Source organism: Brachybacterium sp. GCM10030267 (assembly GCF_042666875.1).
Lineage (GTDB): Bacteria > Actinomycetota > Actinomycetes > Actinomycetales > Dermabacteraceae > Brachybacterium.
Genome location: NZ_JBHTCX010000012.1, coordinates 57537 through 114595, shown reverse-complemented (window position 1 = coordinate 114595; position 57059 = coordinate 57537). Strand labels below are relative to the sequence as shown.

50 protein-coding genes (2 of these 50 cut by a window edge) are annotated in these 57059 nt (G+C 70.5%); 20 read left to right on the top strand and 30 right to left on the bottom strand.

The window, feature by feature from the left end:
* The 5 genes from acnA to dut form a co-directional block, all read right to left on the bottom strand.
* Window positions 1–2046, bottom strand: the 5' portion of a protein-coding gene (gene acnA, locus ACFQS2_RS11630; protein WP_377793875.1) for an aconitate hydratase AcnA. The gene continues 744 nt to the left of window position 1, outside the view; 2046 of the gene's 2790 nt are visible here — the first part of the coding sequence; it begins with the start codon at window positions 2044–2046; its stop codon lies beyond the left edge, outside the window.
* A gap of 195 nt (window positions 2047–2241) precedes the next feature.
* Complete coding sequence (locus tag ACFQS2_RS11625) at window positions 2242–3564, bottom strand: class I SAM-dependent RNA methyltransferase (RefSeq protein WP_377020034.1); 1323 nt, start codon at window positions 3562–3564, stop codon at window positions 2242–2244.
* A gap of 257 nt (window positions 3565–3821) precedes the next feature.
* A complete protein-coding gene (locus tag ACFQS2_RS11620) occupies window positions 3822–4595 on the bottom strand; it encodes a DUF3159 domain-containing protein (protein ID WP_377020035.1) in 774 nt (257 codons plus the stop codon).
* Window positions 4592–5371: a DUF3710 domain-containing protein gene (locus tag ACFQS2_RS11615; RefSeq protein ID WP_377794173.1), complete on the bottom strand. Its 780-nt coding sequence runs from the start codon at window positions 5369–5371 to the stop codon at window positions 4592–4594. The genes ACFQS2_RS11620 and ACFQS2_RS11615 overlap by 4 nt, the downstream gene beginning before the upstream one ends.
* A gap of 2 nt (window positions 5372–5373) precedes the next feature.
* On the bottom strand, window positions 5374–5913 hold the full coding sequence (gene dut, locus ACFQS2_RS11610) for a dUTP diphosphatase (protein ID WP_377793874.1): 540 nt from the start codon (window positions 5911–5913) through the stop codon (window positions 5374–5376).
* 61 nt (window positions 5914–5974) lie between these two features.
* Between dut and ACFQS2_RS11605 the strand changes: the two genes are divergently transcribed.
* A complete protein-coding gene (locus ACFQS2_RS11605; protein WP_377793873.1) occupies window positions 5975–6511 on the top strand; it encodes a DUF3093 domain-containing protein in 537 nt (178 codons plus the stop codon).
* 169 nt (window positions 6512–6680) lie between these two features.
* On the opposite strand, the gene ACFQS2_RS11600 is transcribed toward ACFQS2_RS11605, so the two are convergent.
* On the bottom strand, window positions 6681–6983 hold the full coding sequence (locus tag ACFQS2_RS11600) for a DUF4193 domain-containing protein (protein WP_377020038.1): 303 nt from the start codon (window positions 6981–6983) through the stop codon (window positions 6681–6683).
* A 499-nt stretch (window positions 6984–7482) separates the two neighbouring features.
* Here ACFQS2_RS11600 and sepH point away from each other — a divergent pair, with 499 nt between their 5' ends.
* A complete protein-coding gene (gene sepH / locus ACFQS2_RS11595) occupies window positions 7483–8871 on the top strand; it encodes a septation protein SepH (RefSeq protein WP_377793872.1) in 1389 nt (462 codons plus the stop codon).
* 95 nt (window positions 8872–8966) lie between these two features.
* On the opposite strand, the gene ACFQS2_RS11590 is transcribed toward sepH, so the two are convergent.
* The 3 genes from ACFQS2_RS11590 to ACFQS2_RS11580 all read right to left on the bottom strand — a co-directional run bounded on the left by ACFQS2_RS11590 (window position 8967) and on the right by ACFQS2_RS11580 (window position 13553).
* Window positions 8967–10103, bottom strand: a complete 1137-nt coding sequence (locus tag ACFQS2_RS11590) for an alkaline phosphatase family protein (RefSeq protein WP_377793871.1) — start codon at window positions 10101–10103, stop codon at window positions 8967–8969.
* A gap of 17 nt (window positions 10104–10120) precedes the next feature.
* On the bottom strand, window positions 10121–10696 hold the full coding sequence (locus ACFQS2_RS11585) for a DUF5998 family protein (RefSeq protein WP_377793870.1): 576 nt from the start codon (window positions 10694–10696) through the stop codon (window positions 10121–10123).
* A gap of 139 nt (window positions 10697–10835) precedes the next feature.
* Window positions 10836–13553: a GNAT family N-acetyltransferase gene (locus tag ACFQS2_RS11580; protein WP_377793869.1), complete on the bottom strand. Its 2718-nt coding sequence runs from the start codon at window positions 13551–13553 to the stop codon at window positions 10836–10838.
* 120 nt (window positions 13554–13673) lie between these two features.
* Here ACFQS2_RS11580 and ACFQS2_RS11575 point away from each other — a divergent pair, with 120 nt between their 5' ends.
* The 4 genes from ACFQS2_RS11575 (at window position 13674) to ACFQS2_RS11560 (ending at window position 18504) form a co-directional block, all read left to right on the top strand.
* Window positions 13674–16130, top strand: a complete 2457-nt coding sequence (locus tag ACFQS2_RS11575; protein WP_377020043.1) for a DNA topoisomerase (ATP-hydrolyzing) subunit A — start codon at window positions 13674–13676, stop codon at window positions 16128–16130.
* A 187-nt stretch (window positions 16131–16317) separates the two neighbouring features.
* A complete protein-coding gene (locus ACFQS2_RS11570) occupies window positions 16318–17190 on the top strand; it encodes a D-hexose-6-phosphate mutarotase (RefSeq protein WP_377793868.1) in 873 nt (290 codons plus the stop codon).
* Window positions 17191–17577: 387 nt separating this feature from the next.
* Complete coding sequence (locus ACFQS2_RS11565; protein WP_377020045.1) at window positions 17578–17742, top strand: hypothetical protein; 165 nt, start codon at window positions 17578–17580, stop codon at window positions 17740–17742.
* Window positions 17743–18288: 546 nt separating this feature from the next.
* A complete protein-coding gene (locus tag ACFQS2_RS11560) occupies window positions 18289–18504 on the top strand; it encodes a hypothetical protein (RefSeq protein WP_377020046.1) in 216 nt (71 codons plus the stop codon).
* Between the two features lie 213 nt (window positions 18505–18717).
* On the opposite strand, the gene ACFQS2_RS11555 is transcribed toward ACFQS2_RS11560, so the two are convergent.
* From ACFQS2_RS11555 to ACFQS2_RS11545, 3 genes are read right to left on the bottom strand one after another with little or no spacing between them, the layout of a single operon-like run.
* Complete coding sequence (locus tag ACFQS2_RS11555; protein ID WP_377793867.1) at window positions 18718–19620, bottom strand: metallophosphoesterase; 903 nt, start codon at window positions 19618–19620, stop codon at window positions 18718–18720.
* Window positions 19617–20402 (bottom strand): imidazole glycerol phosphate synthase subunit HisF, encoded by a 786-nt coding sequence (gene hisF / locus ACFQS2_RS11550; protein WP_377793866.1) that lies wholly within the window; start codon window positions 20400–20402, stop codon window positions 19617–19619. Before hisF ends, ACFQS2_RS11555 begins: the two co-directional genes overlap by 4 nt.
* On the bottom strand, window positions 20399–22531 hold the full coding sequence (locus ACFQS2_RS11545) for a type IIA DNA topoisomerase subunit B (protein ID WP_377793865.1): 2133 nt from the start codon (window positions 22529–22531) through the stop codon (window positions 20399–20401). The genes hisF and ACFQS2_RS11545 overlap by 4 nt, the downstream gene beginning before the upstream one ends.
* Window positions 22532–22661: 130 nt before the next feature.
* Here ACFQS2_RS11545 and ACFQS2_RS11540 point away from each other — a divergent pair, with 130 nt between their 5' ends.
* Entirely contained in the window at window positions 22662–22880 is a 219-nt protein-coding gene (locus ACFQS2_RS11540) for a hypothetical protein (RefSeq protein WP_377020051.1), read from the top strand.
* A gap of 269 nt (window positions 22881–23149) precedes the next feature.
* On the opposite strand, the gene ACFQS2_RS11535 is transcribed toward ACFQS2_RS11540, so the two are convergent.
* The 5 genes from ACFQS2_RS11535 to ACFQS2_RS11515 form a co-directional block, all read right to left on the bottom strand.
* Window positions 23150–23725, bottom strand: a complete 576-nt coding sequence (locus ACFQS2_RS11535) for a GNAT family N-acetyltransferase (RefSeq protein WP_377793864.1) — start codon at window positions 23723–23725, stop codon at window positions 23150–23152.
* Window positions 23726–23797: 72 nt separating this feature from the next.
* Window positions 23798–25156 (bottom strand): RNA polymerase sigma factor, encoded by a 1359-nt coding sequence (locus tag ACFQS2_RS11530; RefSeq protein ID WP_377793863.1) that lies wholly within the window; start codon window positions 25154–25156, stop codon window positions 23798–23800.
* 257 nt (window positions 25157–25413) lie between these two features.
* Window positions 25414–25839, bottom strand: a complete 426-nt coding sequence (locus ACFQS2_RS11525; protein WP_377020054.1) for a universal stress protein — start codon at window positions 25837–25839, stop codon at window positions 25414–25416.
* 75 nt (window positions 25840–25914) lie between these two features.
* A complete protein-coding gene (locus tag ACFQS2_RS11520; RefSeq protein WP_377793862.1) occupies window positions 25915–27123 on the bottom strand; it encodes a homoserine O-acetyltransferase in 1209 nt (402 codons plus the stop codon).
* Window positions 27124–27177: 54 nt separating this feature from the next.
* On the bottom strand, window positions 27178–28341 hold the full coding sequence (locus ACFQS2_RS11515) for a hypothetical protein (protein WP_377793861.1): 1164 nt from the start codon (window positions 28339–28341) through the stop codon (window positions 27178–27180).
* Between the two features lie 128 nt (window positions 28342–28469).
* On the opposite strand from ACFQS2_RS11515, the gene ACFQS2_RS11510 reads away from it, so the two are divergent.
* Complete coding sequence (locus ACFQS2_RS11510; RefSeq protein ID WP_377793860.1) at window positions 28470–29603, top strand: polyprenyl synthetase family protein; 1134 nt, start codon at window positions 28470–28472, stop codon at window positions 29601–29603.
* Window positions 29604–29731: 128 nt separating this feature from the next.
* Here ACFQS2_RS11510 and ACFQS2_RS11505 read toward each other — a convergent pair whose 3' ends face one another.
* Window positions 29732–30085, bottom strand: a complete 354-nt coding sequence (locus tag ACFQS2_RS11505; protein WP_377020058.1) for an Rv2175c family DNA-binding protein — start codon at window positions 30083–30085, stop codon at window positions 29732–29734.
* Between the two features lie 202 nt (window positions 30086–30287).
* Here ACFQS2_RS11505 and ACFQS2_RS11500 point away from each other — a divergent pair, with 202 nt between their 5' ends.
* On the top strand, window positions 30288–32444 hold the full coding sequence (locus ACFQS2_RS11500; protein WP_377793859.1) for a PASTA domain-containing protein: 2157 nt from the start codon (window positions 30288–30290) through the stop codon (window positions 32442–32444).
* A 71-nt stretch (window positions 32445–32515) separates the two neighbouring features.
* Here ACFQS2_RS11500 and ACFQS2_RS11495 read toward each other — a convergent pair whose 3' ends face one another.
* On the bottom strand, window positions 32516–33910 hold the full coding sequence (locus ACFQS2_RS11495) for a class II 3-deoxy-7-phosphoheptulonate synthase (protein WP_377793858.1): 1395 nt from the start codon (window positions 33908–33910) through the stop codon (window positions 32516–32518).
* Between the two features lie 178 nt (window positions 33911–34088).
* Window positions 34089–34823, bottom strand: a complete 735-nt coding sequence (locus ACFQS2_RS11490; protein WP_377793857.1) for a lysophospholipid acyltransferase family protein — start codon at window positions 34821–34823, stop codon at window positions 34089–34091.
* Between the two features lie 58 nt (window positions 34824–34881).
* Between ACFQS2_RS11490 and ACFQS2_RS11485 the strand changes: the two genes are divergently transcribed.
* Complete coding sequence (locus ACFQS2_RS11485) at window positions 34882–35694, top strand: alpha/beta hydrolase (protein ID WP_377793856.1); 813 nt, start codon at window positions 34882–34884, stop codon at window positions 35692–35694.
* Window positions 35691–36293 carry a hypothetical protein gene (locus ACFQS2_RS11480; RefSeq protein ID WP_377020063.1) on the top strand — a complete coding sequence of 201 codons (603 nt, stop codon included), beginning with the start codon at window positions 35691–35693 and terminating at the stop codon, window positions 36291–36293. The genes ACFQS2_RS11485 and ACFQS2_RS11480 overlap by 4 nt, the downstream gene beginning before the upstream one ends.
* A gap of 24 nt (window positions 36294–36317) precedes the next feature.
* On the opposite strand, the gene ACFQS2_RS11475 is transcribed toward ACFQS2_RS11480, so the two are convergent.
* A complete protein-coding gene (locus ACFQS2_RS11475; RefSeq protein WP_377793855.1) occupies window positions 36318–37253 on the bottom strand; it encodes an ROK family glucokinase in 936 nt (311 codons plus the stop codon).
* Between the two features lie 214 nt (window positions 37254–37467).
* Here ACFQS2_RS11475 and ACFQS2_RS11470 point away from each other — a divergent pair, with 214 nt between their 5' ends.
* From ACFQS2_RS11470 to ACFQS2_RS11460, 3 genes are read left to right on the top strand one after another with little or no spacing between them, the layout of a single operon-like run.
* Window positions 37468–39276 (top strand): AMP-dependent synthetase/ligase, encoded by a 1809-nt coding sequence (locus ACFQS2_RS11470; RefSeq protein WP_377020065.1) that lies wholly within the window; start codon window positions 37468–37470, stop codon window positions 39274–39276.
* 55 nt (window positions 39277–39331) lie between these two features.
* Window positions 39332–41002: a DEDD exonuclease domain-containing protein gene (locus ACFQS2_RS11465; RefSeq protein WP_377793854.1), complete on the top strand. Its 1671-nt coding sequence runs from the start codon at window positions 39332–39334 to the stop codon at window positions 41000–41002.
* A 50-nt stretch (window positions 41003–41052) separates the two neighbouring features.
* Window positions 41053–41334: an Lrp/AsnC family transcriptional regulator gene (locus tag ACFQS2_RS11460; RefSeq protein WP_377020067.1), complete on the top strand. Its 282-nt coding sequence runs from the start codon at window positions 41053–41055 to the stop codon at window positions 41332–41334.
* A 10-nt stretch (window positions 41335–41344) separates the two neighbouring features.
* Here ACFQS2_RS11460 and trpD read toward each other — a convergent pair whose 3' ends face one another.
* Window positions 41345–42427, bottom strand: a complete 1083-nt coding sequence (gene trpD / locus ACFQS2_RS11455; RefSeq protein WP_377020068.1) for an anthranilate phosphoribosyltransferase — start codon at window positions 42425–42427, stop codon at window positions 41345–41347.
* A gap of 247 nt (window positions 42428–42674) precedes the next feature.
* Between trpD and ACFQS2_RS11450 the strand changes: the two genes are divergently transcribed.
* From ACFQS2_RS11450 to ACFQS2_RS11435, 4 genes are all read left to right on the top strand, one after another.
* A complete protein-coding gene (locus ACFQS2_RS11450) occupies window positions 42675–43406 on the top strand; it encodes a heme-copper oxidase subunit III (protein ID WP_377020069.1) in 732 nt (243 codons plus the stop codon).
* Window positions 43407–43497: 91 nt separating this feature from the next.
* Entirely contained in the window at window positions 43498–44298 is an 801-nt protein-coding gene (locus ACFQS2_RS11445) for a c-type cytochrome (RefSeq protein WP_377020070.1), read from the top strand.
* A gap of 8 nt (window positions 44299–44306) precedes the next feature.
* Window positions 44307–45380 carry a Rieske 2Fe-2S domain-containing protein gene (locus tag ACFQS2_RS11440; protein WP_377020071.1) on the top strand — a complete coding sequence of 358 codons (1074 nt, stop codon included), beginning with the start codon at window positions 44307–44309 and terminating at the stop codon, window positions 45378–45380.
* A gap of 4 nt (window positions 45381–45384) precedes the next feature.
* Window positions 45385–47070, top strand: coding sequence for a cytochrome bc complex cytochrome b subunit (locus ACFQS2_RS11435; protein WP_377020072.1), 1686 nt, complete (start codon window positions 45385–45387; stop codon window positions 47068–47070).
* 183 nt (window positions 47071–47253) lie between these two features.
* Here the strand turns inward: ACFQS2_RS11435 and ACFQS2_RS11430 are convergent, their stop codons facing one another.
* The 7 genes from ACFQS2_RS11430 to ACFQS2_RS11400 form a co-directional block, all read right to left on the bottom strand.
* Window positions 47254–47529 (bottom strand): hypothetical protein, encoded by a 276-nt coding sequence (locus ACFQS2_RS11430; RefSeq protein ID WP_377793853.1) that lies wholly within the window; start codon window positions 47527–47529, stop codon window positions 47254–47256.
* A gap of 502 nt (window positions 47530–48031) precedes the next feature.
* On the bottom strand, window positions 48032–48448 hold the full coding sequence (locus ACFQS2_RS11425; RefSeq protein WP_377020074.1) for a cytochrome c oxidase subunit 4: 417 nt from the start codon (window positions 48446–48448) through the stop codon (window positions 48032–48034).
* Window position 48449: 1 nt separating this feature from the next.
* Window positions 48450–50105, bottom strand: coding sequence for a cytochrome c oxidase subunit I (gene ctaD, locus ACFQS2_RS11420; protein WP_377794172.1), 1656 nt, complete (start codon window positions 50103–50105; stop codon window positions 48450–48452).
* Between the two features lie 56 nt (window positions 50106–50161).
* A complete protein-coding gene (gene coxB / locus ACFQS2_RS11415) occupies window positions 50162–51079 on the bottom strand; it encodes a cytochrome c oxidase subunit II (RefSeq protein ID WP_377020075.1) in 918 nt (305 codons plus the stop codon).
* 375 nt (window positions 51080–51454) lie between these two features.
* Window positions 51455–51811 carry an iron-sulfur cluster insertion protein ErpA gene (erpA, locus tag ACFQS2_RS11410; protein WP_377020076.1) on the bottom strand — a complete coding sequence of 119 codons (357 nt, stop codon included), beginning with the start codon at window positions 51809–51811 and terminating at the stop codon, window positions 51455–51457.
* Window positions 51812–52004: 193 nt separating this feature from the next.
* Window positions 52005–52286, bottom strand: a complete 282-nt coding sequence (locus tag ACFQS2_RS11405; RefSeq protein ID WP_377793852.1) for a hypothetical protein — start codon at window positions 52284–52286, stop codon at window positions 52005–52007.
* On the bottom strand, window positions 52283–53698 hold the full coding sequence (locus ACFQS2_RS11400) for a dipeptidase (RefSeq protein WP_377793851.1): 1416 nt from the start codon (window positions 53696–53698) through the stop codon (window positions 52283–52285). Before ACFQS2_RS11400 ends, ACFQS2_RS11405 begins: the two co-directional genes overlap by 4 nt.
* A 104-nt stretch (window positions 53699–53802) precedes the next feature.
* On the opposite strand from ACFQS2_RS11400, the gene ACFQS2_RS11395 reads away from it, so the two are divergent.
* Entirely contained in the window at window positions 53803–54393 is a 591-nt protein-coding gene (locus ACFQS2_RS11395; RefSeq protein WP_377020079.1) for a DUF3043 domain-containing protein, read from the top strand.
* Window positions 54394–54584: 191 nt separating this feature from the next.
* On the opposite strand, the gene aspS is transcribed toward ACFQS2_RS11395, so the two are convergent.
* Window positions 54585–56381: an aspartate--tRNA ligase gene (aspS, locus tag ACFQS2_RS11390; protein WP_377793850.1), complete on the bottom strand. Its 1797-nt coding sequence runs from the start codon at window positions 56379–56381 to the stop codon at window positions 54585–54587.
* A gap of 308 nt (window positions 56382–56689) precedes the next feature.
* Here aspS and ACFQS2_RS11385 point away from each other — a divergent pair, with 308 nt between their 5' ends.
* On the top strand, window positions 56690–57059 hold the beginning of the coding sequence (locus ACFQS2_RS11385) for a DEAD/DEAH box helicase (protein WP_377793849.1). The gene runs 1604 nt beyond the window's last position; only the first 370 of its 1974 coding nucleotides appear in the window; the start codon lies at window positions 56690–56692; the stop codon falls past the right edge of the window.

Here is a 57059-nt window from a genome sequence, read left to right as displayed (position 1 = left end):
CTCGAAGTACGGGGGCTTGCGCACGTAGGTGGACTCCTCGTCCCACGCGAACGTCGCACCCTCGGGAGTGTCGAGGTTGCGCCAGCGCTCGTCTCCGGTGAAGACGTCCTTGTAGTCGTCGGTGAACATCTCCTGGGAGATGGATTCGGCGATGACCTGCTCGACCTCGGTGGGGCTGGGCCAGATGTCGCGCAGGTAGACATCCTTGCCGTCCTTGTCGGTGCCCAGCGGGTCGTTCTCGAAGTCGAAGTCCATCGTGCCCGCGAGCGCGTAGGCGATGACCAGCGGCGGAGAGGCCAGGTAGTTCATCTTCACGTCGGGGTTGATGCGGCCCTCGAAGTTGCGGTTGCCCGAGAGCACCGCCGTGACGGCGAGGTCCTTCTCGGCGATGGCCTCGGAGATCTCCGGGGACAGCGGGCCGGAGTTGCCGATGCACGTGGTGCAGCCGTAGCCGACGAGGTGGAAGCCGAGCTCCTCGAGCGCGGGCCACAGGCCGGCCTTGGTGTAGTAGTTCGTGACCACCTGGGACCCGGGCGCCATGGAGGTCTTCACCCACGGCTTCGAGGTCAGGCCCCGGTCGGCGGCGTTGCGGGCCAGCAGGCCGGCCGCCATCATCACCGAGGGGTTGGAGGTGTTGGTGCAGGAGGTGATCGAGGCGATCGAGACGATGCCGTGATCGATCGAGAAGTCCTGACCCTTGACCTGCACCGGGTTCGAGGCACGGCCCTGAGCCGCGGGCACCTCCACGGGGGCCTCGCCGCCGGAGTCGTTGTCGGAGCCCTGGGCGGCCGGGTCCGAGGCCGGGAAGGTGCCGGACTCGGGCGTATCGATCTCGTGGACGGGAACGTCGTCGCCGGCGTAGGAGGGGAGGACCTCGCGGAAGTTCTCCTTGGCCTCGGTCAGGGCCACGCGGTCCTGCGGGCGCTTGGGGCCGGCGATCGAGGGGACCACGGTGGACAGGTCCAGCTCGAGGTACTCGGAGTACTCGGCCTCCTTCGAGGGGTCGTGCCACAGCCCCTGGCGCTTGGCGTAGGCCTCGACGAGGGCCAGCTGCTCCTCGGAGCGGCCGGTCAGGCGCAGGTAGTCCACGGTGACCTCGTCGACCGGGAAGATCGCGCAGGTGGAGCCGAACTCGGGGCTCATGTTGCCGATGGTGGCACGGTTGGCCAGCGGGACCTGGGCGACACCCTCGCCGTAGAACTCGACGAACTTGCCGACGGCGCCGTGCTCGCGGAGCATCTCGGTGATCGTGAGCACGACGTCGGTCGCAGTCGCCGCCGGCGGGATCTCGCCGGTCAGCTTGAAGCCGACCACGCGCGGGATGAGCATGGAGACCGGCTGGCCGAGCATGGCGGCCTCGGCCTCGATGCCGCCGACGCCCCAGCCCAGCACGCCCAGGCCGTTGACCATCGTGGTGTGGGAGTCGGTGCCGACACAGGAGTCCGGGTACGCGCGGAGTGCGCCATCGACCTCGCGGGTCATGACGGTGCGGGCAAGGTACTCGATGTTGACCTGGTGGACGATGCCGGTGCCCGGGGGCACCACCTTGAAGTCGTCGAAGGCGGTCTGGCCCCAGCGCAGGAACTGGTAGCGCTCCTTGTTGCGCTCGTACTCCAGCTCCATGTTCTGCTCGAGGGCGTCGAGCCTGCCGGCCACGTCGATCATGACGGAGTGGTCGATGACCATCTCGGCCGGGGCGAGGGGGTTGATCTTCTCGGGGTCACCGCCGAGCTCCTGCATGGCCTCGCGCATGGTGGCGAGGTCGACCACACAGGGCACACCGGTGAAGTCCTGCATGATCACGCGGGCCGGGGTGAACTGGATCTCGACCGAGGGATCGGCGCTGGGCTGCCAGTTCGCCAGCGCGCGGACGTGGTCGGCGGTGATGTTCGCACCGTCCTCGGTGCGCAGCAGGTTCTCCAGCAGGATCTTGAGGCTGTAGGGAAGCTTGTCGGCGCCCTCCACGGCGTCGAGCGCGAAGATCTCGTAGTCGGTGCCGCCGACGGTGAGATCCTGTTTCGCGGCGAATGAGTCGACAGTGCTCATGAGGCGAACTCCTTGGGTGATGAGGCGACCCCTCCATCGTATGCGCGCCCGCCGGGGCGGACGGGCGAACGCCGTGACCGTCCCGGGCGGCGCGCAGGTGCACGACGCTCGCCGGGCGTGGCCACGGGGGTCTCCGGAGTGATCTCCGGTAGATATCTTGACGTCAAGATAAAGCCTACCACGGGAGCGCCGGGCTCAGGACTCGCTGTCGCGCTCCAGCACCACCACCGACTCCACGTGGTGGGTATGCGGGAAGAGGTCGAAGGCGCGCAGCTCGGAGATCTTCCAGCCGGCCTTCTCGATCGCGGCGAGGTCGCGGGCCAGGGTGGAGGGCTCGCAGGAGACGTACACGATCCGCTGTCGCACCGCCTTGGCCAGCAGACCCATCAGTTCGGTGCCGGCGCCGTTGCGGGGCGGGTCGAGCACGACCACGTCCACGCCGCCACGACGGGCTCTGACCCAGTCGGTGACGTCGGCCGTGGCGGTCGAGACCTGGGGCAGATCCTCGAGGTTCTCGGCCGCCAGCTGGGAGGCGCGGCGGTTGCCCTCGACCGTGATGACGCTGCCGTCACGGCCGACCTGCTCCGCCGCGGTCGCAGCGAACAGGCCCACACCTCCGTAGAGGTCCCAGGCACTGCCGCCGTGGGGCGCCCGAAGGGTGGACTCGACGACCTCGCTGAGCAGCTCCGCCGCGCGGCGGTGAGCCTGCCAGAAGCCCGTGGCGCTGACGGCGAACAGGCGCTCGCCCACCCGTTCGCGCACGGTTCCGTCCCCGCGCAGCGGCACCAGGCCGCGGCCGGTGCGCACGGCGACCCCGGCATCGCCCCAGCTGTCCGGGACGACGACTGAGGCGGGGTCGAGCTCGCGACCGATCAGCACCACGGAGGCGGGTCCCGCCGACGGGGCCACGGCGTCGATCGCCTCGGTGCCCTCCGGGGCGGTCCACTCCCCCAGGCGCAGGTCCCGGATGGCCGGGGCGGCCAACGGGTTCTCGCCGGCGTCGCGCACCTCGTGGGAGCGCCATCCGCGCATCCCGACGCGCCCGTCGGCATCGACGGCGAAGCGCACGCGGGTGCGCCATCCGAGCCCGTCGAGATCGTGCGGCGCGGGCTCGACCTGCACGTCCTCGATCGGGTAGCTGGTCACTCCGGCGCGGCGCAGCAGTTCCTGCATGACCTCGCTGGCGATGCGGCGCTGGGCGGGGAGGGCGATGTGGGCCCATTCCGCCCCGCCGACGCCGTCAGCGGCGGCCTCCTCCCACACCGAGGGCACCCGGTCCACGCCGGCCTCGAGCACATCGATCGCCTCGGCGCGCCAGAACCGGGCCGAGGCGTTCTCCTCGGGGTCATCGAGCAGCCGGGCCGTCACGGTCTCTCCCGGTGTGGTGCCACGGACGAAGACCACTCGTCCCTCGTGGCGGGCGACGAAGGTGCCGCCGGCCGCGGGTGGTCCGACGGTGAGAGTCAGAAGTCGGCCGCCGACGGCGGGGCTGGGCACTCGTTCGGCGTCCGGGCTCATCGGACCACTCCTCCTCCGTCCGCGCGCACTCGTGCCGTCGCGGACCGCAGCTCCTCGATCTCGTGGCGAGTTCCGGCGCCGGCCGAGGCTCACGCCCGGGAACTCTTCGGCCCCCAGTGTCCCACCAGGCGGACCCCTGCGGGGACCGGCACGCTCCCGCCCGGGCGAGCTGAGGCCCAGCAGAAGCCTACGTCTCGGCACCGGAAGGACGAGGCGCCGGGTGGTCGAGCTGCGGGCTCAGAGCTCGAGACGGAGCCTCAGGAGTACCCGCCGCGGGAGAGCAGCGAGCGGTGCATCAACCACACCAGGTAGGCGATCACCGCGAAGGCGGGCAGGCCCATGGCGAGCTTGGCCACGCCGAGCGCCGCCACCTGACCCGTCAGCAGCAGCGGCACCTGGACGGCCAGCTTCGCGGCGTACAGCGCCAGGAACAGCACAGTGGCCCGGCCGTAGACGCGGCGGGCGTCGGGATCCTGCGCCCAGTCCTTCACGCGCGGATCCAGGGCACCGATGAAGTACCCGACCAGCGGCCGCCGCACCAGCAGCGAGATCGCCAGGACCACCAGGGCCACGGCATTTATGGCGAGGCCGGGCGCGTAGAAGTCGGAGCCGTCCCCGGAACGGATCGCGAGGACCGCCCCGAGGCCCACCCCGATCAGGCCGCCGAGCACGGTCGAGGGGCTCTGGCGCTGGATAAGGCGTGCCACCAGGAAGATTGCCACCACCGCGACCGCCGAGACGGAGGCGAGGGTCACGGACCGGGTGGCGACGTACAGGACGATGAACAGCAGCGTCGGCAGCACCGATTCGGCGATGCCGCGCGGCCCGCCGATCGCGTCGGCGACGGAGAACTCCTCCTGATGCAGGACGCCTCCGAGGCCGCGCTTGACCGGATCGCCCTCTCCCGCTCCGGGCGAGCGGGCAGGGGTCGGTCGCGCCGGCTCGGCATTCTCGCCCGGTCGCGCCGGGTCGGCCGGTCCACCGGACCGTGGGGGCTGGGACGGGCCGGGGCCCGGGGAGGGCGTGCTCATCCGATCTGCGTGATCTCGGGGCCGCGCGCCAGCGGATCCAGCGGGCCGGCGCCGGTCTGGGTGAGGCCCGGGCGCTGGCCGGGCAACGTCAGCGGAATCAGTTCCTGGGGCGCCATCGCCTCGCCTCCGCGTACCACGACCAGGCGGGAGACCAGGGTCTCGAAGCTCTTGGCCTGCTCCTTGTCGGACAGCGCCTTGCCGGTGAGGATCGCGCGGAGGAACCAGCGAGGCCCGTCGATGCCGATGAAGCGCGCCGGGCGGTACCCGGTACGGCCATCGGTGCGCTTGACGGGCAGCCGGGTGATCAGCTCGGTCCCGAAGACGCCGGGCCGGGTCTCGGCGGTGCCGCCCTGCTTGACGACGGAGTCGCGCAACGACGTGCGCACCTCGTCCCACAGGCCGCGCGATTTCGGGGCGGCGAACGCCTGGACCTGCAGGGACGAGCCGCCGATGACCAGATTCGCGCCGGTGACGGTTCCGGTGCGCTGGTCGACCTCCATCCGCAGCTCCATGTCCTCGATGGTGGGGACCTGGAGGCCGCCGAGGTCGATGCGGTCCTCGTCGGGGGCGTCCGGGGCGTCAAAGGGCCCCTCGTCGAGGTGTTCGGCTCGCGGGGGCGCCTCGTCGGGCGCTTCGTCGGCCTCCGGCTCGTCGGCCCCGGTCGGTTCGGCGTCGTCCTCGTCCTGGCCGAGACCGACGTCCTCGAGGGAGTCCTCGGGGACGGCGTGCTCGCCCTCGTCGGACTCCGCGCGCTTCCTGCGGGAGAACAGTCCCACGGTCATCCCTCCTTGTGCTCGTCGGTGCCGGCCGGTGCCGGTCCGGGGCCGAAGCCGCCGCTGGACCCGAAGCCGGAGGCGTCACGATCGGTGGCGTCGAGGTCATCGACCTGCTGCAGCGCCGGCGCCAGGAACGGAACCACGACCAACTGGGCGATCCGGTCCCCCGCCGCGAGGGCGAACGGTTCGGACAGGTCGGTGTTGTGCAGCGAGACCTTGATCGGCCCGCGATATCCGGCGTCCACGATACCGGGACCGTTCAGCACGGTGATGCCGTGCCGGGAGGCCAGTCCCGAGCGAGGGCAGACCAGTCCCACGGTGCCGGGGGGCAGTGCGAGCGAGACCCCGGTGTCGACGAGGGCTCGCCCCCCGGCGGGGATCTCGACGTCCTCGGCGCTGGAGAGATCCAGGCCGGCGTCGTCGGCGTGAGCGCGGTGGGGCATCGGCGTGCCGGGGGCGAGACGGATCCGCAACGGCGGCGTCCCCATGGGGGCGGGTGCGGCGTCCGCGTCCTCGGTCGTGAAGTCAGGCAGAGCAGGCATGGGCACAGGGTATGCCGTCAGCGCGCTGGAGCGTCCAGGGGCTGCGTGAGACGATGAGCGCATGCCCGACGCCGTCGATCCCCGCACCGCCTCACCGACCGGAGAGCCCGCACCATCCGCCCCGAATCGCCCCCGTGACCAGGAGCCTCTCTTCCGTGAGCGCCTGCTGCCCGGCCCGGGGACCTGGGTCGTGGTGGTGGCGCTCGGCTCCATCCTCGGGGTGGTCATCGTGCCCTTGCATCTCACGACCGCGCTCGTGGTCGGAGTGGTCTCGATCATCGTCGCGGTGATCCTCGCCGTGCTCTACTCCCCCGTCCTGGAGGTCAAGGACGGCTGGTTCACGATGGGCCGCGCTCGGATCGAGGTCGATCAGCTCGGTGAGGCGACGGTGCTGCGCGGGGACGAGTGGCGCACCACGATGGGTCAGGGCTTCGAGCCTCTGGCGCACCACTGCGTGCGCGGCTGGGTCTCCTCGGGCTTCCGCGTCGAGGTGCTCGATGACGAGGATTCCACCACCGCGTGGGTCGGCTCCTCACGCCGTCCCGACGACCTCGCGCTCGCACTGCGCAGCGCCCGACGGGACTCGCGAAGCGGCTGAGCGGGGCGAACGCCTCAGCGGGCTCGAGCCGGACTCCCGCGGCACGGGAGACCGGACGCCGGAGACGGTCGACGCTGCGGCATTGGGCCCCACGACATGCAGGACGGCGCCGCATCCGACATGGATGCGGCGCCGTCCTGGCGAGATCGTGCGCGGAAGTGATCGCCGCTCAAGCGGCGGCACACTCCTTGCAGATGATGAGGGTGCCCTCGACGTGGTCGATCTGGCTGCGGTGCTTCACGAGGAAGCAGCTGGCGCAGGTGAACTCATCGGCCTGACGGGGAAGAACTCTCACGGAGAGCTCCTCGCCGGAGAGATCGGCGCCGGGGAGCTCGTACGAGTCCGCCGCCTCCGCCTCGTCCTCGTCCACCGTGGGGGCCGCCGCTTCGCTCCGGCGGCCCTTGAGCTCCTCGATGGAGTCGTCGTTCGATTCGTCCTCGTTCTTGCGCGGGGCGTCGTAATCTGTGGCCATCTACGGTCCGTTCCTGGTTGTCTCGGCGGTCGTCCGACCTCGGTGCGTGCGGCGGTCCTGCGCTGGCGAGACTGCCCGTGCCCCTGCGGGTCGGTCCTGGTCGCAACGCTGAATGCGGCGGCATTATTGCAGAGAGGTCTGCGACGGGCAACGCAATGTCTCGGGACGGTCTCGCGCCGGTCTCGGGAAGGTCTCGCCCGGGCGTGGGCCAGGTCCGGGCCGCTGCCCGGACTCCGGAGCGGACGTCGACGCCGGCGCCGGCTCCGCTCAGTTCATCCGAGAGAGCCGAGCGCGAGAGCCGACCGCGCCCACCGCATCACGTCGGCCCCTGCGCGTCCCGGATCGACAGATGCACGCAACACGCCCCCGTTCCAGGCGCGAACGCAGGCAGTGGACAGCGGGCCGCGATATGGTCACCGCCTAGACTTCTGCATGCGAGGAGTCGCGGACGCGAGAACTTCTGCCCGCGAGGGACCAGGCTCCGACGGAGAGGACGACGATGCGAGAGCTCGAACTCGACGGGATCCATGACGACGGCGAGCATGTGATCCTGGTCGACTCCGACGGCGAGCGCTACACGTTGCGCATCGACAAGGCCCTGCGTGCAGCGGTGCGGCGGGACCGCCCGGCCCTGGGCATGATCCAGGCGGCGGACTCCGCACCGGTCAGGCCCCGGGAGATCCAGTCCATGCTGCGCTCCGGGCGCAGCGCCGAGGACATCTCCGAAGCCGCCGACATCCCCCTCGAGCACGTACGTCGGTACGAGGGCCCCGTGCTCGCCGAACGGGAATGGACCGCACAGCGCGTACGCACCTTCCCCGTCGGCCGCGGCGGCCCCAGCCTCGACGAGGTGGTCGCCGAGCGGCTGGCCGCCCGCGAGGCCACCGGCGAGACCACCTGGGACGCCTGGCGACGTGGTGACGGGACCTGGACGCTCCAGCTGACCTTCTCCGCAGCGGGCCGGACCCGGCAGGCGCACTGGGTCGCCGATCTCGACAACCGCTCGGTGGCCTCGGTCGACGACGAGGCGCGCTGGATCAGCGATGAGGACGCCCCGCCGGAGCCGACCCGGGGCCGTGCCCGCCTGCAGGCGGTCAAGAGCTCGGTCTACGATCTCGAGGCCGACGGGGCCTTCGACGAGAACAGCGCCGGGCCCCGCCGCGGCCGCGGACGGAGCTCCGGCCAGCCCTCCGTCTCCGGCGACCACCCTTCCGCCATCGACGACGGCGAGCTGGATGCGCTCAACGCCCGCCGCGGGCTGCGCTCGGTCCCGCCGCCGGATGACTCCACGACCGTCTGGGCCAGCCTGGACGAGGACGTCACCGACGAGGACGAGTTCACCGACGGACCCGATGGCGCCGCCGTGGGCCCAGCCGAGGACGCGGCGACCCGGACCTCCGCGCCCGAGGGTCCCCGCCGCGTCGCTGTTCGCGATGCGGCGGACGAGACCGGCGAGGACCTCGAGGATCCGGATCGCGAGGCGCTGCTGGAGCATTCCGCCTCCGACCAGACGACGGGGAGCGGCGCCCGTGCTGCCGGTTCCCCGGATTCCGTCGACCCCGTCCACTCCGATGAGGCCGATGCTGCTGTCTCCGGGGGCGCGGAGCCGGCCGAGTCCGCGCTGGAGGCGGACGGAGCCGCGAGCGCCGGGGAAGGCAGTGACGGGTCCGCAAGCGCTCCCGTGGAGTACCAGGACACGGTCGATCTCACACCGCTGCCGGGATTCGATGACGACGTCTCCTCCCGGACGCCGGCCGAGAAGCACGAGAACGACAAGTCCAGCAGTCCCAGCAACCCCAGCAAGCCCAGCAAGCCGGCGAAGTCCAAGAGCAAGCGGGCTTCCATGCCGAGCTGGGACGAGATCGTCTTCGGGTCCAAGCACGACTGATACCCCGGGCCCCGTCCGGACGGTGACGTTCTCCCGCTCGGCCGTGCCCGAGCGGTGGCGTTAGTCGGCGCCTCGTCAGCGCCTCGGCGCCGGCCTCAGACCGTGGTGTGGATCAGCGGCACCCACGCCTCGGCGGAGGTGAGCGAGCCGTGCACGCCGATCATGGCTCGGGCGGTATCGGAACGTCGCGAGAAGTCGTCGATGCTCCAGCGTCCGCGTGCGAGCACCAGCACGTCCGGGATGCGTCCGCGGACGCGTGCGGGCACCTCTGTCCCCACCGGCGCCAGCAGGCCGACAGCGAGTATCTGATCCCGGGTCAGGACGAGTGCTCGTGGCCCGAGCAGCTCCCTGAGTCCGGCGGCGAGGTCCTCCGCCGCACCGACCCGTTCGATGGCGCGCAGCGCGAGCGCCCGCGCCTCCCCGGCCACGCCGGCGACCAGCGCGTGCAGACGCGGGTGGGCGGCGAGATCGATCGTGGTGCCCGGTGAGGTGTCGACCATGCCGTGGTCGGCGGTGAGATGGACCCGGGTGCCGCGGGGCAGACGTCGCAGCAGGGTTCCCACCAGGGCGTCGACCTCCGAGAGGGCGGTCCGCCAGTCTTCGCTGTCCACGCCGGCATGGTGCCCGATGTGGTCCACGTCGTCGACATGGAGGTGGACGAGACCGTCGGGGCCGGCACGGTGGACAGCCGTGCGCACCGCCTCGACCCGGTCTCCCCGTCCGTGGCCGAGGAACTCCCAGCCGCGGTAGGCGACGCCGCTGAGGTGGGATCCCGCGTGCTTCGCGGGGCCCACCTGCACGGCGCGGCGGGATCCGAGCTCGACCAGTGTCGGCTCCGGCATCCACTGCCGCGGGTCCACACCCGGGTCGCCCTTGATCTGGTTCAGGGCCTGGCCGCTGGCCGGGTCGTGGGTGAGATATCCGAGCACGCCGTGGTCCAGGGGCGCCCGGCCGGTGTGCAGCGAGACCATGGCGGTCGCGGTGGTCGCCGGGGTGACCGTCCGGATGCGTGCGGTCTCGGACTCCAGGCGGCGCAGTGTGGGCGTCACAGCGCGGTGCTCGGCGAGCAGATCCGCCCCCACGCCGTCCAGGAGCACCACGACATCGCGTCCCGGCTGCGGAGAGCCCACCAGTGGGGACAGCACGTCGAGGATCCCAGGGTGCGCGCCGCCGGCGAAGGGCGGGACGAGGAGATCCTCGGGCCACTCGGGCACGCAGGCGCGGGCGGGCATGTGCTCAGGCACAGCGCTCAGGCGTCGAGCGCGTCGATGGCGTCCACCAGCTCGGCGTGGAATCGCAGCGCTGCCTCGACCGCGTCATCGCCGTCGGCCAGCGCGCTCACGCGCAGTGCCAGATCGGAGGGTGCGATCGTGCCGGTATATCCGTGGTCGACCTGGCAGTTCGGGTCCTCGCACACGGCGCGCTCGAGATCCACGCGCCGCGACCCGTTCCAGGTGATCCCGAGGGTCACCTCGGCTTCCCGGGCCGGGGTCTGCTGTCCGTCGGTGTCGAAGACCTGGGAGAGGCCGGTGCCGGTGATCCGCTGGAGCCGGATCCGCTCCGTGGTGGAGACGACCTGGCTGGGGTTCATCGCATCGGCCGGGTCATCGTCGAGGTGGGTGACCAGCAGGTGCGTCCCGGTCAGCACGACGACGGTGAGGTGGCGCCGCACTTCGGGGCCATCGAACGTCGTCTCCGGCCGCACCAGGTAGGCCAGGACGGCGGCTCCGCGCAGAGAGCGCTCGAGGCTCTGCGCGGCCGTCTGCGGGAAGTACCCGGCGGTCTCGAGATCCGCGAGAAGTTCGGCGGGAAGAGCGGTGGTCATCGGTCCATTGTCCCACGCGCAGCGCGGCCGGAGCAGTCGTTGTGGACCACGACGGGCCGGCCGCTGCGGAGCACCACGGGCCGGCCGCTGCGGACCACCACGGAGCACTCGACAGGGAGGCGGCCGCCGACGCTCATGCTCACACCCCGGCTGGGCCCGACAGCACCCGCCGTGCGCTGTCGGTGCGGTTCGGTGCCGCATCCAGACGGGCGGTGGCACTGACGACGGTGAGACCGTCCTGGCCCACCAGAACCGGATGCAGCTCGAGTGCCGCCAGCTCCGGGACGTCCTCGGCGAGCAGTCCGACGCGGACCACGAGATCGGCCAGGGCGCCGCGGTCCGCCGGAGGGAGGCCGCGGGTCCCGCGCAGCTTGACCGCCGAGGCGGGAGCATCGACCAGGCGCATCGCGGCGCTCTCGCTGAACGGCGGGATCGCATAGGCGATGTCATCGAGCAGATCGGTGGCATCGCCGGCCACGGACAGCGAGAGGACGGGGCCCAGGGAGGGGTCCTCGACGCTGCGCACCACCATCGGCACACCGGGCGGCGCCATCGCCTGGACTTCCAGCGGGGCGGTGGAGAAGGCCAGGTCATGGCGCATCGCCGAGACGGCGTGGCGCAGCTGGACGGCATCGGGGATGCCGGAGCGCACTCCCCCGAGGTCCGGCCGGTGCCGCAGCACGGGATCGGTGCTCTTGAGGACCACCGGGTATCCGATCCGGGACGCCTGCTCGACGGCGTCCTCGGCGTCCTGCACGGTCCAGGCGGGCAGCACGCTGATCCCGTAGGCCGCCAGCAGCGCGCTCACGTTCTCGGGCGCGAGGTCGGTGCTCTCCTGACCGCCCTCGGGGCGGTGGCTCTCGACGAGGTCCCGGGCGGCGAGGCGGTCGATGTCCTCGCGCTGGGCGGGCGCGTCGTCGTCGGCGGCCGGTCGCAGCGTGGCGGCGAGCATCCCGGCACCGGCGCGGACCGCGCCGAAGGGGGTGGCATGGACCGGGGGCAGCCGAGGGTCCTGCCGCACGGCGCGCTGGACCTCGGCGTAGCGCTCGGCGCTGGTGATCAGACATACCAGCAACGCCACTTCGCTGTGCCGGGCCACGGTCGCCATCTGCCGGATCACCTCGACCGGGTCCCCGGTCAGCGGGTCGAGCATGCCGGCGATGAGCAGGTCGGTCTGACCGCGCCCGGCCATGGAGGTGAAGGCGCGCTGGACCAGGCGCGGGTCGGAGGACAGCGGGACGCTGCGGTTGTCGGCCACGACCTCGACGCCCGCCTGGTCCGTGGCGCCGCGCAGGGCGGCACCGAGGGCCGCGGTGTTCGAGAGCAGGCCCACGCGGGCACCGGGCGGCAGGCCCTGGCGCCCGATGGCATCGACGATGTCCATGAGGTGGTCCACTCCCCCGGCCTGGACCACACCGGCCGAGTCCAGCACCTGGTCCAGGGCACGGCGCGGGAGTGTGGAGGAGCGCACGTCGTGCCCGGGCGGTGCGGTCGAGCCCACGCCCGGCGGACGCAGCACGATGACCGGGACCCGACGGGTCAGGCGACGGGCGATGCGCGTGAACTTGCGGGGGTTGCCCATCGACTCGAGCGCCAGGCCGATCACCCCGACGTTCTCGTCGTCCTCCCAGTGCTGGAGGGTGTCGTTGAGCGAGACGTCGGCCCGATTGCCGACGCCGACGAACTCGTGGATGCCGACGCCCCGGGTGTCGGTCCCGGCCAGCAGCAGGGCGGACAGTGCGCTGGACTGCCCGGCGAGCGCCACGGGGCCGCGGCGGGGCATCGCCGGTGCCAGGGACAGGCTGATGGCGTCCTCGCCGGTGCGGAGGAAGCCCAGGGAGCCGGGGCCCAGCAGGCGGATGCCATGCAGGCGGGCGCGGGCCACCAGTTCACGCTGCAGCCGCCCGCCCTGTTCGCTGTCGGTGAAACCCTCGGTGGGGATCACGACGCTGTGGACGCCGATGGCGGCGCATTCCTCGATGGCCGCGAGGCAGGACTCCGGACGCAGGGCGATCACGGCGAGGTCGACGGTGCCGGGCACGTCCCCGATGTGGGCGTAGGTGCTGTGGCCGCGCAGCTCCAGTGCTTCGCGGGCGATGACGTGGACCGCCCCGGTGTATCCGGACAGCTCCAGGGCGGTCAGGAAGCGTCCCCCGGCGGAGTCCGCCCGCGAGGAGACGCCGACCAGCAGCACGGACTCGGGATGCAGCAGGCGTTCCATGGCGCGGGCTTCGGCCCGGTGCTCACGCTCTGCCATCACAGCCAGTGAGCGGACGGTGGGATCGATCCGGAAGGAGACCAGGACCACGCCGTCGTCCAGGGTGCGCTCGACGTCGAAGCCCGCGTCGGTGAAGACGTTGATCATCCGGGAGTTCTGCGGGAGGACCTCCGCGGTGAACACCCTGATCCCCCGCTCGCGGGCGGCCGCGGCGAGATGTTCGAGCAGGACGGAGGCCAGCCCGGTGCCCTGGTGGGCGTCGGAGACGTTGAAGGCCACCTCGGCGGCGTCCTGCTCGACCCGGTCGTAGCGGCCGACGGCGAGGATGTCGTCCCCCACCAGCACCACGAACGCCACCCGGTCGTGGTGATCCACCACGGTGAAGCGTTCGAGGTCCCGCGGGGACAGGCGTGGCATCGGCGCGAAGAACCGCAGGTACCTCGACCGCTCCGACTGGCGCTGGTGGAAGGCCTGGAGAGCGTCCGCGTCCTCGGGAAGGATCGGGCGCAGATGCGCGGCGGAGCCGTCGCGCAGCGCGATGTCGGCCTCCCAGTGGGCCGGATACGCCGGGGCCGACGAGCCACCGCTGCCCGTGGCGCGACGGCGCAGGGACCGCAGTCCTTCACGCCTCTCCGCCATGCCGGGATCCTATCGTCGCCCGCGCAGAGGCGCTCGGAGCTGGTGGAGTTGACGGGATTCACGTCTCTCACGCCGCCCGGTTCCCGGGATCGTGGCCGGTCATGCGCCATCATGTCCCTCATGGCCCGATCACGAAGCACGCAGCCGCCCGCCGGGGACGACGCGGTCGACGAGACGATCGTCGACATCGACGTCACCAGTGAGATGGAGTCCTCGTTCCTGGAGTACGCGTACTCCGTGATCTACTCGCGGGCTCTGCCGGATGCTCGTGACGGCCTGAAGCCGGTCCAGCGCCGCATCCTCTACATGATGGCCGAGATGGGGCTGCGCCCCGATCGGGGCCACGTCAAGAGCCAGCGCGTGGTCGGCGAGGTGATGGGCAAGCTCCACCCGCACGGCGACACCGCGATCTACGACGCCCTGGTGCGCATGGCCCAGGACTTCTCGATGCGCATGCCCCTGGTCGACGGGCACGGCAACTTCGGCTCCCTGGACAACGGCCCCGCTGCGCCCCGGTACACCGAGGCACGCCCGGCTCCCTCCGCGCTGCTGATGACGGCCTCGCTGGACGAGGACGTCGTGGACACGGTGCCCAACTACGACAATCAGCTGACCCAGCCCGAAGTGCTCCCCGCGCAGTACCCGAACCTGCTGGTCAACGGGGCGTCCGGGATCGCCGTGGGCATGGCCACGAACATGGCCCCGCACAACCTGGTCGAGACCATCGCCGCCGCCCGCCACCTCATCGAGAACCCCGAGGCCGACCTCGAGCAGCTGATGCGCTTCGTGCCCGGACCGGACCTTCCCTCGGGCGGTCGCATCATCGGGCTCGCCGGGATCCGGGACGCGTACCGCACCGGGCGCGGCTCGTTCAAGATGCGCGCCACCACGCGCATCGAGAACGTCACCTCCCGCCGCAAGGGCATCGTCGTCACCGAGCTCCCCTACCAGGTGGGTCCCGAGCGGTTCGCGGAGAAGCTGCGCGACGCGGTCCAGTCCAAGCGAGTCCAGGGCGTCACCGACTACCAGGACCTCACCGATCGTCACCACGGCCTGCGCCTGGTCCTGACCGTGAAGTCGGGCTTCGACCCGGAGGCCGTGCTCGAGCAGCTGTACAAGTACACCCCGCTGGAAGAGTCCTTCGGGATCAACAACGTCGCCCTGGTCGAGGGCCAGCCGCGCACGATGGGTCTGAAGCAGCTGCTGGAGGTGTTCGTCGACCACCGTCTGCAGGTGGTGCGCCGGCGCACCGAGCACCGTCTGTCCAAGCACCAGGCGCGCCTGCACCTGGTCGAGGGCCTGCTGCTGGCGATCGTCGACATCGACGAGGTCATCCAGATCGTCCGCTCCAGCGACGACGCGGAGAGCGCCCGCACCCGCCTGATGGGCGTGTTCGACCTGACCCAGCTGCAGGCCGACTACATCCTCGAGCTGCGTCTGCGCCGTCTGACGCGCTTCTCGCAGATCGATCTGGAGGCCGAGCGCGACGACCTCCGCCGCGAGATCGAGGAGCTCCAGACCATCCTGGGTTCCGAGGAAGCGCTGCGCCGGCTGGTCTCCGACGAGCTGGCGGCCGTCGCCGCCGAGCACGGGGACTCCCGCCGCACCGTCCTGCTGGAGGCCGCCGAACAGCCCGTCGCCGCAGCCGGCGGTTCCCTCGAGGTGGCCGACGAGCCCTGCTCGGTGCTGCTGACGGGCACCGGGCTGGTCGCCCGCATCGCCGGGCAGGGCCCACTGGTGCGCGAAGGGCCGCGCGGCTCACACGACGTGGTCGTCTCGCACACCCGCACCAGTACTCGCTCCACCGTCGGAGTCGTCACCGACCGCGGTCGTGTCCTGCACCTGTCGGTCGTGGATCTGCCGTCGCTCGCCCCCACCAACGGTGCGCCATCGCTGGCGGGCGGGGCACGGCTGGCCGACCTCATCGATCTCGAGCGCGAGGAGCGGGCCCTGGGCCTGATCCGGATCGCCGAGGCCGATGTGGCCCGAGGCGGGGCGATCGCCCTGGGCACCCGACAGGGCGTGGTCAAGCGGGTCCAACTGGACTTCCCGCGGTCCGAGGGCTTCGAGATCATCTCGCTCAAGGACGGTGACTCGGTGGTCGGCGTGGCCGACCTCGAGGAGGACACCGATCTGGATCTCGTGTTCATCAGTTCCGATGCCCAGCTGCTGCACTTCCCGTCCTCCGGCGTGCGCCCCCAGGGCCGCGGTGCCGGTGGCGTCGCCGGGATCAAGCTCGCGCCGGACGCCGAGGTGGTCTCCTTCGGCGTCATCGACGTGACCGCGGACGCCGATGTGGTGACCGTTGCCGGCAGCTCCTCGACCCTGCCTCTGCTGCAGACGGGCTCGTTGAAGGTCTCCCCTCTGACCGAGTTCCCCGCCAAGGGCCGGGCCACCGCCGGCCTGCGCTGCCACCGCTTCCTGCGCGGCGAGGACTCGCTCATCGGGGCGTGGGTGGTGCCGCATCCGGCGCGTGCCTCCTCCGAGGCCGGCCAGCCCATCGACCTGCCCGAGCCCACGGGCCGTCGGGACGGGTCGGGCACGCCGGTCTCGGTACCGATCGCCGCCGTCGGCTGACTCCCGGCGTTCTCGGCGTCCGCTCCGGCCCGCGCCCGACGACGGGTCATCCGCCAGCCTCCGCGCCGCTGTCATCGGGTGACGGCGCACGGCCGGGCGTGGACCGTCGCGACCTCGAGCGTCCGGCCATGTAGGGCCCGCGCGGCCGGACGTGCAGGGCTCACGCTCCCGTGCCACGATGGTCGGCATGAGCCCAGCGAGCACTGACGCACCGACTCCGTCCACTCCCCAGCCCGACGGGGTCCGCCTCGAGCAGGTCCACGGCAGCGACGCGATCGTGGTCCGCACACCGGCTGCCGAGGCCGTGCTCCACCTCGACGGCGCGCATCTGACGAGCTGGATCCCCGCCGGCGAGGACGACCTGCTGTGGCTCAGCCCCGACTCCCACTTCGGTCGCGGCGCGGCGATCCGCGGCGGGATCCCGCTGATCGGCCCGTGGTTCGGCCCCGGCCGTGACGGCGACCGGCCGACCAAGCACGGCTGGCTGCGCAACGTGCGCTGGGACCTCGTCTCCGCAGCGCTCGAGGGCGACGACGTGGTCCTGGAGCTGTCCACCCCGGAGGAGACCGACGAACTGACCGCCAAGGCGGTGTTCCGCCTCGGGGCCGGTCTCTCCGTGGACCTGACCGTCATCGCCGGTGAGGAGCCCCTCGAGCTGGAGGCCGCCCTGCACACGTACCTCTCCGTGAGCGACGTGCGCAGCATCGAGATCGCGGGCCTCGAGAACGCCGAGTACCTCGACAACACTCGGGGTCTGGCGGCCGATGTCCTCGGGGACGAGCCCCTGCAGCTGACCGGTTCCACGGATCGCATCGTCGACGCCGCCGGCGAGGTCACCGTCAGTGACCGGACCCGTCGCATCGTCTCTATCCCGCGCGGCACCACCAAGACGGTGGTCTGGAATCCCTGGGACGAACTCGCGCGCGGCATGGACGATGTCCCGGACGATGCGTGGCCGCAATTCGTCTGCGTCGAGCCGGCCGTCGCCAAGGATCGCTTCATCGCGCTCGCTCCCGAGGAGTCGTACACCCTCGGCGTCAGCTACCGCATCGAGCACTGAGAGCCCCGCGCCCAGCGCTCCCCAGTTGCCTCGCACCGCGCGCCCCAGGCCGCCCCGCGCCTCGCACCCCGCGCTTGCACGCTCCCAATAGCGCCGCAGCCCACACGCCGCCGGTTGCGCCGCAGCCGGCTTTTCATACCGCCTGAGTTGTCGCTATCGGGCTCCGATAACGACAACTGTCGCGGTATCGATCTCTCCCGGTATCCATCGGAACGGGATCAGCACGCTCACGAGTGATCCGACATATTGACCTGACGAGCAACCAGCCGCAGCCCATGAGCGACGCGGGCCGCGCCACCCCGCCGGAGCGGACGGAAGTCCGCGGACGACGACCCAGAGGCCGTTTATTCAGTTGTGCCCAATCCAGCGTGATGGTCGACTGTCCATATGGAGATGCACACGACCCCGAATCCGACACCGGCCGACCTGGCCGCGTCGCTGTTCGGCCTCGCGGCATCCCCCGCCCGGCACCCCGGCTCCACCGTGGAGGCGACAGAGGCCGATGGGGGCCGCTGCGCAGCCGACGGCGGCGCCGGCCAGGTAGCCCGCTGACGCCGTAGCCGGCTCCGAGCCCCGCGGCGTAGGCCTCGGCACGGCCGCCCGCACCACACCGCACCGCAACACACCACACCGAGCGCCAACGCCTCGTTGCGCACTGCGTGACTTCGACACCTGCCCCCGGCGGGTCGCGTCGCATCGCACCGTGAGGCGAGCCCGCTCTGGGCAGCGGTCGGCACCCTTTGCTGCGCTTCGGCGCAGCCCGAACGTGGCATCGCCCATCGATCGCGACGAGACGGCCACCCCTCTCTCTCGCATCGTCGGCGACGCCTATCTCGACCCCACGGGCACATCGCGTCCGGCGGTCCCCACTTCGCGGACACCTCGTGTCCTTCCTGCCGAGAAGACTTGGCACCACCACGTCCCAGGAGATGCACCATGCGCACAGATGAGCGCCTGCAATCCGTCCGACCCGAACCCCCTACGACAGCATTCACCGGGGCTTCGCCCCTCACGCAGAGCCCTCCCCGTCCCACGCAGGCGGGCGCGGCCGTCCCCAGCTCGACAGCCGCACAGACCTCCTCGACGCTTATCCCACCGTTGCCGGTCGAGCAGGACTCCTCAGCGGCTCTGCCGTCGGAGCCGGAGAGGTCCGCGCTGGACAACCGGACCTCTCGTCGCCGCGTCGCCCAGAAGGCCCGACGGCAGCGCGCCGTCGACCAGGCGTTGCGCCAGCAGGCCGCCGCGCAGGCACGCCGCGAACAGGAGGCGGTGTTCGCGCGGGCGCTCGTGAACGCCGGACTCATCCACCGCTGACGAGGGCGACCCCGTCCTGTTCCCCTGGCCCCGGGCCGTGACCTCCCGGTCGCGCCCGTGGGCTGGGGCAGCACGAACGGGCGCCGGCGTGCTCGCCGGGCGCTGTGGTCCGAGTCAGGCGCTGCGGCCCCGTCAGACGCCGCGTTCACACAGTCAGGCGCCGCACTCCCGGCCGATCGCGCCGTCCGCCGCGCCTCCCGTTCCAGCCACGTCTCAGTCGGCGGCTGAGTTCAGCTCCACCACCACGAGCTCGCGCGGATTGTTCACGCGCACGCCGGCGATGCTGTTGCCGAGGCCTCGGCTGATGACCATCGTGGTCCCCTCGCGCGTATGGACCCCGTCGGTGAGCTCGGGGAGCCAGCCCTGGTGCGGGGAGAAGAGCCCGCCGAGGCCCGGAACGCGCACCTGGCCGCCGTGGGCATGGCCCGACAGCACGACGTCCACGTCCGCTGCGGCGTAGTCGGACCACAGCTCGGGCCGGTGCGCCAGCAGCACCGTCGGGCTCTGTCGCGGCAGGTCGAGCCCGGCCAGGGTCGTCTCCGGGGGCGTCGCCTCCCGGTCAGCCGCGTGATCCACACGCGGGTCGTCGAGACCGACGAGGGTCAGCGTCGTCTCCGGGAGCTCCAGCGTCGTCGCCTCGTCGCGCAGGACATGGACCTCTCGTTCCTCCAGACCCTCCAGCAGCTCGGTGCGCAGTGGGGAGTCGGCCTCGTGATTGCCCAGCACGTAGTACACGGGGGCGATACCGGCCAGCTGTTCCGCGAGGTCGAGCGAGGCGCCCAGATCCGCGGTGCGGATGTCGATGAGATCCCCGGTGAGCGCGATGAGATCGGGCTCGGCCGACCGGACGGCGGAGACGATGCGGTCCGGGAACGTCCCGAATGAGGCGGCATGGACATCGGAGAGCTGGGCGATGCGCACTCCGTCGGCCGCGGCAGGCAGCTGCTGGACGGGAACCTGATAGGAGGTGACGTCCAGACGGCGGTTGTCCCACAGCAGCCAGCCGGCCCCCACGAGCAGCGCCAGGAGGCCCGCCAGCAGGATGACGGCGGCACGCTGGCGACGGGGACGCCGGATGGCAGGCTCGAGGGAGGCGACCGACAGGGGCGCGCTCACCGCACGGCGATGCCGTCGGCCGCCATCGCCGCTTTCGCATCGGCGATGGTCAGCTGACGGAAGTGGAAGACGCTCGCGGCGAGCACGGCGTCGGCCCCGGCATGCACGGCCGGGGGGAAATCCTCCGGTTTCCCGGCGCCGCCGGAGGCGATCAGCGGCAGGGTGGTGGCCTCGCGGGCGAGGCGGATCAGCTCCAGGTCGAAGCCCGCCTCGGTGCCGTCGGCATCCATGGAGTTCAGCAGGATCTCGCCGGCGCCGCGCTCGGTCACCTCCCGGATCCAGGAGATCGCATCGATCCCGGTGCCGCGGCGGCCCCCGTGCGTGGTGACCTCGAAGCCCGACCCGGTGCGTGCGGTGCCCTCGGGTGTGTCCTCGGTGACGCGGCGGGCGTCGATCGACATCACCAGGACCTGGTTGCCGAACCGGCGCGTGATCTCGCTGATCAGCTCGGGGCGCGCGATGGCGGCAGTGTTGACGCCGCACTTGTCGGCCCCGGCGCGCAGCAGCTGGTCGACGTCCTCCGCGGAGCGGACTCCCCCACCGACGGTCAGCGGGATGAAGATCTGGTCGGCGGCGGCGCGCACCACGTCGATCATGGTCTCGCGGCCCCCGGAGGATGCGGTGACGTCGAGGAAGGTGAGTTCGTCGGCCCCTTCGGCGCCGTAGCGGGCGGCAAACTCGACCGGGTCGCCGGCATCCCGCAGGCCCTGGAAGTTGACCCCCTTGACGACGCGTCCCGCGTCGACGTCCAGGCACGGGATCACGCGGACGGCGACGCTCATGCGTCGATCCTCTCCAGGTCGAGCTCTTCGGCGCCCTCGATGATGAACTGCTTGCGCGGAGTGACCTCGGAGCCCATCAGCAGCTCGAACATGGAGCTGGCCGCCTCGGCGTCCTCGATGCGCACCCGGCGCAGGGTGCGATGCCCGGGGTCCATGGTGGTGTCGGCCAGCTGATCGGCGTCCATCTCCCCGAGCCCCTTGTAGCGCTGGATCGGCTCCTTGAACCGCTTGCCGCGCCGCTCGAGGTTCTTCAGCAGCTTGTTCAGCTCCGCCTCGGAGTAGGTGTAGACGTACTCGTTCTTCTTCGAGCCGCCGTGGATGATCTCCACCCGGTGCAGCGGCGGCACCGCGGCGTAGACCCGGCCCTCCTCGACCAGGGGCCGCATGTAGCGGTGGAACAGGGTCAGCAGCAGAGTACGGATGTGGGCGCCGTCGACGTCGGCGTCGGTCATCATGATGATCTTGCCGTAGCGGGCGGCGTCGAGGTCGAAGGTGCGGCCGGAGCCGGCCCCGAGCACCTGGATGATGGCCGCGCACTCGGTGTTCTTGAGCATGTCCGTGATGGACGCCTTCTGCACGTTGAGGATCTTGCCGCGGATGGGCAGCAGAGCCTGGAACTCGGAGTTGCGGGCGTTCTTCGCGGTCCCCAGGGCGCTGTCACCCTCGACGATGAACAGCTCGGAGCGCTCCATCTCGGTACTGCGGCAGTCGGCGAGCTTGGTCGGCATCGTCGAGGATTCCAGCGCGTTCTTGCGGCGCGAGACCTCTTTGTGCATGCGGGCGGCGATACGGGCCCGCATCTCGGAGACCACCTTGTCGATGACCAGGTTGGCCTGCTCCTTCTCCCCCTTCGCGGTGGAGGTGAGGAAGTCGGTCAGGCGGTCCTCGACGACCTTGGAGACGATCGCGCGGATCGCGGGGGTGCCGAGCACCTCCTTGGTCTGGCCCTCGAACTGCGGCTCGTCGATCCGGACGCTGACCACGGCGGTCAGGCCCGCCAGGGTGTCGTCCTTCTCGATCTTCTCGTTCTTGGTGTTGAACTTGACCCGTCGCGCCTGGTTCTCGACCTGCTTGCGCATGGTCTTGACCAGCGCCTGCTCGAAACCGGTGACGTGGGTGCCGCCCTTGGGGGTGGCCACGATGTTCACGAATGAACGCACCGTGGACTCGTAGTCCGCACCCCAGCGCAGCGCGATGTCGACCTCGCACTTGCGGTCGACGTCGGTGGAGACCATGTGGCCGTTCTTGTCGAGGACCGGGATGGTCTCGGTGTACTCGCCCGAGCCCTGCAGGCGGATCACATCGGTGATCTTCTCGTCGTGGGCGAGATACTCGACGAACTCGCTGATGCCGCCGTCGTACTTGTACGTGCGGGTGGCCGGTTGGTCCGGGGTCGCCTCGGGCCGGTGGTCGGTCACCGAGATCTCCAGTCCCGGAACCAGGAACGCCGTCTGGCGGGCGCGACGGTGGAGATCGTCCAGCGCGAAGTGGGAGCCCTTGATGAAGATCTGCGGATCCGCCCAGTACCGGACCCGGGTGCCGGAGACCCCGCGCTTGGCCTTGCCCACCACACGCAGTTCACCGGGCCCGTCGGCCGGGGTGAACGGGGCCTCGGGATCGGGGGTCCCACCGTCGTCGAAGACGCCCGGGACCCCGCGCTTGAAGCTCATCGCGTACGTCTTGCCGGCGCGGTCGACCTCCACGTCGAGCCGCCCGGACAGGGCGTTGACGACGCTGGCGCCGACGCCGTGGAGACCACCGACGGCCGCGTACGAGCCGCCGCCGAACTTCCCGCCCGCATGGAGCTTGGTGTAGACGACCTCGACGCCGCTGAGACCGGTGCGGGGTTCGATGTCGACGGGGACGCCGCGGCCGGTGTCGCGCACCTCGACGGAGGCGTCCGGGTGGAGGATCACCGCGATGGAGTCGCCGTAGCCGCCGAGCGCTTCATCGACAGCATTGTCGAGGATCTCCCAGAGGCAGTGCATGAGCCCGCGGGAGTCCGTCGAGCCGATGTACATGCCCGGGCGCTTGCGGACGGCCTCGAGCCCTTCGAGCACCTGGAGGTTCCGGGCGTCGTAGGCGGTCTTGTTCTGGGGTCTGGAGTTCGATGCGGTGGAGGTGGACACCCTGGCGATTCTACGTGGCCGCACCGCCCGATCCCGGTATTGGGGCCCCGCTCACAGGTTCGTTGCGCCACCAGCGAACCAGGGCGCGAAGCTCTCCCCCCGGGCACCTGCGGGGTGCTAGAAAAGGACCATGAATTTGACTCTTGAAGCTCCCCGGCTGACCGCCCACGACCGGTGCGACCGCTGCGGCGCCCAGGCGTACGTCAAGGTGCGACTGGAGGCCGGCGGTGAACTGATGTTCTGCGCCCATCACGCACGCGCCCACGAGGACGCCCTCAAGGGCATCGTCTCCGAGGTCATCGACGAGACCGAACGCCTCCACGCCAAGCCGGAGCCGGTCGAGGACTGATCGACGAACTGTGAGCCCGGAGTGGTCCGCGAGGAACGAGCGGACCACGCAGGGCGAACGGGAGGAGATCAGTCAGCACGGCACAGACTTATCGACGAACTGTGAGCCCGGAGTGGTCCGCGAGGAACGAGCGGACCGCGCAGGGCGAACGGGAGGAGATCGGTCGAGTAGCCACGACCTGATCTGACGGCAGCGTCCGAACGTCGCGAGCCCCGTCCTGCTGAGCAGGGCGGGGCTCGCGGTGTCTCGAGAGCGGAGCGGCTCGCGGGTCAGCTGCCCTCGAGGAGGTCATGCGCCTCGGCCGCGTACTGGACCCAGCTCGTCTCGCGGCCCTCGCGCGGGTCCTCGACGCCGGTGGCGGTGAATCCCAGCCGCTCGTAGCTCCTCTGGGCGCGCGTGTTGGCCGAATCGACGTCGAGCGTCAGGCGAGGGCGCGCGAGATCGAGCGCAAGTTCTGCCGCGGCGCGGATGAGAAGGCGCGAGATGCCGCTGCCGCGCTCCCGCGGATCCACCCACATCGAGACCAGATGCGCTTCGTCCTCCCCGATGGGATCCTCCGGGGTGTACCCCTCGGGCAGCACACCGATGCCCCCGAGCACCTGATCGCCTCGCCGGGCCTGGAGGTGCAGGCGCGGGCCGGCGAGCTCGGTGCGCCATTCCGCCTCGCTGCGGCCCTGCACGTCCTCCAGTCGGGCCCAGAAGGCGTCGGGAGCGTCGCGGAGCATCGCCAGGCGCAGGTCGCGGTGGGCGACCCAGTCCTCCGGGCCCACCCGGATCACGGTCACAGACGCGGCGCCGGGCTCCCCGCAGGGATGCCCGGCGCCGTGCTCATGCAGCGTCGTCACGTCGGTCGGTTCTCTCGTTCGAGCGTGCGGTCTCCTCGAGGGCGCACCCCCGAGCTCTGTCGAGGCGGTGGCTCAGTCGAGGTAGTCGCGCAGGACCTGCGACCGCGAGGGGTGGCGCAGCTTCGACATGGTCTTGGACTCTATCTGCCGGATGCGCTCGCGGGTGACCCCGTAGACCTTGCCGATCTCGTCGAGGGTCTTGGGCTGGCCGTCCTCCAGACCGAAGCGCATGGAGACCACGCCGGCCTCGCGCTCGGAGAGGGTGTCCAGCACCGAGTGGAGCTGCTCCTGCAGGAGGGTGAAGCTGACCGCGTCGGCGGGGACGACCGCCTCGGAGTCCTCGATGAGGTCGCCGAACTCGCTGTCGCCGTCCTCACCCAGCGGGGTGTGCAGGGAGATGGGCTCGCGGCCGTACTTCTGGACCTCGACGACCTTCTCGGGGGTCATGTCGAGCTCCTTGGCGAGCTCCTCCGGGGTGGGCTCACGGCCGAGGTCCTGCAGCATCTGGCGCTGGACGCGGGCGAGCTTGTTGATGACCTCGACCATGTGCACCGGGATGCGGATGGTGCGAGCCTGGTCCGCCATCGCACGGGTGATGGCCTGACGGATCCACCAGGTGGCGTAGGTCGAGAACTTGTAGCCCTTGGAGTAGTCGAACTTCTCGACGGCGCGGATCAGACCGAGGTTGCCCTCCTGGATGAGATCCAGGAAGAGCATGCCGCGACCGGTGTAGCGCTTGGCGAGGGAGACGACCAGACGGAGGTTGGCCTCGAGCAGGTGGTCCTTGGCGGCGCGACCGTCCTCGGCCACGATCGCGAGCTCGCGACCGGCCTTGGTCTTGGCGATGGACTCGTCCTCCTTGAGCTTGTGCTCGGCGTACAGGCCGGCCTCGATGCGCTCAGCGAGCTCGACCTCCTGGGCCGCGTTCAGCAGCGCGACCTTGCCGATCTGCTTGAGGTAGTCCTTGACGGGGTCTGCGGTCGCGCCGGCGGTGACGACCTGCTGGGCAGGCGCGTCGTCCTCGGTGGCGTTGAAGACGAAGCCCCCGGACTCCTCGACCTTGACGTCGGTCTCCGAGGGCTCCTTCTTGGTCTCGCCCTCCTCGGCCTCGGCCTCGGCGTCAGGCTCCTCGGCCACGTCCGGGGAGGTCTCGGCGACCTTGGCCGCCTTCTTCACGGCGGCCTTCTTGGCAGCGGTCTTCTTCTCGACCGGCTTCTCGGCGCCGTCGGTCTCGACAGTGTCGGGCGCGGCGGCCTCGACGCTCGCGTCGGGCTCGACGGCGGAGTCGGTCTTGGTGGTGCGCTTCTTCCGGGCGGTCGCGGACGCGGGCTTCGCGGTCGACGCGGAACGCTTCGAGGGCGCGCCCGCCTCGGACCCGGCCGCGGCAACGGTCGTGTCAGTGGCGGTCTCGGCGGTCTTGGAGGAGGTCACAGAGTTCCTTCTTCCGGCGGTGCTCCCTGGGAGCGCACCGCCACACTCGGGCGATCAGTCATCTCGGCGCGGCTCGCGGATCCCGCTGGCGCCGTCATCCCGGTACGAACCGGTCTCACGGCGCACGAGGGCACGGTGCCGTCAAGCCTTACGAGTATAACGCCCGGCGCGCGGTGTTATTCCCGGCCCGCCGGGACCGCTCGGCGCCGACGAGCTCGCGGCCCGCCGTGGTGCACCCGCGAGGGATGACGCATCTCTCAGGAGCGTGCGATGGGGCCGTCCTCGCCGTGGGCGAATCCGTCCTTGACGGTGAGGACCGGGCAGGGGGCACCGAGCACGACACGGCGGGCGGAGGCTCCGAGGTTGAGCTTGCCGATCGGGGACTTCCGGCGCAGTCCGATCACCAGCAGGCTGGCCGAGACCTCGTCCACGACCGTCAGCAGGAACTCGCCGATGTCCTGCTGGGAGTTGCTGCGCACCGCCACGTCCAGGTCATCGGCGCCGGCGTCGGCGAGCGCGTCGCGCACCTCGCCCTCGGAGGCGGCGGCCGGGCCGCTGTCGGGATCGTTGTACTGGTGGGAGGCGATGACCAGGTCGTCCTTGGTCCGGCGGGCGTGCCGGATGGCGGCCTGCAGCGCCGCGCGCCCCTGGCCTGATGGGGAGTACCCCACGACGATGGTCATGCGAACGCTCCCCTCGTGGCTGTGCTGGACTCTCCCGCGTCGTCATCCTCGATGGCGCCGATCGGTCGGGCCAGCTTAATCATCCAGCAGGGCACCGATCCACTCGCCGAGGTCCGGATGCGCCAGCAGGAAGGCGTCGTGCCCGATCACGGAGTTCGCGACATGCCATCGGGCGTCCGGGATGTGGTGGGCCATCTCGCCGACGAGGTCCGGCGGGAAGAGCCGGTCGGAATCTATCGCGACCACCAGAGTGCGAGCTGTGACCCTGGACAGTGCGGCGGCGACGCCGCTGCGATCGCGTCCGACATCGTGGGTGTTCATGGAGGTCGCCAGGACCAGGTAGGAGTTCGCGTCGAACCGTCGCACGAGCTTTCCGGCGTGGTGATCGAGGTAGCTGGTCACCTGATGCCTGCCTGCACCGTCCAGCGGGTCCTCGCCCGGCTGCGGCCGGTTGCCGAAACGCGTCTCGAGCTCCGCCGCCGTGCGATAGGTGGTGTGCGCGATCCGGCGGGCGATCCCGAGCCCTGAATCGGGTCCCTGACCGTTCGGCTGGTCGTAGTAATCGCCGCCGTGGAAGCCGGGGTCGACGCGGATAGCAGCGATCTGTGCGCTGTTCCAGGCGATCTGGTCTGCCGTGGCTCGGGCCGAGGTGGCGATCAGACCGAGCCGTTCGACCTCGTCGGGATGGGACACCGCCCACTCAAGCGCTCGCATCCCGCCCATCGATCCGCCGATCACCAGTGCCCAGCTGTCGATGCCGAGCCTGTCGCGCAGCCGACGCTCCGCCTCCACCTGGTCACGCACAGTCACCAGCGGGAACCTCGATCCCCACGGGTCGCCGCCGGGCCCCGGGGAGCTCGGGCCCGTGGTCCCCTGGCAGCCGCCCAGCACGTTGGGGGCGATCACGAAGTACCGGTCGGTGTCGACGGGGCGGCCCGGACCGACCATCTCCTCCCACCAGCCGGGGCTGGGGTGCGCTCTGCTCGCCGGGCCGCGCAGGTGGGAGTCACCGGTCAGCGCGTGCAGCACCAGGACGGCGTTGCCGCGATCAGCATCGAGCCGGCCCCAGGTCTCGTACGCCATGGTGACGTCCTCGAGCACGTCGCCCCCCTCGAGGGCCAGCGGACCGATCTCGGCGAAGCGGCGGTCCCCGTCGCCGTGCTCCGGTCTCCACGCTCCCGTCACCGGGGGAGGTTCAGCAGCGGTCCCGGGCTGGGGGGAGCCGACGGCATCGGCGTCGGCAGCGGACCGGTGCCGGGCGCTCCGTGCTCCGAGCATCGTCATCGGCGGCTGCTCCTCCCTGCTCCCCTGCGCGGCAGGGTCCAGCGGTCCTGGGGATCAGGTGCTGGGCCACCAGGCCGGGAAGATCGGCGTGTCGGTCATTCGTGCCAGCAAGGGTGCCAGAGTCGAGTCCGGTTCGCGGCCCCAGAGATCGTCGACGAAGCCTCCCGCGGTGGCGAACCGATGGTTCCACCACGCCAGCATCACGAGCATCGCGGTGAGGCCCCGCCAGGCTGCCCGGGGCGTGGAGCGCCGGGCAGCGGGCGCAGCATCCATCGCCGCGGCGGCGACCTCACGTAGCTTCTCCAGTGCCTCATACCAGCTCCCACCTGCGCAGATATCAGGATGCGGGGACCACTGGGGAGCGCTGACGAGCACCTGCAGCAGCTCCTCGCGGTCGATGCTGCCGGCGTTGCCGTGTTCGACGCACTGCGCCAGCAGCTCCCAATGGAGACGGTCGACAGCGACTGCCGAGAGCAGCGCGGAGACGTGTTCACAGTCCGTCACGAAGTCGCTCCCGGCCGGGTCGCCGTGGCCCGTCCGCAGCCTGCCCAGCGCGCCGCGCGCCGTCTCGAACAGCGCTCCGGGGTCGCACGAGGCGCCGAGCTCGGTGCGCGCCAGTGTGATGCTGCGCCCGATCGCTTCGAGCACCGGCTCCTCCTCGCGCTCCTGCGGGACGGGGTCGCCGGAGAAGACGGCGTTCGCTGCGGCGCTGGTCTCGGAGAAGCGCTTCAGCGGACCGGGCGGGGAGACGAGGAGGCTCTCGTCCCCGTCCTGCCCGGCGTCTGAGAGGAGCACCTGCCGCGCACTCGAGTCACCCACGGCCCACAGCACGTCGATCTCGAACGGTTCCGGGAGCAGGCGACTGGCGGTGGTCAGGACCAGGCCGCCGGCGAGGATCGAGATGTCGATGGCCACCTGGGGCGCGAGCGGCTCGTAGCCGTCGTCGATGACGAGCAGTGCCAGCGCCCGCGAGCTGCCGTGCTCGCGCATCAGCCCGAGATGGTGCTCGAGGTGCTCCGGCCCTTCGGGAGACATGACGTCTGTCAGGGGTGAGCAGGTCAGCATCGGTGCGGTGCCGTCGCCCGCATGGCCCACCAGGATCAGGCAGTCCGTGGGGATCTCACGAAGGCAGAGACGCGCCTCGGCGAGGAGCTCCGCCGGATCGTCGGGATGCAGGACTCGCGGCCCGGGGTCGCTGGGTGTGGTGTTCGTCGTCATGAGACGACCCTGCGCCACCGCACGGCCCCGACGGGAGGCGGCGGGCGATCATGGGGACGGAGCCCGACTGGGGAGGAACGATGGCAGGACGTGGGAAGATCGTGGGGTCGACGGGAGAGGGAGCATCCATGTCCGCTGTTGAAGGGCCGGCCGACGGCGATCGTCTGCGTGAGCTCGAGATCCGGCTGGTCGATCGGGTCGAAGCGATCACCCGTGCGGAGCTCGCCGCGCGGCGGCGCCAGCTCGAGCAGATCTCCCCGGAGACGGCCGCCCTGGTGGATGCGCTCGAGGACTACCTGCGCGGCGGAAAGCTGCTGCGGCCCCGTTTCTGCTTCTGGGGAGGCGTGGCCGCGCTGGACCGCGAGCCCCGCGAGCAGGAGCTGGATGCCCTCGCCCGCTGCGGGGCGGCGATCGAACTCGTCCAGGCCGCGGCGCTGATGCACGACGACGTCATCGATCACTCCCCCGTCCGTCGCGGGCGGCCCGCCCTCCATGTCGGCGCCGCCTCTCGGCATCAGCGCGACGGACTGGCCGGTTCCGCCGGCGACTACGGCATCGCCGTCGCCATCGTGCTGGGTGATCTGGCTCTGAGCTGGGCCGAGCAGACCGCAGCGGATGTCCCCGGGGAGCAGGATCGCCTCTCGCGTGCACGTCGTGAGTTCGACGATCTGCGCACCGAGGTGATGTCCGGCCAGTTCCTGGACATCCTCCATCAGGCGGGCGGTTTCGCCTCGGCGACCGACGCCGAGCAGGCCGCCCTGTCGGTGATTCGCTGGAAGACCGTGCCGTACACGGTCCTGAGACCGGTACGGATCGGGGCAGCACTGATGGGAGGCGACGATGCCGCCCTGGAGTCGCTCGCCGAGTGGGCGGTCGAGGTCGGCACCGCGTTCCAGCTGCGCGACGATCTGCTCAGCGTGGTCGGGGATCAGGACGAGACCGGCAAGCCGACCGGCGGGGACATCGTCGAGGGCAAACGCACAGTACTGCTCGCGCGCACGGAGGCGGCCGCCGACGACGCCGGTCGCGAGCTGCTGGCGCGTGTCATCGGACGGGCCGACGCCGACGCCGGGGACATCGCCGCCGTCCACGAACTCATGACTGCCACCGGGGCGGTCGCCTCCGTGACCGAGGAGGTGACGCAGCGGGCCGGACGTGCACGGGACCTGCTCTCGGCCGCCGCGGAGCTGGGAGATCTCGGCCGAGCCGGGCTGTCGGAGCTCGCGGGACTGGCCACCGACGTCAGGGCGCTGCCCGCCTGAGGCCGAGCCGGACAGCTGACCCGGAGGGCCGACCGAAAGCCTGGTCCGGAGGGTCCGGTCAGTAAGGCCGCACGGAGTGACCGGTCACGCGGAGGGGCCGGTCGATAAGCCCGGTCCGGAGTGTTCCGTCAGAAGGCCAGTGCCTGCGCACGCCGGCGCACCTCGCCGCGCTGACCGCGCCGCAGGTGGTCGATCGGGCGCCCGGGAAGGCTCTCGTCCTCGCTGAACAGCCACGTCAGCAGCTCGATGTCATCGAATCCTCCGTCCCGCAGGACGGTGATCGTCCCGGGAAGGTGCGGGGCCACACCCTCGTCGGTGAGCATCTCGGCGGGGACCATGCGGACCACGGGATCACCGCGGCGCACCGAGATCAGGTGGCCTTCCTCGATGAGGCGCCGCACGCGCGAGACCTCTACATCCAGTCGCTGGGCGACGTCGGGCAGGGTGAGCCAGTCAGTGATGAGGTCGTCGAGGTCGTTCACGGGTCAAGCGTGCCACGTCCGGGGCCCGCCGTGCACCATGCCGGCCTCACCGGGGCGCCGCTCACGTGACTCATCTGCACTCCCTCGAGAGGCATCACCGGCATCGACCGGTCGACCGGATCGCCCGCCTCGACCGAAATGCCGACGCGCCACGAGTGTGTCGCTGCGTGGTCGGTGCGCATGCTAGGCCTAGATTGACCACGTGAGCGCGGCGACGTCGACTTCCCCCGGCATCAGCCTGCTCCTCGACGACCGCTACCGGGTCGAGGAGCCGATCGCGCGCGGCGGAATGGCGACAGTCCATCGCGGCCATGACGAGCGCCTCGATCGCGTCGTCGCCCTGAAGATCATGCATCCGCACCTCGCGATGGATGAGAACTTCCGCCGCCGGTTCGGCCGTGAGGCACGTGCGGCGGCACGGCTCGCGCACCGCAATGTCGTCGGTGTGTTCGACCAGGGCGAGGATTCCGACCGCATCTATCTGGCTATGGAACTCATCGAGGGCGAGACGCTGCGTGCTCGCATCGGCGAGGTGGAGCGGCTGAGAGTGGCCGACGCCCTCGACGTGACGGCGCAGGTCCTCGAGGCGCTCGTGGCGGCCCACGATGCCGGCATCGTCCACCGTGACATCAAGCCGGAGAACATCCTGCTGGACCACGAGGGGGTCGTGAAGGTCGCCGACTTCGGACTCGCCCGGGCCGTCGGCTCCACGAACTCCTCGGCCAGTGCCACACTCCTGGGCACCGTGGCGTATATCAGCCCGGAGGTCGTCACCCGCGGCCACTGCGACGAACGCAGCGACCTGTACTCGTTGGGCGTGGTGCTGTTCGAGATGCTCACCGGGCGGCAGCCGTTCACCGGGGAACAGCCCGTCCATATCGCCTTCCAGCACGTCCACGACGACATCCCCGCCCCCTCCACGCTGGTCTCCGGCATCCCCCGGGAACTGGACTCGCTGGTGACCTGGGCCGCCGCCCGGCCGGTCGAGCAGCGGCCCGCGACCGCCGCCGATCTGCTGCGGGCGGTGCGCGAGCTGATCGAGACCCTGCCCGCCGCCGTCATGGACGCACGTCCCGAGGAGCGCTCGGACACCGACACCGCGGACACCCCGCGCCTGACCTCGCCGCTGGACGACGTGGTGGCCGAGCTCGGTCACGGCCCCCGCGCCTTCCCGGCCGGGATCTTCTCCACGACCGACGACGGCGCCCCGGTGATCGCCTCACGCGGCGAGTCCGCCCGGCCCGGGGACTCTGTCGGCGTGGACGACGCGGACGGGATCGGGCATCCCGGGGAGAAGGACACCGCCGGAGAGGGCGATGCTCCGGGCCCCGCGGAGGCCACGGAGCAGGAGGGGACGACGTCTCGGCCCGGGACTCCGGGAGAGGATGATCCGGCGCCCCGCACCGTCGTCCTGCGGGCACCGAGAGCCCGCCGCGGCCGCCACCTCCCCCTCGGCACCCGCCGACGCTCCCGCCCGCTCGCGATGCTGGCGGCCCTGTGCCTGGTCATCGCGCTGGCCGGTGGAGCCTGGGCCGGCGGGGACTGGTACCTCAACACGGGCCCCGGCGCCGACCGGACGATCCCGGTCCTGGCCGGCACCCAGCTGACCGATGCGGAGGCCGTTCTCTCAGCCGAGGACCTCAGCACGCGCACCGAGGAACGCTTCGACGACACGGTGCCGGCCGGACACGTGATCGAGGCGACCCCGTCGGCCGGCACCACCGTCAAGAAGGGCGCCAGCGTGCAGCTCGTCGTCTCCAAGGGACAGCAGACCTTCCCCGTGCCCGACCTCGTCGGGATGGATATGGAGGAGGCCCGCAGCGAGGTGGAGTCCGTCGGGCTGGTGCTCGTCGAGGATGAGGCCGAATACTCCGAGACCGTGCCCGAGGGCCAGATCATCTCCCAGTCGCAGTCCGCCGACGCGCTGCCCGAGGGTGGAGAGGTCCGCGTCGTCGCCTCGCAGGGGCGCCAGCCGCTGGCGATCCCCGATCAGACCGGGAAGGACGGCGACGCGGCGCGGTCCGCCCTGGAATCGGCAGGCTTCTCCGTGACCTCGTCCTCGGCCCACCACAGCAGCGTGCCCGCCGGAGCGGTCATCTCCCAATCACCCGCCTCCGGCACCGGGTACCGCGGTGACACCGTGGAGCTGGTGACGTCGCTGGGTCCCGAGATGGTCGTCGTCCCGGATGTCTTCCGCAAACCGGAGGCCGACGCCAAGGCGGCACTCGAGGCCGCCGGCTTCGCCGTCACGGTCGAGCACGATCGGGGTGAGCCGGTCTTCGGGCTCGTCTACGAACAGTCGGCAGCAGCCGGTTCCGAGCTCGAGAAGGGCTCGACGGTCACCATCACGGTGTTCTGACCGGCCCGCCGCCGGTGCCGATACCCGGGCGGGCACCGGCACCGGCCGGCATGCAGGGCACCTCAGGACCCTCAGCGTCGCGAGAGCATCTCCGCGACCAGGAACGACAGCTCGAGGGACTGCTGGTGGTTCAGGCGCGGGTCCACGAGCGTCTCGTAACGGCGCGTCAGTCCCTCCTCGTCGATCTCCCCGGCCCCGCCGAGGACCTCGGTGACGTCGTCACCGGTGAGCTCCATGTGCAGGCCGGCCGGGATCGTGCCCAGGCCCTGGTGGACCTCGAAGAAGCCGACGACCTCGTCGAGGATGTCCTCGAAGCGGCGGGTCTTGTACCCGTTCGAGGAGGTGATCGTATTGCCGTGCATGGGGTCGGTCACCCACGCCACCTGGGCCCCGGAGTCGCGCACGCCTTCGACCAGTGCCGGCAGGCGATCGCGGATGGTGCCGGCGCCCATGCGGGTGATGAACGTGAGCCGTCCCGGCTCGCGCTCGGGGTCGAGCTTGTCGATCAGGCGCAGCGCATCATCGACCGACGCGTTCGGCCCGAGCTTGACCCCGATGGGGTTGCGCAGGCGCGCCATGAAGTCCACGTGCGCCCCGTCCAGCTGGCGCGTGCGCTCCCCCACCCACAGGAAGTGGCCCGAGCAGCCGTAGATCTCTCCGGTACGGGAGTCGATCCTGGCCAGGGCCTCCTCGTAGTCCAGCAGCAGTGCCTCGTGGGAGGCGTAGAACTCCACGACCTTGAGGGCGTCGAAGTCCGCGCCGATGGCGTCCATGAAGCGGATGGCCTTGTCGATCTGCGCCGCCAGCTCCTCGTAGCGGTCGTAGCCGCTTCCGGAGGTGAAACCGCGGTTCCAGGAATGGACCTCCCGGAGATCGGCGAAGCCGCCGCCGGTGAAGGCCCGCAGCAGGTTCAGGGTGGAGGCGCTGGTGGTGTACATCCTCCACAGACGCTGCGGATCCGGGATCCGTGACTCCGGGGTGAAGGCGTAGTCGTTGACCGCGTCCCCGCGGTAGGTGGGCAGGGTCACACCATCCCGTGTCTCCTCGTCCGAGGAGCGGGGCTTGGCGAACTGGCCGGCCATCCGGCCCATCTTCACCACCGGCACGGAGGCACCATAGGTCAGCACCGCCGACATCTGCAGGATGGTGCGGATCTTGTTGCGGATCCGGTCGGCCGTGGAGTCGGCGAAGGTCTCGGCGCAGTCCCCGCCGGCGAGCAGGAAAGCCTCTCCGCGGGCGGCCGCCGCGATGTGATCGCGCAGCACGTCGGCCTCACCGGCGAAGACGAGCGGCGGAGCGGCGCGCAGGTCCTCGAAGACCCGCGCCCGCTCGGCCTCGTCCGGCCACACCGGCTGCTGCTCCCGCGGATACTCGCGCCACGCACCCAGCGCCGCCAGGCCGTCGTCGGCCGAGGAGAGCGAGAAGTCGTGGGCGCGGGCAGGGGCATCGGGGCTGTACTGAGTCACCCCCACAGGGTACGCAGTACCCGCGCGCGCGGCCGACCGCTTCCAGTGCTCGGAACCCTGCCTGTGGCAGGCCGGCTCCGCGGCCGGAACCTCGGGAGCCGGCCGAGCCGACGGGGTCGGCGCCGGAGGCGTCCAGCAGTGCGGACGGCGACGGCGCGGGCGCGGTCGCCGCCGTATCTCACACCGCCGTATCGGGTTCCTCGCCACCCAGGGGCTGTCCCGCCGCGGCCTTCATGCGCTTCTTGACCTCAGCGGCGTACTCACCGCTGCGCTCCTGGCCCGAGAGCTCGTGGATCCGGTCCATGACCGCGTCCGTCACGGCCCTGAGCACCTTCGATTCCTCGGCGCCGTCGAGATCCGCGACGATCTCGCGCACATCCAGCGGCTCTCCGATCACGGCGTGCACCCGGGGCCTCCGGCGCGGGAAGTACTTCCGGCCGCGCTGCGCCTCGAACGCGCCCAGCATCGCCACGGGGACCACCGGAGCCCCCGTGGCGAGCGCGAACCGGGCAACGCCCGTCTTGCCCCGGTGGAGACGCCCATCAGGGCTGCGACTGCCCTCGGGGAAGATGCCGAGGACCTTGCCCGCCGCCAGCACATCGAGGCCGGCATCGATGGCCGAGCGTGCGGCGCTGCCCCCGGTGCGGTCCACCGGCATCACGTGCAGGCCGCGCATCACCGAGGCCACGACCCGGTTCAGCGGGGAGCGACCGGCGAAGATGTCCGACTTGCCCAGGAAATGCACACTGCGGCGCACCTGCCCCGGCAGGAAGACCGTGTCGGAGTAGGCCAGGTGGTTGGAGGCGAGGATGACCGGGCCCTCGTCCGGGATGTTCTCGGTGCCGCTGACCGTAGGACGCCAGATCACGCGCACCACGGCCATCACGAGCGGTTTGGCGACCTCGTACAGCACGACGAACTCCTGGGGACGAGGGGATGAAGCATGCGGGCGCGGGTGCGACGATGTACCCATGGCGTTCAGCGAACTGTCCCGCCCCTGGCGCGCGCGAGGTCACTCTAACCCGCGCGGCGGGCTGCTCCTGTGCCACGGCTTCACCGGGACCCCGCAGTCGCTGCGTCCGTGGGCCGAGGATCACGCCGCGCGGGGCTGGGCCGTCGACCTTCCTCTGCTGCCCGGTCACGGGACCTCGTGGCAGGACCTCGCGGGACGGTCCTGGCGGGACTGGTACGGCCACGTGCGCGAGGTCGCGCTGACGCTGTCTCACCAGCACGGCCCGATCGCGGTCGGCGGGCTGTCGATGGGGGGCGCGCTCGCCCTCGCCCTGGCCGAGGATCCGATGCTGCGCGGGCGCCTGGCAGCCGTGGTCGCGGTCAATCCCGGCATCGCCCTGCCTGCGACCGCGGCGGCTGCGGGACTGATCTCCCCGGTGGTGCGCACCCTTCCCGGGATCGGATCCGACATCGCCCGGGAGGGCGGGGCCGAGGAGGCCTACGACCGGATGCCGGTGCGCGCCGTCGCCGAGGTGCGGCGACTGTTCGCGCGCACCCGGCGCGAGCTGGATGCAGTCGAGATCCCGCTGCTGCTGGCCACCTCCCCCGCGGACCGGACCGTCCCGGCCGCCGACAGCGATCTCATCGCCGCGCGGGTCAGCGGGTCCGTCCAGCGACTGGCGACGACACGCAGCCGTCATCTGGTCCCGCTGGATCTGGACGCCGACCTGCTGTTCGAGACCTCGGCGCGCTTCCTGGACGCCCATGTGCCCCGGCCTCTCGACGGCGCCCGGCCGGCCGGCGGTCCGCAGCTCGCCGGAGGCCCGCGATGACCGCCGACCGTCCGAACGCGCATGATCCGCGCGATGTCGACGCCGAGTTCGCGCGCATGCTCGAGAGCGAGGGCATGATGCTCAACCCCGGCGAGGCTCCCCACGAGCCGGCGGCCGAGGACCACGGCCCCCCACCACGGGACCCGGACGAGGACGGGGACGCGCCCGCAGACCAGGACCCCGGCACAGGCGGTCCGGACGAGGACGACCTGTGGTCCTTCAGCGCCGACTCCCCGTCCGAACCGCCCAGTGCGGAATCGCGCGCCCGCTCCCGAGCCGCACATCCTTCGGCCGGGCCGCCCGACGTGGCCGACGGCGTGCGCGGCACCGCCGGTCCGCGCGAGCTCGATGACGACGAGGTGCTCTACGGCGACTTCGAGCCGCCGGACCCCGATCTGCCGGAGCCGTCCTCCGGTGCGCTGTGGTCGTGGACCGCGCTGATCGGTGGATTCGTGCTGATGCTCGTGGTCACCGCAAGCGCGACGCTGCCGGACTTCCTCGCCTGGCTGGGAGGGCTCGCGGCCATCGGTGGCCTGGTGTCCCTGCTCCTGCGGGTACCCCGCAGCAGGGACGGCGACGATGACGGAGCCGAGGTCTGAGGGCTGGGGCCCACGGCAGAGCCGTCAGCGAGCCAGGTCGGCGGCCCCGACGATCCCGGCGCGGTTCCCCATCTTCGCGAGCACGAACGGCGACAGGTCCCGGTGCGTCCGGGCGGTGAGGTTCGCGGCGTAGGCGCGGCGGGCGGGATCCAGCAGGAGGTCGCCGGCCGCCGCGACGCCGCCGCCGACCACGATCACCTCGGGGTCCAGCAGCGCCGAGATCGACGCCATACCCGTCCCGAGCCAGGTACCGATCTCCGCGATCAGCTCCTGCGCCCCCGGATCGCCCTGCTGGGCGAGGCGAGTGATCAGCGGACCGTCGATCTCCTTGCGTGCCCCGCCGGCAGCCTGCACCAGCGGGCCCAGCAGCGGGTCGCCCGCCGAGGCCCTCCGCTTCGCGGTGCGCACCAGAGCGGTGCCCGCCGTGTACTGCTCCAGGCAGCCCTTGCGTCCGCAGCCGCACCATTGCCCATCGGGCACGGCGGTCATGTGCGCGACCTCGCCCGCGAAGCCCCCGCTGCCCCGCAGCAGCCGGCCGTCCAGGACGATCGCCCCACCGAGGCCGGTCCCCACGGTCACCATCAGCATGTGCGCCGCCTCGGTGGCCGCCCCGAAGCGGTACTCGGCCCATCCGGCGACGTTCGCGTCGTTCTCCACCACCACGGGAAGGCCCGTCAGTCGCTCCAGCTCGTCGGCGAGCGCGCGGTGACGCCACGCGAGGTTGGCCGCGAACTTCACGGTGCGACGGTCGGCGCCCACGAACCCGGCGGCCCCCACGCCGACCCCGACCACGTCGTGGTCGGCCCTCAGCTCGGCGACGGCATCGGCGACGCCCGCCTCTATCAGCTCCGGCTCCGTGGCCGGCGTGCTGCGCGTGGTCGTGGCGACGATGGCGCCGTCCTCGTCGACCACGCCGGCGGCGATCTTGGTGCCGCCGATGTCCACTCCGATGGAGAGCATGCTGCTCCTTCTGCGTCGATACCCCGTATGTCCGGCCCTGTACGCGCTCTCGCCCGTGCGCAGGCATGCTCGCTGATCGGCCAGCCGGCCCGTCAGCCTGCTGTCGTACATCGTAGATCGGCCTGCCGTAAGATCGTGGTCACCCCACCAGCGCTTCCGGGCAGGCGGCCGGTACGCCGGGCACGAGCGCCCGGCCCGGATCGAAGGAGATTCGATGAAGCAGTACACCACTGCCCCACAGCATGAGAGCCGGCCCGACGAGAACACCACCGATCTCCTCCTCGGGCGACTGCGCTCGAACCCCTCCGTGCCGATCTTCGAGCACGCGAACCCCGACGGCGGCTACACCCCGATGGCCACCGCCGACTTCATCGAGGACGTCAAGCAGGTCGCCAAGGGACTGATCGCCGGTGGGGTCGAGACCGGTGATGTGGTCGCGATCCTCTCCCGCACCCGCTACGAGTGGACGCTCGCCGATTGGGCCGTGTGGTGGACCGGAGCGGTCAGCGTGCCGATCTACGAGACCTCCTCCCCCAGCCAGATCCAATGGATCGCCTCCGACTCCGGGGCGCGCTACGCCCTGGTCGAGGCGACGAGGCACGCGGAGGACGTGGAATCGGTGCGCGGCGAACTGCCCGCGCTGGAACGCATCGGCGTCATCGAGGACGGCATCCTGGACGAGCTCAAGCAGCGCGGCCGCGATGTCAGCGACGAGGAGCTCGAAGCCCGGCGCACCTCGCGCGGCCTGGCGGACGTGGCGACCATCATCTACACCTCGGGCACCACCGGCCGCCCCAAGGGCGCCGAGCTCACCCACGCCAACTTCGTGGACACCACGCGCAGCGCCCTGAACCTGCTGGGCACGCACGTGCTGCCCCCGGGGTCGCGGATGCTGATGTTCCTGCCGATGGCGCACGTGTTCGCACGGCTCATCTCGGTCCTGGCCGCATCCTGGCCGATCACCACCGCCTTCACCCCGGACACCAAGAACCTGCTGCCGGATCTCGCCGCCTTCAGACCCACCTTCCTGCTCGCCGTGCCGCGAGTGTTCGAGAAGGTCTACAACGGCGCGGAGGCCAAGGCGATCGCCGGCGGCCGCGGCAAGATCTTCAGCGCCGCGGCCGAGACCGCGATCGCCTACTCCCGGGCGCAGTCGAGCGGAAAGGTGCCCCTGCCCCTCAGGCTCCGGCACGCCGTGTTCGACAAGCTGGTCTTCGGGAAGCTGCGTGAGGCCATGGGCGGCCAGGTCACCTGGGCCGTCTCCGGCGGTGCGCCGCTGGGCGCCCGCCTGGCCCACTTCTTCCGCGGTATCGGCGTGACCATCCTCGAGGGCTACGGCCTGACCGAGACCACCGCCCCGATCTGCGTGAACCTGCCCTGGGCGGTCAAGCCGGGCACCGTGGGCCCGCCGCTTCCGGGATCCACGGTCGCCATCGATGACGACGGCGAGATCCTCGTCAAGGGCGTCATGGTCTTCAAGGGCTACCACAACAACCCCGAGGCCACCGCCGAGGCCCTCCGCGACGGCTGGTTCCGCACCGGGGACATCGGCTCGCTGGGCGAGGACGGCACGCTGACCATCACCGGCCGCAGCAAGGAGGTCATCGTCACCGCGGGCGGCAAGAACATCTCACCCGCCCAGCTCGAGGATCAGCTGCGGGCGCATCCGCTGATCAGCCAGTGCGTCGTGATCGGCGATCAGCGGCCGTTCGTCGCCGCCATCCTGACGCTGGACGCCGAGATGCTCCCGACCTGGCTGAAGAACAACGGGATGGAGGAGATGACGATCGCGCAGGCGGCCCAGGACCCGGCCGTGCGCGCCGAGCTGCAGACGGCCGTCGACAAGGCCAACCAGTCCGTCTCCCGCGCCGAGTCGATCCGCGCGTTCGAGGTCATCGAGACGGATTTCACGGAGGAGAACGGCTATCTCACGCCCTCGATGAAGCTCAAGCGCAACGTCGTCGTCCAGGACCTCTCCGAGGTCATCGAGCGCATCTACTCCGGGTCCAAGCCGGTGTCCTGAGCGCCGGGACCATCGGGCACCTCCGATGGTCAGGGCCGCGTCGTAGTCTGCGGCCATGTCCGCGCGCCGCCAGCTGAGCTTCGATGATCTCGGCACCCCGCTGGTAGACGCCACCCTCGTCGTCGTCGACCTCGAGACCACCGGCACCGACCCGAGGGCCGACGCCATCACCGAGATCGGGGCGGTCAAGGTGCGCGGCGGGGAGGTGCTCGGCGAGTTCCGCACCTTCGTCGATCCGGAGCGCCCGATCCCGGCGTACATCGCCTCCCTGACGGGGATCTCGGACGCCTCGGTGGCCGGTGCCCCGTCGATCCGCACAGTGCTGCCGATGTTCCTGGACTTCGTCGGCGACGCCGCCCTGGTGGCGCACAACGCACGGTTCGACATCTCGTTCCTGACCGCCCAGGCCGCCCGCTGCGACATCGGGTGGCCACGGCCGCTGGTACTGGACACCCTGGCTCTGGCGCGGACGGTCTTCCGGCGCGACGAGGTGCGCGACCACAAGCTCTCCACCCTGGCGGCGCACGTCGGAGCGAGCATCACCCCTGACCACCGGGCGCTCTCGGATGCCCGGGCCACGGTGGACGTCCTGCACGCGATCATCGACCGGCTGGGACCGCGCGGCGCCGCCACCCTCGAGGACCTCTCCTCCGCGCATCGCCGCGCCACACCGGTGCAGCTGCGCAAGAAGCACCTGGCCGAGACGGTTCCTTCGGTTCCCGGCGTGTACCAGTTCCTCGACGCCCACGGAGGCGTGCTGTACGTGGGGACCTCCCGGAATCTGCGCTCCCGGGTGCGCACGTACTTCACGGCGGCCGAGACCCGGCGCAAGGTGCTGGACATGCTCCCGCGCGCCGAGTCGGTCGACGTGCTGGAGTGCACCACGCCGACCGAGGCCGCGGTGCGCGAGCTGCGGATCATCGCGGCGAAGAAGCCGCCGACGAACCGGCATGGGCTCTCCCCCGAGAAGGCGGTGTGGCTCCGTCTGGGCTCGGGCTCCGAGGGGCTGCGCACGGCACGGATCGCGCGCCCGGAGGCCGACGGCTCCGCCCAGATCGGCCCGCTGTCCTCCCGGCACGACGTCGAGCCCCTGCGCGGGCTGCTCACCGACGCGATCCTGGGCCGCGGGGCGGCGTTCGAGCAGGCCTCCGGGCGCGGTGCCCGCGCCGAGGCCGGGCACCGGGATCGCATCCGCCGGGCGATGCTCGTCGACCCCCGCGAGATCCTCGACCATGTCGCCGCCCGCATGCGAGGCCACGTCTCGGCCGGTCGCTACGAGGACGCCGAGAAGCTGCGGCGCCTGGCGGGGATGTACCTCGCGGCCGCGCGTCGCGCCTCCCGGCTGCGGGCGATCTGCGAGGTGCCGCTGCTGATCGCCGCCCGGCCCAGCACGGAGGGCGTGATCGGCGGGCGCGGATGGGAGCTGCTGGCGGTGCGGCACGGCCGTTTCGCCGGCACGGCTCTGGTGCCCTCCCACGCCGACCCCTTGGCAGTCGCGCGCTCCCTGGCCGTGACCGGCACCGGGGAGGCGGAGCTCGCCGCCCCGCTGTGCCAGGGCTACCACCAGGAGGCGGAGATCCTGCTCAGCTGGCTCGACGGCGAGGGCGTGCGCACGGTGCTGATGGAGGGCGAGTGGCATGTGCCCGCGAGGGCTCGCTTCGACGCCGAGCTGCTCGCGGAGCGCTTCGCCCGGACGACCGCACTCGCGGCGCCGATCGCGGATTAGGCTCGGAGCACACGTCCCGGCGCGCCCTGCGCCCCGTCCGAGGAGAAGCCATGATCACCGCCATCGTCTCGATCGTCGTCGAGTCCGCCCGCATCCCCGAGGTCGCCGAGGCCGTCGTCGATCTCGACGGCGTCGAGCAGGTGTACTCGGTCACCGGCGACGTCGACCTGATCGCCGTCGTGCGGGTGCGCCGTCACGAGGATCTCGCGGACGTCATCGCGGGGCATCTCGGGAAGGTCCAGGGCATCCTCGACACCACGACGAACATCGCCTTCAAGACCTACTCCACGCGTGATCTGGACGCCGCGTTCGACCTCGGCATCGAGGGCTGAGCCGACGGCCTCAGCCGTCCTCGGCGGCAGCTTCCCGCGAGGCGATAGCCCAACGCCGGACCAGCTCCGCAGGACGCCCCGAGTCCAACGCGTCCCGGGCCTCCGCGAACGCGGCTGCGAACCGCTCCTCGAACCCGTCGGCCGCCGCCTGATCGATCCCGTCGAAGGCGAGCACGCCGGCCGCCGCGTTCAGCAGCACCGCGTCACGGATCGGCCCCATCCGCCCGTCGCGGGCCCCGGCGAAGAGCTCCCGAGTCACCTCCGCGTTCTCCTCGGCGGTGCCGCCGCGCAGCGCGTCGTGGCCGCTGCGCGGGATACCCAGCAGGAGCTCCGGGTCCAGCGAGTGCTCACGGACCTCGCCGCCTCGCACCTCCCAGACGTCGGAGGCAGCGGTGACGGTGAGCTCGTCGAGCCCGTCCTGGCCACGGAAGACCAGGGCGCTGGTGCCGCGAGCGGCGAACACGCCGGCGACGGTCGGCGCGATCGTGGCGTCGGCCACGCCCACCGCACTCGCCCGGGGCCGGCCGGGATTGGTGATGGGACCCAGGATGTTCATCACGGTGGGGATGCCCAGCCCCTTGCGGGCCTCCGCAGCGAACCGCATCGACGGGTGGAAGACCTGCGCGAACAGGAATGTCATCCCGATCTCCTCGACCAGATCCTCGACCACGGGGACGGGCAGGTCGAGGCGCACGCCGAGCGCCTCGAGCACGTCGGCCGAGCCGGATCTCGAGCTCGAGGCCCGGTTTCCGTGCTTGACCACCGCGCGGCCCGTCGAGGCGATGACCATGGAGGCCATGGTGGAGATGTTCACGGTATGAGCCAGATCGCCGCCGGTACCGACGATGTCGACAGCGCGCGACGGGGCGCGCACCGGCCGCGCATGCGAGACCATCGCATCCGCCAGAGCTGCGAGCTCCCCACTGGTGACGCCCTTGGCCTGCAGCGACACCAGGAACCCGGCGAGCTGGACCGGCGTCGTGTTTCCGGACATGACCTCGTCCATCGCCCACGACGCCTCGCCGGCCTCGAGCTCTTCACCACGCACGAGGCGCGACGTGATCCGGGGCCAGGTCGGGATGTTCTCGTTCATGCCCCGATCATGGCACTTCGGGACGCCCGGCCGTCGCGAGGATCACGGATCGGATCACGGAGCGATCACGACCCCGCATGCGGCGATCACCTGCACCGATCCCGCGAGCCGGACGGAGCGTGTCCCCGTTCGTGACAGGCCGTCAGGAGGGATATGCTGACGTCGTCCGCCCCGGGGCGCTGCCCCGCGGTGTGGTCGGGCGTCGTGACCCGGCACGCCGAATCTGACGACACGACATAATGGTGACGTGACTACTGCGACCCTGCCTGAGCGCTCCGCCGCCGCTGCCCCAGCGGTAGGCCGCCCGAACCCGACGCAGATCGGCACGATCGTCTGGCTCGCCAGCGAACTGATGTTCTTCGGCGGGCTGTTCGCCATGTTCTTCACGTTGCGCTCGATGGCGCCGGAGACGTTCGCCGACGGCGAGGCGAACTTCACTCACGGCTTCGCCATGGTGAACACCATCATCCTGGTCGCCAGCTCGTTCACCTGCCAGATGGGCGTGTTCCTGGCCGAGGGCCAGTTCCCCTGGGGCAAGCCCTTCGCCCCGCGCAAGGCCCGCACCGGCTCGATCTTCAACGTCGCCGGGTGGGGCATGATCGAGTGGTACACGCTGACCTTCGTCATGGGCGCGGTCTTCGTCTCCGGGCAGGCCTACGAGTACACCGAGCTCATCCACGAGGGCGTGACGCTCTCGTCCTCCCCGTTCGGCTCGATCTTCTACCTCGCCACGGGCTTCCACGGCATCCACGTCGTCGGCGGCCTGATCGCCTTCCTGATGGTGATGATGCGGTCCTTCATGGCGGAGTCCTTCACCCAGCACGAGCAGGTCTCCGCGATCTGCATCTCGTACTACTGGCACTTCGTCGATGTGGTCTGGGTGGGCCTGTTCTTCGTGGTCTACCTGCTGGATCCGATCATGACCGGCACCAGCCCGGGCCACGCCGTGCCCGTCGACTTCGACTGGAGCATCTTCTGATCCCCGCGCCCGCACAGGCTCCCCCGCCTGGTGCGCGCCGCAGCTCCCCTCCCGCCCCTGCTCGTCCCCTCCACGAATCGAGGTCCGAACCGTGAAGGCACTCGCCGCACGACGTCATCATCCGATGGCGCTACTCGTGATCCTGCTGCTCGCCCTCGTCGCGACCGGCGGGCTGTACGCCGCGTTCCAGCCGCAGACAGCCCAGGCGGAGACCTACACGCAGGACGACGTCGACGCCGGGGAAGCGCTGTTCCTGGCCAACTGCGCCACCTGCCACGGTCGCAGCGGGCAGGGCCTGACCGACTCCGACGGCAGCACCCTGGGCCCGTCGCTGATCGGGGTGGGTGCCGCGGCCGTCGACTTCCAGGTCGGCACCGGTCGCATGCCCATGCAGAACTCGGGCGCACAGGCGCAGCGCAAGCCCCCGCAGATGAACGAGGAGCAGACCCGTCAGCTGGCGGCCTACGTCGCCTCCCTCGGCCCCGGCCCCGCAGTGCCCGACGAGGAGTACCTCGACACCTCCCAGGGTGATGCCACCCAGGGCGGAGAGATCTTCCGCATCAACTGCGCCATGTGCCACAACGCGGCCGGCGCCGGCGGTGCGCTCACGCGCGGCAAGTACGCCCCGGAGCTCGAGGGCGTCGAGCCCAAGCACATCTACGAGGCCATGGACACCGGGCCGCAGAACATGCCCGTGTTCAACGAGACGAGCCTGACCCCCGAGGACAAGCGCGACGTGATCACCTACCTCGAATCCCTCGAGGAGACCGGGTCACCCGGTGGCATCTCCCTGGGCTCACTGGGGCCCGTGACCGAAGGCCTGTACGCCTGGACGATCATCCTCTCCCTGCTCCTGTCGGTCGCCGTCTGGCTGGGGGCGAAGGCGAAGTGAATGCGAGCATGAATCACGACCACGACGGGGCCTCCCCCGACTCCCACGCCCGCGGAGCCAGCGCTGTCGCTCCGAAGGAGGGCGGAGGATTCCCGAACCCGGGCCTGCCGCCGCACGTCCATCGACAGGCCGACGAGTCCCCCGCCGCCGCCAAGCGCGCCGAGCGTCTCGTCGCCGGGATGTTCCTGCTGTCCGTGCTGGGCACCGCGATCTTCATCGCCGCGTATTTCGTGGTGACCCCGACCGGCACGAACCTCTTCGCCGCGCAGGCGAGCCCGGAGGCGCTGTGGTGGTCGAACCTGATCACCGGGCTCGGCCTCGCGATCGCCGTGTTCTTCATCGGCGCCGCGGCTGTGCACTGGGCCAAGACCCTGATGCCCGATGAGGAGATGGTCGAGGAGCGCCACGCGATCCGCGGATCCGAGGAGACCCGCGAGGTCGCCGCCGGAATCATCACCGACGGGCTGAACGAATCCGGCATCGGGCGTCGCCCGGTCATCGTCACCGCCATGGTCGCCGCCATGGCCGCTCTGCCGGTCGCGGTCCTCGCTCCGCTGTCCACCCTCGGCCCGCTGCCGGGGAACAAGCTCCACCACACCTTCTGGGGCGAGCACCCGGGCCAGCGCCTGGCCCGTGACCACGACGGCACGCCGATCCGGCTGGCCGACGTCGCGATGAACTCGATCTTCCACGTCATGCCTGAGGGCCTGACGGAGGAGACGCCCGATTTCCTCGAGGAGCGCGCGAAGGCGGCCGCCGTCATCGTGCGCATCGACCCGAAGCTCGCCCAGAACGAGGAGAGCATGAAGAACGGGGTCGAGGGCATCCTGGCCTTCTCGAAGATCTGCACCCACGTGGGCTGCCCCGTCGCGCTGTACGAGCAGCAGACGCACCACATGCTGTGCCCGTGCCATCAGTCCACCTTCGACGTCACCGACGGCGCCAAGGTGATCTTCGGCCCCGCGCACCGCCCGCTGCCCCAGCTCCCGATCGAGGTCGACGACGAGGGCTACCTGGTGGCCAGCGGCGACTTCCCCGAGCCGATCGGTCCCAGCTTCTGGGACATCCACAAGGACAAGTGATCACGTGACGACCACGACTCCCACTCCCCAGAAGCAGACCTCCGACTTCGATCCCGACGGCCGTGCGTACAAGCTCGGCGCGATCGGTGCGGACTGGCTCGACCAGCGCGTCGCCGGGGGCGGCTTCGTCCGCTTCATCGCGCGCAAGATCTTCCCGGACCACTGGTCGTTCATGTTCGGCGAGGTGGCGCTGTACAGCTTCGTCATCCTGCTGATCTCGGGAACGTTCCTGACCATGTTCTTCGACCCCTCCATGGAGGAGGTCACGTACGCCGGTCCGTACGAGGCGCTGCAGGGCGCGCACATGTCCCGCGCGTTCGAGTCGACCATGGAGATCTCGTTCGAGGTCCGCGGGGGCCTGCTGTTCCGCCAGATGCACCACTGGGCTGCACTGGTGTTCATGGTCGCGATCTTCGTGCACATGTTCCGCGTGTTCTTCACCGGTGCCTTCCGCAAGCCCCGCGAGCTGAACTGGGTCGTCGGGTTCCTGCTGATGGTCCTCGGCATGGCCGCCGGCTTCTCCGGCTACTCCCTGCCGGACGACGTGCTCTCGGGCAACGGTCTGCGCGTGGTCGATGGGCTCATGAAGGGCATCCCTGTCATCGGCACGTATCTCTCGATGCTGCTGTTCGGCGGAGAGTTCCCCGGAACCGACATCATCCCGCGCCTGTTCACGATCCACATCCTGCTCATCCCGGCGATGATCCTGGGACTGATCGCGATCCATATGGTGCTGCTGGTGCTGCACAAGCACACCCAGTACCCCGGGCCCGGCCGCACCGAGCGCAATGTCGTCGGGTTCCCGGTGTTCCCGGTCTACGCCGCGAAGGCCGGCGGCTTCTTCTTCCTGGTCTTCGGCATCATCACGCTGATCTCGGCCACCACCGCCATCAACGCCATCTGGGTCTACGGGCCGTACGACCCCTCCCCCGTCTCCGCGGGTTCCCAGCCCGACTGGTACATGCTGTGGACCGACGGCGGCCTGCGCCTGATCCCCGGGTGGGAGTTCACGATCTTCGGGTATGCGGTGTCGCTGAACATCCTTATCCCGATGGTGGTCTACGGGCTGCTGCTGGCCGTTCTGATGCTGTACCCCTTCATCGAGAACTGGGTCACCGGCGATGACCGCGAGCACCACCTCAATGACCTCCCGTACAACGCGCCGGTGCGCACGGGGCTCGGAGTCGCGTGGATCAGCGTCTATCTGATCCTGGCGCTGGCGGCGACGAACGACCTCATCGCCTTCGCACTGCAACTGTCGATCAACGACCTCACCTGGGCGTTCCGGATCGCCATCTTCGTCGCGCCCTTCCTGTGCTTCTTCATCACCAAGAGGCTGTGCCTCTCGCTCCAGCGACAGAAGCGTGAGCTGGCTCTGCACGGCCGCGAGACCTCTCGGGTGGTGCGCACCGAGGGCGGCGAGATGCTGGAGATCCACGAGCCGCTCAGCGAGTACGACCGCTGGGTCCTCGTCCAGCACGACGACTATCGGCCGCTCAAGGCCGGCAAGGGTGTCTCCTCGCTCCGGGCCAAGGCGACGAGCTTCTTCTTCAAGGATCAGATCGAGCCGGTCACCCCGGCCGAGCTGCGTGAGGCCCTCGAGCACTCGCACCATGAGAAGCACAAGATCGACGAGGCCACCGGCGGCGACTACCGCACGCCGGCAGAGAAGCAGCATCACGCAGGATGATCCGCTGACGCCTCGCTGAGCATCATGAAGGGCCCCGGGAACGTTTCCCGGGGCCCTTCATGATGCTGCCGGCAGGTGTCGGCACAGCTATATGGTCCGGAGGCGGAGAGCCCGTTCGGAGGGCTCGGGCGCCGCGCACCCCGCGGGCTCTTCGCCGAGGACCGGGTCACGAGCCGCCGGATCCTACTCGAGAATCGGGCTGCGTGGAGCCGCGCGACGGTTCCCCCGGCCGGAGGTGGCGTTGACGAGATAGCGAGCACCGGTCAGGCTGAGCCGCCGCTCCGCGCGGCACAAGGACCGCATCGCCCGGAACTGCTGGGCCGACGGGTCGATACCGTCCTTGGCGAGCACCTCCGATGCCCAGGCGACCGCTCGCTCGAGGGCACCCTCGTCCGCGAAGATGCCGCGGACTTCGCGCTCGGCGCGGCCGACAAGATCTGCTCCATCGCCGATCATCATGAACGCCTCCTGGTCCGTCGTCGGTGCCGGTGCTCGGGCGCTGAGCTCGGTGCAACGGCTCGTGTCGACACGCTAGCACCCGCAGCGTCTCACGCCCCAGGAACCGGGCCGGTCCATACAGCGCAATACCGCTGTCCGTTGCGCTACAGCGTTATAGTGCTGGTCAACGGTACTGCGTGAGTTGTCCGCCTGCGAAGCCAGAACCGGTCGCTCCTCCTGGCTCCGCCCACGGAGCGTCCCGAGGGCGGCGGTGCGGCCCGCGGGACGCGGGAGGGCTCGTGGGCCTCGCGGGAGCCGTGGAGGCCCTGGGGCTCGCGGGTTCGGGGAGGTGTGGGGATCCCGTTCGCAGTGCCGCCACTGCGCCGCATCCGGCTACGAGAGCTCAGCGATCGCGACATTGCATGCTGAAGGCCCCGCATCGAACGGATCGATGCGGGGCCTTCGCGGCACCCTTCCCCGGTCAGGGCGAAGGGCGACATCTCGGCAGGAGGGTCGGTAGACCTCAGTGCGCGTGCTGGCCCACGGAGTATTCCAGCACCCAGCTCAGCACGCCGTAGATGCCGAAGAGGACGCCGAAGGCGAAGATCCACCAGCCGGCGGCCACGCCGAGGAAGCACAGGCCTCCACCGATCGCGGCCCACAGCGGCGCCCAGCTGTACGGCGAGAAGCTGCCCTGGACGCCGGGCTCCTCGGCCACCTCACCATCCAGGTCGTCCGAGGCTCCGAGGCTGTGCTTGCGCCCGGTCAGGGACGCGAACATCGCGATCATGAAGGAGAGCCCGGCCGCGGCCAGCAGGGCGGGGAACCCGGCGGTCTCGACACCCCATCGCTGGAAGGCACCCGTCAGGAAGCCGTAGGCGATGGCGGAGAGCAGGATGAAGACACCCAGGATCCAGAAGATTTGTGCTACGGCTCGCATGTCAGTTCGTCCTCGGGTTCTCGGCGGGCTCCTGGTCCGTCATGTGGTCCTGGATTCCGACCTCCGGATGATGGAGATCGAAGGCCGGACGCTCGGACCGGATGCGGGGCAGGGACTCGAAGTTGTGCCGGGGCGGCGGGCAGGACGTCGCCCACTCGAGCGACGCTCCGAAGCCCCACGGGTCGTCGACCAGGATCTTCTCGTCACGGATACGGGTGAGGACCACGTTCAGCAGGAAGGGCAGCGTCGAGATGCCCATGATGAAGGCACCGACCGTGGAGACCTGGTTCAGCCAGCCGAAGTTGTCCTCGGCCAGGTAGTTCACGTACCGCCGGGGAGCGCCCTCGACGCCCAGCCAGTGCTGGACCAGGAACGTGAGGTGGAAGCCGATGGTGATGAGCCAGAAGTGGATCTTGCCCAGTCCCTCATCGAGCTTGTAGCCCGTCATCTTCGGCCACCAGAAGTAGAACCCGGCGAACATCTCGAACACCACGGTCCCGGCCATCACGTAGTGGAAGTGAGCGACCACGAAGTACGTGTCGGAGAGGTGGAAGTCCAGGACCGGCGAGGACAGGATGATGCCCGTCAGGCCGCCGAAGATGAAGGTGGTGAGGAACCCGAGGGTGAACAGCATCGGGGTCTCGAAGGTGAGCGATCCCCTCCACATCGTGCCGATCCAGTTGAAGAACTTCACGCCCGTCGGCACGGCGATCAGCATCGTCATGAAGGCGAAGAAGTCCAGCATCACCGCGCCGGTGGTGTACATGTGGTGCGCCCACACGGTGACCGAGAGAGCGGCGATGGCGATCGTGGCGCCCACCAGGGTCTTGTACCCGAAGATCGGCTTGCGCGAGAACGCCGGGATGATCTCGGAGGCGATACCGAAGAAGGGCAGCGCGAGCACGTAGACCTCGGGGTGGCCGAAGAACCAGAACAGGTGCTGCCAGAGGATCGGGCCGCCGTTCGCGGCGTCGAAGATCTGCGCATCGAAACGGCGATCCGCGCCCAGAGCCAGCAGTGCCGAAGCCAGCGGCGGGAAGGCCATCAGCACCAGAACCGCGGTGATCAGCGTGTTCCAGGTGAAGATCGGCATCCGGAACATCGTCATACCGGGCATGCGCATGCACAGGATCGTGGTGATGAAGTTGACCGAGCCGAGAATCGTCCCGAAGCCCTGCAAGGCCAGGCCGAAGACCCACAGATCACCACCCAGGCCGGGGGTGAACGTGGTGTCCGACAGCGGTGCGTAGGCGAACCAGCCGAAGGACGCCGCGCCCTGCGGGGTGAGGAAGCCGGCGACGACGATGAGCGAGCCGAACAGCGTGACCCAGAAGGCGAACATGTTCAGGCGCGGGAACGCCATGTCCACCGCACCGATCTGCAGCGGCATCAGATAGTTGGCGAAGCCGTTGAACAGCGGCGTGCCGAACATCAGCAGCATCAGCGTGCCGTGCATGGTGAACAGCTGGTTGTACTGGTCCTTGGAGACCACCACCTGCAGACCGGGCTCCCACAGCTCGGTACGCATCATCAGCGCGAGGATGCCCGCGAATCCGAAGAAGGCGAAGCCCATTCCGAGGTACATCATGCCGATCAGCTTGTGATCGGTCGTGGTCAGCAGATTGAACATCCGCTTGCCGAGGCTGGTGGAACCCACCGGCTCGAACCGCTCCGGAGCAGTCGTCTGCGGGCTGCTCACCGGGGTCTGCGCGCTCACTGCTCGGCCTCCTGGTCTTCACGCGGTGCGGGATAGATGTCGTCGTTCTCGTCCCGCATGCTCCATTCCTTCTGATTGCGGTTCAGGTCCACGCCCAGCTCCCCGGTGTTGCCCTGCTCGCGCAGTTCCTGCATGTGAGCGTCGTACTCCTCCTGGGAGACGACCTTCACGTTGAAGAGCATGTCGGAGTGGTACTCGCCGCACAGCTCCGCGCATTTGCCGAAGTAGGTGCCCTCGCGCGTCGGCGTCACCTGGAAGACGTTGGTGAAGCCGGGCAGCGTGTCCTTCTTGTACAGGAAGTCGACGACCCAGAAGGAGTGCGCGACATCGCGCGAGTCCAGACGGAACTCCACGGTGCGATCGACCGGCAGGTACAGCACGGGCAGCGTCTCGGCCGCGCCCAGCTCACCGGTGGCGAAGGACTGCACGCCGGCGGGCTCGTGCACGTCCTCCTCGAGGTAGCTGAAGTCCCAGCTCCACTGCTTGGCCACGACGTGGACGGTGACGTCCGGGTTCTCCTCGAGGTGCTCGATCTCCCGGATGTCCCGCGAGGTGAAGTAGAAGAACGTGAGCACCATGACCACCGGGAGCAGGGTGAACATCATCTCCAGCGGCACGTGGTAGCGCAGCTGGATCGGGTAGCCCGTCTCGTTCTTGCGACGACGGTAGGCGATGGCGCACCAGATGGTCAGACCCCACACGATGAGGCCGACGGCCACCAGCACGACCCAGGAACCGACCCACAGGTCCGTGATCCGGCCGGTCTGGTTGGTGACCTCGCCGTCGGAGTAGCCGGGCAAGAAGCCGCGCAGCTGCTCGTCCGTGCAGCCGGAGAGGACCAGGGTGGCCAGGGCGAGGCCTGCCGCGGCCACGCGGCGTCCGCGCCGTGAGCGCTGGGGGACCTGGGGGATCACAGGGAATGACCTTCCGCTCGTCGTCTCCGTGTCTCGGGGGCCGGTCCGCGCGATGCGCGAGCCAGGTTCCGGACTGCGGAGCTGGTACTGGTGTGGGCGGGGACCTGCCCACGGTGCCGCGCCCGCTCCGGAGAGCGGGCAGTGCCGCGCTCAGGCCCGGCACATAACGGCACGTCGTCATCATACGGCTTTCGCGGGGTGCGTTGCTCACCGGCACGCGCCGTCGGCGGGCCGTCATCGCCCTGTGATGCGCAGACGGCCGTGCTGAGACCAAAAACGGGCCCGACCAGGTGACGAGATCGTCACCGGGCCGGGCCCGATCATGCTGTGCGCCGAGCGCCGCGACCCCCTGCTGAGGGTGGTCGCGAGAGCGGATCAGCCGAAGGAGTCGCCGCACGCGCAAGAGCTCTGCGCGTTGGGGTTGTCGATCGTGAAGCCCTGCTTCTCGATCGTGTCGGCGAAGTCGATCACCGCACCGGTGAGGTACGGGGAGCTCATCTTGTCGACGATGACCTCCACGCCCTCGAAGTCGGCGACCAGGTCGTCGTCCATCAGGCGCTCGTCGAAGTAGAGCTGGTAGATCAGGCCGGAGCAGCCTCCGGGCTGCACGGCGATACGCAGGCGCAGGTCGTCGCGGCCCTCCTGCTCCAGCAGGGTCGAGACCTTCTCCGCCGCACCGGACGTGAGGGTGACGCCGTGCGTCGCGGCGGGGCGCTCGGTGGTCGTGGTCATGAGGTCCTCCTCGATGCTCGTGTGGTCCCAGGGTACGCCTCGCCGGCGCGGAAGGGGACCGCCCGCTGCGGGCGATCCCGCTCACCCCGCGTGTCGCCGGTGGACTCGCGGCATCCGCCTCCCCGCGAGACCGACGTGCCCGTGTCCTCGGGACGCCGTGACCCGCTGCGCGAGAAGCCGTCCGAGCACGCCGTCACAGCACCCCGCGGAAGACGGCCAGCAGAAGCAGGATCACGTAGCCGACCGCGACGCCGCCGATCGCGGAGGCGGCCGCCTCGCGGCTGTGACCGGCCAGCACCATCCACAGCGCGCCCAGGGCGACGGCGAGGACGGCGAGGATCCCCCACCACAGGAAGAAGTATCCCGCGAAGAAGCCGATCATCAGCCCCGCGAACAGCAGCGGGATGGCCAGTGGCGAGACGGTGGTCCGGCCCTGGCCCGGCTGCTGCTGGGGTCGGCGGTCGGAGCCGTTCATGCGTCGTCGCCGCGGAGGGAACCGGCGCCGCGCAGCAGCAGCGCTTCGGCGAGGCACACCCGGGCGAACTCGTCCAGGTGCAGGGACTCGTCGATGCCATGGGCTCGCGATTCGGGATCCTCGACACCGGTGACCAGGACGTCGGCCTGCGGGAACACCTCGAGGAGGTCGGCGATGAACGGAATGGAGCCGCCGAGTCCGGTGTCCACCGCCTCCGTCCCCCAGGCGTCCGCGAGCGCGCCGCGGGCAAGTCTCATCGCCGGAGAGTCCTGGCGGGCGCTGTACGGCTTGCCCGTCTCACCGCGATGGACCCTGACCTCGGCCGTGGCCGGGGTATGCCGCTCCAGGTGCGAGACCAGCGCCTCCATCGCCGAATCCGGGTCCTCGCCCGGGGGGATGCGCAGGGACAGCTTCGCGCGGGAGACCGGGACCAGCGTGTTCGAGGCCTCCCGGACAGGAGGCGCGTCGATCCCGATGACGGAGAGCGCGGGGCGGGTCCAGAGCCGTGCACTGAGCGGACCTGTGCCCGCGAGCTCCAGGCCCTGCGGGACGCCGGCGTCACGACGATAATCCGCCTCGTCCGTCTCGACCACGGGATCCGGCCCTCGCACGAGTCCGTCGACGGCGACCTCGCCGGTCTCGTCGTGCAGGGTCGCCAGGAGCCTCGAGAGCTGGGCGAGGGAGTCCAGGACGGGTCCTCCGAACAGGCCGGAGTGCACTGCATGCTCGAGCGTGCGCACCTCCACGACCACATCCACCAGGCCGCGCAGGCTGGTAGTCAGCGCTGGGGTGCCCACGGCCCAGTTGGCCGAGTCGGCGACGATGATGACGTCGGCCGCGAGCGCCTCACGGTGCGCTTCGATGAACGGGCGGAAGGTCGGGGATCCCGCCTCCTCCTCGCCCTCGACGAAGACGGTGGCCCCGATGCCATCGGCCGCCAGCTCCTCCCCCACCAGCCGCAGTGCCGTCACATGGGCCATCACGCCGGCCTTGTCGTCGGCGGCGCCGCGGCCGTAGAGCCGGCGCCCCCGCTGGACCGGCTCGAACGGCGGGCTGCTCCAGTCGGCGGGATCGCCGGTGGGCTGGACATCGTGGTGGGCGTACAGCAGCACGGTCGGGCGTCCCTCGGCCGCCGGGGTGCGGCCGATGACTGCGGGAGCCCCGTCGGCGACCGATTCGATCGTGACGTCGGCCATCCCGGCGCCCCTGAGCAGCTCGGCGACCGCTTCCGCGCTGCGCCGCACCGGTTCCCGGTCGTATCCGTCGAAGGCGACCGACGGGATGCGCACCAGGGCCTCGAGGTCCGCGATCGCCGCCGGCAGCAGTGGCTCGAGCCGCTCACGCAGCGCGTCGACCGACGTGGCATCGCCGGTCACGGCAGGGTTCTGGGAAGGTTCGTTCGAGCTCGTCATGCTCGCCACGGTACCGCTGACACGGGTCGAGCCGCGGCGGCCGGGCCGGGCCCCTGCGCGGCGCGCACCGGGTAATCCCAGGTGGGTTCGCCTAGAATGCCCCGGTGATATTCCGCAAGTCCGAGACTCCCGAGCCCCCCGAACCGGTGCAGACCACCCGCCCCGGATCGAAGGGGCGGCCCACCCGTACCCGCAAAGAGGCCGAAGCCGCCCGCCGGCGTCCGCTCGTGGTCGATGACCGCAAGGAAGCCCGTCGGCGCGATCGGGAGCGCGCCCGGGTGCAGCGCGCGGAAGCGCAGCAGGCGCTGATGACGGGCGATGAGAAGAAGATGCCGCTCCAGCATCGCGGCCCCGAGCGCCGCCTGGTGCGGGACCTCGTGGACTCGCGCCGCAATATCGCCGAGTACTTCTTCCCCGTCGCACTGATCTTCATGCTGGTCGCGCTGATCATGCCCTTGATCCGACCGGATCTGTACATGCTGATGAGCACGGGGATGATCGTCGTGCTGTGGGGCGGCATCGCTCTGTGCGTGATCGATTCGTTCATGCTGCGCCGCCGTCTGCGCCGACGCCTGTCCGAGGAGTACGGCGAGGTCGGCAGTGGACTGGTGGGCTACGGCATCATGCGAGCGATCCAGATCCGTCGCTTCCGGCTCCCCCGCGCTCAGGTCAAGCACGGCGAGTCGCCTCGCTGAGAGCGGCGCGACTGTACGGCGCGGCACGGCCACGAGGTCGTCTCCGCAGCTGAGAGGCCGGCCCGCTCCCGGTACAGCACCTTCTCCTCACAGACTGAACGGCCCGTGCATCGAGCACGGGCCGTTCATTCTGTGAGGGAGTCCTGTCCTTCGGACGGCCTGTCCTCACGGGCGGCTGGTCCTGCGGACGTTCAGCTGTCGTCGGGCTCCGCGGTTGCGGCCTTCTCGCTGCGCGAGGCGGGCTTGGTGTCCACACCGGCCTCCTTGCGCTGCTGCGCCGTGATGGGAGCGGGGGCGGCGGTCAGCGGGTCGTAGCCGTTGCCGGTCTTGGGGAAGGCGATAACCTCGCGGATGGACTCCTCGCCGGCGAGCAGGGCGACGATGCGGTCCCAGCCGAAGGCGATGCCGCCGTGCGGCGGCGCGCCGAACTGGAAGGCGTCCAGCAGGAAGCCGAACTTCTCGCGTGCGTCCTCCTCGCCGATGCCCATGACCTCGAACACGCGCTCCTGCACGGACTGGTCGTGGATACGGATGGAGCCGCCGCCGATCTCGTTGCCGTTGCACACGATGTCGTAGGCGTAGGCCAGGGCAGAGCCCGGATCGGTGTCGAAGGTGTCCAGGAACTCGGGCTTGGGCGAGGTGAAGGCGTGGTGCACGGCCGTCCACGACCCTCCACCGACGGTCGCGTCACCGGCCGCGCGGGCGTCCGCGGCGGGCTCGAACATCGGCGCGTCCACGACCCACACGAACGAGAAGGCGTCGTGGTCGATCAGGTCCAGGCGCTCGGCGATCTCCTGGCGTGCGGCGCCGAGCAGTGCGCGCGCGGACTTCGGCTCGCCGGCGGCGAAGAAGATGCAGTCCCCGGTGCTCGCCCCGGTGGCCTCCAGCAGGCCCTCCTTCTCCGTCTCGGAGATGTTCTTGGAGACGGGCCCGGTCAGGGTGCCGTCCTCCTGGACCAGGACGTAGGCCAGTCCCTTGTGGCCGCGCTGCTTGGCCCACTCCTGCCAGGCGTCGAGCTGCCGGCGCGGCTGGGACGCGCCTCCGGCCATGACCACGGCGCCGACGTACGGGGCCTGGAAGACCCGGAAGGGAGTCTCGGCGAAGTACTCGGTCATCTCGACCAGTTCGAGGTCGAAGCGCAGGTCGGGCTTGTCGGACCCGTAACGGCTCATCGACTCGGCGTAGGTGATGCGCGGGAACGGCGCGGAGATCTCGTGCCCACCCGTCCTCCACACCGCGGTGAGGATCTCCTCGGCCAGGGCGATCACGTCCTCCTGGTCGACGAAGCTCATCTCGACGTCGAGCTGGGTGAACTCGGGCTGGCGGTCCGCCCGGAAGTCCTCGTCGCGGTAGCAGCGGGCGAGCTGGAAGTACTTCTCCACGCCGCCGACCATCAGCAGTTGCTTGAACAGCTGCGGCGACTGCGGCAGCGCATACCAGGAGCCGGGCGCGAGCCGTGCCGGGACCAGGAAGTCGCGGGCTCCCTCGGGAGTCGAGCGCGTCAGCGTCGGCGTCTCCACCTCGAGGAAGTCCTGACCCAGAAGCGTCTCGCGCGCGGCGCGGTTGACGTCGGAGCGCAGACGCAGCGTCCGGGCCGGTCCCTGCCGGCGCAGATCGAGGTAGCGGTAGCGCAGGCGCGTCTCCTCACCGACCTCGGAGTGCTCATCGAGCTGGAAGGGAAGCGGCGCCGAGGAGCTGAGCACCTCGACCTCGGAGGCGGTCACCTCGATGTCGCCCGTGGGCAGCTGCGGGTTCTCGTTGCCCTCGGGACGGCGATCGACCGTCCCGACGACCTTGAGCACGTACTCGACGCGCAGATGCATCGCCTCGTCCTCGCGGACGACGACCTGGGCGACACCGCTGGCATCGCGCAGATCCAGGAACGTCACGCCGCCGTGATCGCGACGGCGGCCGATCCAGCCGGTGAGGGTGACGGTCTGTCCGATGTGCTCCGAGCGGAGTTCGCCGGCGGAGTGGGTGCGCAGCACGAGGTGTCCTTCACGATGGGGTCGACGGGGTCCGCACGCCTGGGGGCGTGGACTCACCAGCGTACCGCGCAGGGTGAGCGATCTCGCCCATGGCCCCCTGTCGTTCCGAGCCCGGCGCCCGTAGACTGAACGTTGTCCGACCTGCGGTATTGCGGGTCCATCCCGCCCGCCTTCGCACGAGCCTCGAGCGCGCTTCGCACGAGCCTCGCCCAGTGATCTGTCAGGGCACCCAGCCCTGCCATCTGTCAGGGATCCCACGCCCTGCGATCTGTGAGGGCACCATCTTCACCCCACCGCCGAAGGATGCAATGACTGACGCCGCCCCTGCCCCTGATCCTGCCGAGTCCACCGAAGCCGCCGTCTCCTCCGAAACCGGCCTCCCCGCAGACTCCGCGGTCACCGCCGCCCAGGATTCCGACACTTCCGTCCCCACCGCAGAGGCGGCCGCCCCGGCTGCTCCCGCCGAGTCGGCCGAGCCGGCCGAGCCCAGCTTCGACGACATCGACCTGCCCGGCCCGCTGCGCCGCGCGGTCGACGACCTCGGCTTCACCAGCCCGTCAGCCATCCAGTCGCGCGCCATCCCGCCGCTGCTGGAGGGCCGCGACATCATCGGCGTCGCCCAGACCGGCACCGGCAAGACCGCGGCCTTCGGCCTCCCGCTGCTGGCCGCGATCGATC

What these genes read in the sequence shown, in the direction of transcription:
- ACFQS2_RS11625 (WP_377020034.1), bottom strand. Translation starts at nt 3,564, where the DNA reads ATGAGCCCGGACGCCGAACGAGTGCCCAGCCCCGCCGTCGGCGGCCGA.
- ACFQS2_RS11620 (WP_377020035.1), bottom strand. Translation starts at nt 4,595, where the DNA reads ATGAGCACGCCCTCCCCGGGCCCCGGCCCGTCCCAGCCCCCACGGTCC.
- dut (WP_377793874.1), bottom strand. Translation starts at nt 5,913, where the DNA reads ATGCCTGCTCTGCCTGACTTCACGACCGAGGACGCGGACGCCGCACCC.
- ACFQS2_RS11605 (WP_377793873.1), top strand. Translation starts at nt 5,975, where the DNA reads ATGCCCGACGCCGTCGATCCCCGCACCGCCTCACCGACCGGAGAGCCC.
- ACFQS2_RS11600 (WP_377020038.1), bottom strand. Translation starts at nt 6,983, where the DNA reads ATGGCCACAGATTACGACGCCCCGCGCAAGAACGAGGACGAATCGAAC.
- sepH (WP_377793872.1), top strand. Translation starts at nt 7,483, where the DNA reads ATGCGAGAGCTCGAACTCGACGGGATCCATGACGACGGCGAGCATGTG.
- ACFQS2_RS11590 (WP_377793871.1), bottom strand. Translation starts at nt 10,103, where the DNA reads ATGCCCGCCCGCGCCTGCGTGCCCGAGTGGCCCGAGGATCTCCTCGTC.
- ACFQS2_RS11585 (WP_377793870.1), bottom strand. Translation starts at nt 10,696, where the DNA reads ATGACCACCGCTCTTCCCGCCGAACTTCTCGCGGATCTCGAGACCGCC.
- ACFQS2_RS11580 (WP_377793869.1), bottom strand. Translation starts at nt 13,553, where the DNA reads ATGGCGGAGAGGCGTGAAGGACTGCGGTCCCTGCGCCGTCGCGCCACG.
- ACFQS2_RS11575 (WP_377020043.1), top strand. Translation starts at nt 13,674, where the DNA reads ATGGCCCGATCACGAAGCACGCAGCCGCCCGCCGGGGACGACGCGGTC.
- ACFQS2_RS11570 (WP_377793868.1), top strand. Translation starts at nt 16,318, where the DNA reads ATGAGCCCAGCGAGCACTGACGCACCGACTCCGTCCACTCCCCAGCCC.
- ACFQS2_RS11565 (WP_377020045.1), top strand. Translation starts at nt 17,578, where the DNA reads ATGGAGATGCACACGACCCCGAATCCGACACCGGCCGACCTGGCCGCG.
- hisF (WP_377793866.1), bottom strand. Translation starts at nt 20,402, where the DNA reads ATGAGCGTCGCCGTCCGCGTGATCCCGTGCCTGGACGTCGACGCGGGA.
- ACFQS2_RS11540 (WP_377020051.1), top strand. Translation starts at nt 22,662, where the DNA reads ATGAATTTGACTCTTGAAGCTCCCCGGCTGACCGCCCACGACCGGTGC.
- ACFQS2_RS11525 (WP_377020054.1), bottom strand. Translation starts at nt 25,839, where the DNA reads ATGACCATCGTCGTGGGGTACTCCCCATCAGGCCAGGGGCGCGCGGCG.
- ACFQS2_RS11520 (WP_377793862.1), bottom strand. Translation starts at nt 27,123, where the DNA reads ATGACGATGCTCGGAGCACGGAGCGCCCGGCACCGGTCCGCTGCCGAC.
- ACFQS2_RS11515 (WP_377793861.1), bottom strand. Translation starts at nt 28,341, where the DNA reads ATGACGACGAACACCACACCCAGCGACCCCGGGCCGCGAGTCCTGCAT.
- ACFQS2_RS11510 (WP_377793860.1), top strand. Translation starts at nt 28,470, where the DNA reads ATGTCCGCTGTTGAAGGGCCGGCCGACGGCGATCGTCTGCGTGAGCTC.
- ACFQS2_RS11485 (WP_377793856.1), top strand. Translation starts at nt 34,882, where the DNA reads ATGGCGTTCAGCGAACTGTCCCGCCCCTGGCGCGCGCGAGGTCACTCT.
- ACFQS2_RS11480 (WP_377020063.1), top strand. Translation starts at nt 35,691, where the DNA reads ATGACCGCCGACCGTCCGAACGCGCATGATCCGCGCGATGTCGACGCC.
- ACFQS2_RS11475 (WP_377793855.1), bottom strand. Translation starts at nt 37,253, where the DNA reads ATGCTCTCCATCGGAGTGGACATCGGCGGCACCAAGATCGCCGCCGGC.
- ACFQS2_RS11470 (WP_377020065.1), top strand. Translation starts at nt 37,468, where the DNA reads ATGAAGCAGTACACCACTGCCCCACAGCATGAGAGCCGGCCCGACGAG.
- ACFQS2_RS11465 (WP_377793854.1), top strand. Translation starts at nt 39,332, where the DNA reads ATGTCCGCGCGCCGCCAGCTGAGCTTCGATGATCTCGGCACCCCGCTG.
- ACFQS2_RS11460 (WP_377020067.1), top strand. Translation starts at nt 41,053, where the DNA reads ATGATCACCGCCATCGTCTCGATCGTCGTCGAGTCCGCCCGCATCCCC.
- trpD (WP_377020068.1), bottom strand. Translation starts at nt 42,427, where the DNA reads ATGAACGAGAACATCCCGACCTGGCCCCGGATCACGTCGCGCCTCGTG.
- ACFQS2_RS11440 (WP_377020071.1), top strand. Translation starts at nt 44,307, where the DNA reads ATGAATCACGACCACGACGGGGCCTCCCCCGACTCCCACGCCCGCGGA.
- ACFQS2_RS11430 (WP_377793853.1), bottom strand. Translation starts at nt 47,529, where the DNA reads ATGATGATCGGCGATGGAGCAGATCTTGTCGGCCGCGCCGAGCGCGAA.
- ACFQS2_RS11425 (WP_377020074.1), bottom strand. Translation starts at nt 48,448, where the DNA reads ATGCGAGCCGTAGCACAAATCTTCTGGATCCTGGGTGTCTTCATCCTG.
- erpA (WP_377020076.1), bottom strand. Translation starts at nt 51,811, where the DNA reads ATGACCACGACCACCGAGCGCCCCGCCGCGACGCACGGCGTCACCCTC.
- ACFQS2_RS11405 (WP_377793852.1), bottom strand. Translation starts at nt 52,286, where the DNA reads ATGAACGGCTCCGACCGCCGACCCCAGCAGCAGCCGGGCCAGGGCCGG.
- ACFQS2_RS11400 (WP_377793851.1), bottom strand. Translation starts at nt 53,698, where the DNA reads ATGACGAGCTCGAACGAACCTTCCCAGAACCCTGCCGTGACCGGCGAT.